The following is a 55,749-nucleotide window of genomic DNA, read 5'->3' on the forward strand; positions in this document are numbered from 1 at the left end:
ATGCGTAATCTCTTCCTGCTTTCCGCTCTTTTGGCTTTCATGGCCGTTCCGGCATTCGCCGAAGACTTCAAGCCCGACGATTACGTCGCGCTCGACCTGAACGCCGAAGCCTGGGTGACGACGACGACCGCGCGCGTGACGGTGAATGTCGATGCCGCCGTGGCGAGCAACGCGGCGGGCACGATGCGCGCCGATATGCTGAAGGCGGTCAGCGACGTGGCGAAGGCCGAATGGCGGCTGACCAATTTTTCGCGCGGCGAGGATCAGACCGGCCTCGAGCGCTGGAATGCGAGCTTCGAGTCGCGCCTGCCGGAAAATCAGCTGAGCGGCCTGCATGACGCGGCAAAGAAAGCCAGCAAGGCGGGCATGCAGCTCACGGTCGCGGAAATCGCCTTCGACCCGACGCTGGCCGAGGTTGAAGCCGTCAAGGCCAAGCTGCGCGCCGATCTCTATAAGCAGGCCGGCGATCAGCTTGCCGCGCTGAACGCCGCGTTTCCGAACCGTCAATACCGCGCCGGAGCCATCGATTTCACCGGCGGCATGATGCCGATGATGGGGCGGCCGCCCATGCCGATGATGATGAAGACCATGGCGGGCAGCACGGAGGGATTCGCCCCCGCCAGCGACCAGTCCATGGAACGCGGCCAGAAACTGACCCAGCACGCGCGCGTGACGTTCTCCGCCCTGCCGCCCGCGCCCGCCAAATAGCCATGGCGCTTTCTTGTCAGATCAAGCCGCCGCGCGCAGGGGGCACGGCGCGCTCCGCTGTTATTCTTATCCATGGTTTCGGCGATAGCGGCGCGGGGCTGATCGGCCTCGCCGATCCGCTGTCGGCGCATTTGCCGCATACGGTTTTCATCAGCCCCGACGCGCCGAACCCCTGCGAGATGGCGGTCTTCGGCTTTCAATGGTTCGGCCTCGAGGACTGGTCGCCGCAGGCGCTTTACAACGGCGCGCTGCGCGCCGCGCCCGTGCTGGACGAATTTATCGGCCAGCAGCTTGAGGCCTATAAGATCGCGCCCGCGCAACTGGCGCTGGTGGGCTTTTCCCAAGGCTGCATGATGGCGCTGCATGTCGGGCTTCGCCGTCCGCAGCCGGTCGCCGCCGTGCTGGGTTTTTCCGGCGCCCTGGTCGGCGCGGAATGGCTTTCGGGCGAGATCAAGTCGCGCCCGCCGGTCATGCTGGTGCATGGCATGATGGATACGGTGGTTCCCTATCCGGCCATGCCCGCTTCGGCGCATTGCCTGAAAAATCTCGGCGTGCCGGTCGTGACCGAAACCCGCCCCGCCCTCGGCCACAGCATCGACGCCGAAAGCCTGGAAAAAGGCGGCGCGTTTCTGGCGCGCCATCTGACAGCCTAGAAGTCAGGGCGCGGCAGCTCGCGCAAACCGCATGTCATCCACATCAGACGCTCATGCGGTTCCGGCCCCGTATAGCCATGCGCCTGGGCGACGGCCGAAGCGCGGGTCAGCCATATCAGGCATTGGCCGGGAGCCTCGCCATTCTCCTTGCCGAGCCTTTCCAGGCGGGCGACGATTTCCAGCGCGGCTTCCCGGACTTCGGTTCTTGTTTCGTAAAGGGCGGCGTGCGAAACGCTGGCGGCAAGCCTCGGCGTGGCAATAGCGGGGTGGCGCGGCAGGACTTCGGCCAAAGTCCTGAGAAATTCTATTCTCACGGCAGAATCTTTCGTGTCGTCGAAAGCCTCGGCCAAAAGATAGCCCATCGATAATTGCCCAAAATATGACATGCCGCTTTATTAGCGAAACCCCGCTTCCCTGTCGAGAAGGACGGTCTCTAAGCGATCACATCCATCAGATGGCGCTCATTTTCGCTTTGAGCCTTGATGACGGCGGCGTTGGCGCGCTGTTCGATTTGGGCCACTTTAATTTGCAGCAGGCTCTCCGTGGGATCGCCGCCCGTGACCGGAAGATTGGCGATTTTATTGGCCGCGGCGGAAACGCGCTCGCCCGCGGCCATCATGCCGTTGACGGCAGTCCGATATGTATCTTTGACGATTTCGACCATAATCGCAGTTTAAATCAGTTGCGTTAATAGTTTCTCAAGATTCATGCGCTTGAGTCCGACTCCTGTTGGAATAGCCGTTTGGAATAGCCGTCATTCCCGACGCCGTGGCACTCGCCTGCGAGTGACAGGGCGAGCGGGAATCCCGTTTTTCTCAGCAATAGCGCCGGGGAGAGTGGTTGAAGGGCGCTGGTTGCGCCAGACCCCGGATCGCGGCGCGCCAAGGCGCGCCTTGTCCGGGGTAAGGCTTTCGTAAGCTCGCAAACTCCTGCGGACTTTACTCGCTAACGAAGCGCCTTAATTAACTGGTCTTTTAAGAATCACTGTTAAGGTTAAGCCATCAACGAAGCAGACATTTTACTCATTTCGAGGTCAAGGTTATGGCGCATGGAACCGAATATAGGCCGCTTGTCGCGGCTGGAGACGAGACCCTCGACAGGCTCGTTGCCATGACCAATCAGACCAATCTGGTGGCTCTCGACAAAACCCTGGCTGCGATCCGCCGCACCCAAAACGGCTTCGCGCCCGCCGCGGCGCGCGTGGGTTCGATCGGCGAACGCATCGTCCGGGCCGCCCAGGAAGTGGGCATGACGCTGCCGCCTTTCCAACGGCGTTAACGATTATTAACGTCATCATGCTCAAAAAATGCGCCGTACTGCTTGCGGCGCATTTTTTAATTTAGTTTCATGAAACTGGCTTTATAATAATCTTCAATTGATATGATCTAAACTCTAGGAGCATAAAAATGTCCGAATTGATCCCTGCCAACATCGATGATCGGGTCTATGAAAGCGATGTTTTCTGGACTTTCCGCACCGAAGGCAAAGGCGCGACGGGCCGGGCCATATTTTCTACCAAGCCTGCCATAAGCGAAGAATATGTGGTGCCGGCGACGGGCGACAAAGCGGAGCGGGTTTCTTATGCGGCCCTCAAGGCTCCTTCCGAACCCCAGCGCACGGTTGAATTGACCGTTCCGGAGCTCGCGACCCGAATCCAGACCATCGAGAAGGGCGGCGGGGTTGCCAATATGTCGCGCTCCGCCTATCGCCGTCTCGTGGGGCAAGAGTACAAGCCAAACTAAATCCTGAGCCGTTATTGCATTGCGAATAGGGCCTTTATGGCCCTATTCTTATTTTGAGATAGCGGGAAAATGATGGCGGGTTCTGCACCGCCCCTCGCATCATTCTGGGAAATTCTGCGAAAGAGACCATGCGGCAAAAGATTCTGATGTGTCCGCCGGACTACTTCAACATCGATTATGTCATCAATCCATGGATGGAGAATAACCAAGGCAAGGCCGAGCCCGGCCTGGCGCTCGCCCAATGGCGGAATTTATGCGCCGCCATCGAACCCCTCGCGGATATCGCCCTGGTTCCGCCGCAGCCCGGCCTGCCCGACCTGGTCTTCACCGCCAATGCCGGCCTGGTCTGGCGCGACATCGCGGTCGTCAGCCATTTCCGCCTGAAAGAGCGCCAGGGGGAAACGCCGCATTTCGCGGCATGGTTTAGCGCGAACGGGTTCCGTCTGGCCGACTGGCCCAAAGACATCAGCTTCGAGGGCGCGGGCGACGCGCTGTTCGATAGAGAACAGAATATTTTATGGGTCGGCTCGGGATTCCGCAGCGACCTTCGCGCCGCCAATATCCTGGAAAAAATCCTGCCGCACCGTATCGTGAGGCTGGGTTTGGCCAATCCGTCTTTTTACCATCTGGATACCTGCTTATGCCCCCTCGGCGGCGGCTATCTGCTTTATTATCCGCAAGCTTTCGATGCCGAGTCCCTGCGCATGATCGCGGAAGTGGTGCCGCCGGAAAAGCTGATCGAGGTTGGCGAGCAGGACGCGTTCAGCTTCGCCTGCAACGCCGTCGATCTCGACGGCCATATCGTCATGAACGACGCCACGCCGGAACTGCGGAATAAACTTCGCGCGGCGGGCTTTACGCCGCATCTCGTACCGCTGGGCGAATTCCTGAAATCCGGCGGCACGGCGAAATGCCTGACGCTGAAGCTGCACGAGGCTTAACGCGGCTGTTTACATAGCCCGCCAGATTCGTCTAGAGTTTCCCGGCTTCCTTGCGTCTTAAGACGCGGCCAATCAATAATAACGAGGCAGCATGGGTTCGCGGTTTAATTGGATATTCGTCGTTCTGGCCATCGCGGTCGTCGTCGGCTATTTCAGCATGACGCATGAGAACAAGCGCAAGACCGAGCAGGCGAAACGCTATGAGGCCGAATCCCAGGCTCATGCCGACCCCGACAACGACGCTCCCATCGGCGGATCGTTCGTCCTGAAAAACCATTTCGGCCAGCGGGTCACCGAAAAGGATTTTCAGGGCAAGTTTTTGCTGCTCACGTTCGGTTATACTTACTGTCCCGATGTCTGCCCCACCAAGTTGCAGGAAATGTCGCTGACGCTCGACGCGCTGGGCCAGAACGCGCAATGGGTGCAATTGCTATTCATCACCATAGACCCCGAACGCGACACGGCGAACCAGCTCAAGGGGTTCGTCACGCAGTTTAACGGCAACATTATCGGATTGACCGGTTCCCCAGAGCAAATCGCCGATATCGCCAAGAAATTCAAAATTTATTACAAGCGCGCCGAATCGACCGGCGGCGGCCAGTATCTGATGGATCATTCGTCGCAGATTTTCCTGCTCGACGGCGAGGGAAAATTCCTGGAAGTCTTCCCCGACGGCACCGACCCCGCCAAAATGGCCGCGAGAATCAAGGAATATCTGCCGAGTGCGCCGTAAATTGGCGACATTCCCGCCTTGACTCATGGCACCCCTCCCCCTACTTTGCCCGCAACTTCCCGGTGGAGAGCGGTCGTGACGGACTTCAATCAAAGCGACCGCGACCGGCTGCAAAATCTGGGAGAAGCAATCGAGCGCGCCCGTCATGAAAAAGACCCCATGACGGAGGCGCCGATGACCGTCGGACAGTCCTATTCGGCAAGCCGTCTCGGCTTTGAGTTTATGGGCGCGGTTCTGGCGGGAATCGGCCTGGGCTGGCTGATCGACGGCGCGGCGAACACGTCGCCCTGGGGCATGCTCATCGGGCTTTTCGCCGGGTTCATCGCCGGAGCCGCCAATGCGTGGCGAACAACGATGGGAATTGACCGCGCGGTCGGCTTGCGGCCGCGAGAAAACGATACAGACGGGAACTAGGCATGGCAGCGCATTCGCCGCTTCAGCAATTCGAGATCAAGACCCTCATTCCGCTTCCTCATGTGGCGGGCATGGATCTGTCGTTTACCAATGCGGCCTTGTTCATGTTCATCGCCGTCGCCGTAAGCGCCGGCCTTATCCTCATCGGCATGAAACCGAAAGCGGTCGTTCCGGGACGCCTGCAAATGCTGGTGGAATCGCTGCACGACATGATTTCCAACATGGTCGAGCAGACGGCGGGCCATAAATCGAAGCCTTATTTTCCCTTCGTGTTCTCGCTGTTCGTCTTCATCATGTTCGCCAACATGTTGGGCATGATCCCGTACGGCTTCACGCCGACCAGCCACATCATCGTAACCTTTGCCCTCGCGATCCTGGTTTTCCTGGCGGTCACGGTCACGGGCTTCGTCAGGCACGGTTTCCATTTCTTCTCGCTGTTCATCCCCAAGGGCGCGCCCTGGTGGCTGGCGCCGTTCCTGTTCGTGGTCGAGCTTATTTCCTTCTGCGTGCGGCCGCTCAGCCTTTCGGTGCGTCTTTTCGCCAATATGATGGCAGGAGGCATCCTGCTGAAGGTTTTCGCGGGCATGATCGCGACCATGGCGATTGCCGGGCTGTTCGGCGAAGAAGGTCATAGCCCATCCATCATGCAGCTCGCTCTCGCGCCGCTGCCTTTCGTGCTGACGGTCATGCTGACGGGCTTCAAACTGTTCGTGGCCGCCATCCAAGCCTATATTTTTTCGATTCTCACTTCTGTGTACTTGCACGACGCCCTCGAATTACACTAAACAATTCAACCTCAACCCCAAGGAGACGACCATGGAAAATAATTCACTCGCATTACTGGGCGCAGGCATCGCGATGATCGGCGCTTTCGGCGTCGGCATCGGCATGGGAAATCTGTTCTCATCCTGGATCACCGCCATCGCCCGCAACCCCGCCGCCGCGCCGAAATTCAACGGCATCGGCTTCATCGGCTTCGCGGCGACGGAACTCGTCCTGCTGCTGTGCTTCGTGGTGGCGTTCCTTCTGATCGGCAAAGTCGGCTGATCGGATTTCCCATGCGCGTTCTGCGGCAAGCATTCTGGGCCCTCGCGGTCATGGTTGCTTCTCTTCCGTCATGGGCGGAGGAAGAGCATCATGCCGGCGGCGGGACTTTGCCGCAGCTCAGGCCGGAACATTTCGCGGGGCAGATATTCTGGCTCGCGATCGCCTTCGGCATTCTGTATTTCCTGATGAAGACTATCGCGCTGCCGAAAGTCGGCGCGGTGCAGGAAACCCGTCACGCCAAGCGCGCCGGCGACCTCGCGGAAGCGGCTGCGGCCAATGACGCCGCCAAGCATATCGTCGCGGATTACGAGAAATCCCTGGCGGCGGCGCGGCATGATTCGCAGCGCAAGCTGGCCGCGATCATCGAGGCCGCGCAGAAGCAGGCCGCCGCGCAGACGGCGGAGCAGCAAGGCGCGCTGGACGCGAAACTCGCCGAAGCCGACAAGCGGATCGCCGCGATGCGCGAGCAGGCGCTCGGCCAGGTGCGCGGCGCGGCGATCGAGGTCGTTCCCGCCATGCTGGCGCGCCTGATCGACGACGAAAGCCTTCGCGCCGCATCCCCCATCGAATCCGCTATCGACGCCATGCAGCGGACGGCCGGGAGCGCGGCATGAAAGAGCTTCTCGACAATCCCTATTTCTGGAGCGGCGTATCGCTGCTGCTGTTTCTCGTCATAGCGGTCAAGTTCGGGCGCGCGCCGATTCTGGCATGGCTCGACGGCGGCATCGGCAAAATCCGCGACGCGCTGGCCGAGGCCGAACGGCTCAAGGCGGAAGCGGCGCAAACGCTCGCGCTTTATAAGCAAAAGCAGCAGGAAGCCATCCGGGAGGCCGAAACCATTATCGCCCAGGCCGGACGCGAGGCCGAAGCCATGCGCGCGGCGGCGGCGAAAGAACTGCAGGAAACGCTGGCCCGCCGTGAGCAGCAGGCCGTGGAGCGCATAGCTCAGGCGGAAGCGGCGGCGGTCGCGGAAGTCCGCCGCGCCACGATCGATCTGGCGGCGAGTGTCAGCGAGAAAATCCTGCGCGAGCGGCTGTCGCCGGAACAGGCCGGGATTTATATTGATCGCGCGCTGGCGGCATTGCCGGTTCAGGCCAAGAAAAGCGCCTGAACCAATCAGCCAAATGTTGGCTTTTTCCCGTGCTTGTCGACAAAACGGCCGGCAATCGCGCGGACTCCGTTTTCTTCGATACGAGGCCTGAGCGTGTTCAGAGCCGCATCTATTTTCTCGATCAAAGGCCCATGACGCTGCATAGACCGCGCCTCCATTAAGGCATCCCTGGCATCTTCGAGATCAATTTTGGCGAGAGCAGGAGCATGGGTGAGAATGCGCTCTCCGGCCTGCTGGCAAAACGCGCCGCCGGACGTATCGGTGATGTGCAGAGCGATACGCGCCGCATTAACCGCAGCCGGCGCATAATCCGGATCATTGCCCAAATGATCCGCCATCGTGAGAAGTGCTTCCGTCCATATGGCGAGGTTAAAAATTCTATCGGAGAATCGCTGCTCCGGCGTACTCATGAATCCCGCGAGTTCTTCAGCGGCTTCCGCCAGCATCCCCATGCCATCCCGGCCTTTATCGATGGCCGCATTGGCCTTCGCGATGGCTTGCAGCCCGTCCCAGTTCCGGGTTTTGTTGAGGCCTTTTCTTACTATGCTTGCTTTCGGCATGATCTTTCCTTTCAAAATATGAATTATCTCTGCTTATACGACGCATAAATATCTTTTAGCAAGAATCTAACAGCCGCTTGCAGGCAACAATATCCCGAATGATTTTTGGTTATTAAGCAAGGGGCTTGCCCCTAATTCTCAAGCCATATATCGCTTCACGAAAGCGCCGCACGCCTTGCCGCGATGAGAGAAGCGCGCTTTTTCGTCCGCCGTCATTTCGGCGAAGGTACGGTTCCCGCCGTCCGGCACAAAAATCGGGTCATAGCCGAAACCGCCTTCGCCGCACGGCGGCCATATCAGTTGTCCGGCGACTTCGCCGGTGAAAAATTCGCATGCGCCATCCGGCCAGCATAGCGCCAGAACGGTGATAAATTTCGCGTCGCGGTCGGATTGCCCCGCGAGCGCGTCCTCGACCTTGCGCATCGCAAAGCCGAAATCGCGCTCCGGCCCGGCCCAGCGCGCGGAATGAATGCCGGGTTCGCCGCCGAGCGCCGAGACCGCCAAACCGGAATCGTCGGCGAGGGCGATTTTGCCGCTGGCCCTGGCGATGGCGCGGGCTTTGATTTCTGCATTGGCGGAAAAAGTCGCGCCGTCTTCGACCGGCTCCGGCAAGCCGAGATCGGCGGCGGCAACGAGCTTGACGGCAAGCGGCGCAAGCAGGCGGGAAAACTCGGCGATCTTGCCGCGATTATGGCTTGCGATTACTAGTTCGGCACCGCGCAGAGAGCGCATAGGGCCCTCGAATCAACGATACGGCCTCATGTCGTCCTTGGATGACGGCATGACCGGCACGACAACATCAGCCGGAGACGACGGTCCGCCCGTCGCCGTCATCGAGGCCGGAGGCACCAGCGTCGATTCAGGCTTGCGTTCTCCCGACAGGGGCGGCGTGCCCGGGTCTGCGTTTTCGGTCGTTGCCGACAATGGCGGCGATGGAACGCCGGAGGCTGGAGGCGCCGCGTTGTCGCTGCCCGAAGCGGGCGAAGCCATATTATCGCCGCCTGAAGAAAGCGGTGGGGACGGCGCTACGCTGCCGCTCGCGGCAGGCTGATCGCTTGACGGAATTGCGTATTTTTCTTCCGTCACCGGCGGCAAAGGCTGCAGCGCGGCAGCCGGATCCGGAGCCGACAGGGGAATGGCGGCGTCCTCGGCAGGCTGAGGCGCGGGCGCTATAGCCGGCGCGGCGCTTTTCGCTTGCGCGGCGGCGGGCATCTTTTTCTTGGCGGTCTTCTTGTCGGCGGGTTTTTTGAGGTCGGCTTTCTTCGCCGCGGGCTTGGGCGCGGCCGTGACGGAACCGCCGACCTTCGCCGCCGCTTGATCCGCAGGCGGCATCTCGCAAAGAAGCAGCACAAGCCCGAGATCTCCGGCGGACCACATGGCCAATAATTCCTTATTGGTTCGGCGCGCGGAAAAAACCGTTATATCGGCCGAGATCGACTTGGGCGCTTGCGGTTCGACCGTATAGCCTTGCTCGCGCAGATGCTCCACCGTCGTCGTAAATATGACATTCACGCGCTGCTGCTCGTTCTGCGCCATCTTCCAGCCATAGGCCTCGATGGCGCCGCACTGCCGTCCCAGCTCGCCGGCGGCGGTTTGCAGCGCGATATTGAAATTCTGGGCGACAGGCAAAGGGAGCGGGGGATCGTCAAAACCGATCCCCGCAAGAGACATGGGTGAGGCTTTGGCCAAATCAGCGGCTTGCGCCCCGGGCGTCGTTCCCAGAATTGTTATTATTGTTATTATGGAAAGGAACCGGCGGCACATATGAACCTCCTGCCAAATCAAAGAGATATATCCAGATTGTTCTTGATACCGCAGAGACGGGGCAACTGCAATCATTGATGAATCCTTACCGGGCAGTAAAAATCCATAAATAATCGTCATTCAAGGGCTACGGAGGGCATTAGGAACGGACTCTCCTAAAACTTTACGGATTAGATACAATTCTATGGAATTTTGATAAGACGGAGACCATAGAATCACTGGCTGATTTCGTTTCCGCAACCAATTGGCTGAATATAAAGTATGAGCCTTTCTCAAGCCGTTGAACAGACCTCCGCGCTTCGCCCGCTGCCTTTGCCGGGGCGGGACGATATTGGCGGCAATAGCGCCGGTTTCGGCGTGGGCGGCGCGGGACGGGAACAGGCCGAACGGATCGCTCCCCTGCCCGCTTCGCGTGGCGTCACCGGGCGAAGCGCCCAGCCGGAAAGCTTCGTCATTGTCGGCTATAGCCCGATCGTGCTGCCGCAGGCGGCCAATGTTTCTTTTGCGGCGCCCCGTCCGCGCGCGCTCGATCAAACCGCTCGTCCCAACCTCGCGGACCATGTCGTCGGCTTTCTGCTCTCCGCCAATGAGGTGGGATATGGCGGCAAGGAGATTGCTTCTTCCGCGGCGGCGACCAGCCAGCGCGCCTACCGCAATACGGAAGCGGGATTCCCGCGCAGCAGCGACAGCCTGTTCAGCATCACCAGCTAACTATTTGTTGATCGGCTTGTCGGTCTTGGTCGACTTGCCCAGCTTCGGCGGGATGAAACGGAAACTCCGCTCCGGAATATCGACGCCCTCGCGCATGCCCTGCAAAGCTATGGTCGTGGTGCGGTTCTGCGCATCCTGCACGCGCCAGCCGTGAAGGATGAAAGGCTCGGTCTCGAACAGCAGAGTCATCGTGCCGACATCCGGGTTTTTCGCCTCCGCCACGGTGATCTCGACCGTCTTCGAGCCATGCTTGATATTCGTCACCCGCACATCGCCGTCGAGACGAAGATTCTCGCGCAGGATCAAATCGGCCAGGCTGCCGCCGAGCGGAATAGTCGTGCTTTGCTCAAGCTCGCCGTCCCACATATAGATGAAACTGCCGTCGGCGATGATGAAATCCTTGAGCGGCGTGTCGTAGGACAGATTCATCCGGCCCGGACGGCTGATGAGCAGCGTGCCGGTAACGGTTTGGCCGTCATCGGTGGTCTGGATGAATTTCGACGCGATCGTGCGCCTTGCGTTGATATAATCCTCGGCCTCGACGATGGAGCGGGCGTCATCGACCCGCGACCGCGCCGCAAGCGCCGGAGAGGAAACAAGCGCCAGAAGCGCCGCGATGAGAAAGATATGCCGCATGGCCGCACCTTCGCGCCTGATTGCGGCGAAATCAAGAAGGGATTTGCGAAAAACGCTCATAAACGCAAAAGCGCAGCAGCGTGTCTTTTTCGGTAAGCTGCTTTTCCTCGGCCAAGCGCCACACCGCCGGGTCGAGCGGCGGGAAAAAGGCGTCGCCCTCATAATCCTTGTCGATATGGGTGAGCAGCACGCGGTCGGCGCGATCGAGAGTCTGCTCGAAAATCTGCTGGCCGCCGACGATAAAGACATCTTCGCCCGGCGGCGCGGCGGCGAGCGCGGACGGAATGTCATGGAAAACCTGCGTTCCCTCCGGCGCACCCGGAGGCTGATAGGCGGGATCACGCGTCACCACCAGATGCCGCCGGCCGGGCAAGGGCCGCCCGAACTGCGCGATGATCGAATCGTAAGTCTTGCGGCCCATTACCACCGCATGACCAAGCGTGGTCTGCTTGAAAAATTTCAGGTCGGACGGGAAATGCCACGGCAATTTTCCGTGATCGCCGATGACTTGCTTTTTGCCCGCGCAGGCGGCGATGAGGATGACCGCCACGCTAAATCGCGATCGGCGCGCTGATCGCCGGATGCGGATCGTAATCGCTCAGCGTGAAATCTTCGTAGGCGAAGTCGAAAATGGACGTCCGCGCCGGATTCAGCGTCATTTTGGGAACGGCGCGAATGTCGCGCGCGAGCTGGGTCTTCACCTGCTCGATATGGTTGGAATAGATATGCGCGTCGCCGAAGCTGTGAACGAATTCGGCGGGCTTGAGATCGCAGACCTGCGCCACCATCATCAAGAGCAGCGCGTAGCTGGCGATGTTAAACGGCACGCCGAGGAACAGATCGGCGCTGCGCTGGTAAAGCTGGCATGACAGCGCGCCGTCGGCGACGAAGAACTGGAACAGCGCGTGGCATGGCGGCGGCGACTTGGAAATCTGCGCCAGCGCCAGAGGATTCCAGGCGCAGACGAGATGGCGGCGGCTGTTGGGATCGCGCTTGAGGCGGGCGATTAATTCCGAAATCTGATCGACGCCGTTGCCAGCGCCCAGACTCTCGCCGCCGAAATCGCGCCATTGCCGGCCGTAGATCGGGCCGAGATCGCCGTTCTCGTCGGCCCATTCGTCCCAGATCGAAACCTTGCGCTCCTGCAGATAGCGCACATTGGTGTCGCCGCGCAGGAACCACAACAGCTCGTGAATGATGGATTTGAGATGGACTTTCTTGGTCGTCAGCAGCGGAAAGCCCTTGCGCAGATCGAACCTTAGCTGATGTCCGAAACTGGCGATAGTGCCGGTGCCGGTGCGATCGTCGCGCTTGACGCCGTTATGGAGCACATAATCGAGAAGGCCAAGATAAGCGGCCTCGCCTTCGGGAGACGGATAATAGGCGGGCGAAGACGGAGCAGACGGTAAAGTGCGCATCGGTTCAATCTTTGCCATTCGTTATATGTCCTTATATTTGAACCAGTCCGCCTTCGCCCTTCGGGCTACGGCGTGACAGCCTTCGCTCGCTTGCGCTCGCGAAGGCTGGTGCGGTCGAGAAGACTCGAACTTCCACGAGATTTCTCCCACAGCGACCTCAACGCTGCGCGTCTACCAGTTCCGCCACGACCGCACACTCTTCGAGGCAGCACAGGCTTACCAGACGCCCTACCCCCGATCAAGCGGTTTGCGGATAAATTACAGGGGCGCTAGATTAACCTTATGCTTCCCGTCGAATGGAAAATCAGCTCCGAACCCGTGGATTACCCCGCGGCCCACACGCTCATGGAGGAGCGCGTCGCGGCGATTCTGGCCGAGGAGGCCGTGGAGCTCACCTGGCTGCTCGAACATCCCCCGCTTTATACGGCAGGCACGAGCGCCACGCCCGGCGATCTTCGCGTGCCCGGACGCTTCCCGGTTTACGCCACCGGGCGCGGCGGGCAATATACTTATCACGGGCCGGGGCAGCGCGTGGCCTATGTGCTGCAGAATCTCGCCTGGCGCGACCGGGACGTGCGCGCCCATGTCTGGCGGCTCGAAGAATGGATCATCCGCGCGCTCGCGGAATTCGGCGTCCTAGGCGAGCGGCGCGAAGGGCGCGTCGGCATATGGGTCCCCGCCTCCGATGGAGCCGAGAAAAAGATCGCCGCCATCGGCGTGCGGGTGCGGCGCTGGATCACGTTTCACGGCATCGCGATCAATATCGATCCCGACCTCGAGCATTTTACCGGCATCGTGCCGTGCGGATTGCCGGGCTTCGGCGTCACCTCGCTCGCCGAGCTTGGCAAGAATCCGGGCGTCGCCGCGATCGATGCGGCGCTGAGGCGGCATTTCCCGGCCATCTTCCGGTAGATTATTGCGTGTCCGCGCTTTTCCCGGTGACCAGCTTCGCGCGCAAATCTTCGGGATTGAACGGCTTCGGGAGATAATCGTCCATGCCGGAGGCTAGGCATTTTTCCTTGTCGCCGGGCAAGGCATGGGCCGTCATGCCGATAATGCGCGACGCTTCGCGGCGCATGCCCTTCTCAAAGCGGCGTATGGCCTCGGTCGTCTTATAGCCGTCAAGGCCATGCATCTGGATATCCATGAGGATGGCGTGATATTTGCGGCGCTTGACCTTCTCGATCGCATCGAAGCCGGTTTCCGCCAAATCGAAATCGAAGCCGAATTCCTTGAGATACTCGCCGGCCACCATGGCGTTCGGCTCGAAATCCTCGACCATGAGAATGCGCCTGTCATTTCTATCGGCTCTCCCGTTAACCGCGTGCGGAGTTTCCTCCACCAGCACGGCGGGATCCTGCGGCTTGACCGGCAGCGGCAGCTGCACCGTAAAGACCGATCCCTTGCCCACGACGCTGGTCACGGTAATTTTGCCGTCCATCATTTCCGCGAAAGTCTTCGCGATGGCAAGGCCGAGGCCGGTGCCGCCGTATTTGCGTCCGATGGAGGAATCCGCCTGGGTGAATTTCTCGAAAATATAATCGATCTTGCCCGGCGGAATGCCGATGCCCGTGTCCGTCACCGTGATAAAAACATCGGCATGATCGCCCTGTGGATTCGGCGCCCATTCCGCTTTGAGCGTCACCGAGCCGCGTTCGGTGAATTTAACGGCGTTGCCGCAGATATTCGTCAGAACCTGCCTGACCCGCGTCGGGTCGCCGGTGAATTCCTTGCCTTTGAGCACGCCGATATCGGTCACGAATTCCAGCTTCTTTTCCTTGGTCTTGACCGACATGAGGGCGACGATTTCCTCGATCAGGCCGAAAAGATCGAAGGGAATTTTTTCCAGCTCGAATCCCCCGGTCTCTATTTTCGAAAAATCCATCAGGTCGTTGATGATCGCGAGCAGCGCCTCGGCGCTGAGCCGGAGCGTCTTGATGAACTCGGCCTGACGGTCGGTGAGCGGCGTGGTTTTGGCGAGAATATGCGACAGGCCCAGCACCACGTTCATCGGCGTTCTTATTTCATGGCTCATATTGGCGAGAAACTCGCTTTTCGCCACATTGGCGGCCTGGGCCTTGTCGCGCTCTTCATGAAGCTGCCGCGCATTGTCCCGGAAGACATGAAGCGCGCTCGCCAGCTTGCCGATCTCGTCATGCTGATAGGCGATCGGAGGCAATTCGTCATATTGGCCCTGCGTCGCCCGGTAAAGTGCGTTGGCCATGGCGTTGACCGGATAGACGACGCGGCGCGAAATCAGCCGCCATGACATGAAGCTGAGCGCGAGCGTGCTGGCGAATAAAAGCAGATAGAGCATGATATCCTGCATCGCCTGCTGCTTGATCTTTTCGATATAGGACTGGTTGAGCCTGATGACGCCGTCATTCATCGTATGCAGCGTATCGACCGCCTGCGAGGCGAGCTCCAGCCACATTTGAATGGTAATCGGATAATCGGGATTGACGAGACCCGTCGCGGGCTGGCGGAAAATATCCTTGATCCGGTCGAAGGTGATCGAGTAATGGGTCTCGGCCTCATCCATCATAGGCTTGACTTCGGCGAGCATTTTATAGTTCAGCACGGCGTCGTGAACCAGCTCCCAGGCATAACGGACGCGCCCGCGCCAGAGCGACAATTCCTCCTGCATGGCGGGCGGCGCGAATCGGTTCTCGACGATCAATTCGCCGAGCAAGGCGTATTCGCGGCCGGTGTATTCGCTGATTTGCCATACGACATGGGAGAAGCGCAATTGCTTGCTGATCTCGGCGTCAAGATCGTAATAAGGAAGCGTGTAATTCTCGTTCAGCGTATGAATATCGGTAATGAAGGCCGTCGACGCGGCGAAAAATCTTCCCGGCAACGGGGAGTCTCGCGGGTTTTTCGGTTTCTCCGGAACGGCATCCTTCGAGGCGGCGTTGCCCGAATGATTGCGCGTCGAGCGTGAATTGCCCTCCGCTTTGCGATAAGCGGACGATTCGCGTTTTGCATCGGCGCGTTCTGGCTTCGGCGCGAGGCGGGCGCGTTCCAGCGCGCCGTCCAATTCCTTTCTGAGCTGCCGCAAATCGCCGTAACTCTTTTCGACCCGCTCCATCGGCACAACCAAGTCGGAAGTCATGGTTTGCCGCACTATGCCCAATGTCTCGCCAAGAAGGGCGTCGGCTTGGCGGCGATTCTCCCGCAATTCTTCGAGCAAGGACGGGGTCGCTTCTTCGGGCGCGGCGATAATGGCCACGGAGGCCCCCCGCTCCAGCGACAGGAATTTTTTAACTTCGAGAAGATGATTGGCGACCGCCGCGACGCTCTGAAGCGTCTGCACCTTGCGATAGCTGCCCCATGATTGATAAACATTGTAAACGACGGGCGCGGCGATCAGGAGATTGAGCGCCGTGATAATCGCGAGCAAGGTCGTGGCGATAGAGGCGCTGGACCCTCTCATGGCTGGCGCACCAATTCGGCCAGCTTGACCAGGCGGTCTTCGATGCTGATGCCCGCCGCGGCCATGGCCTGCCGGTTGACGTATAGATGAATGCGGCGATCATCGCCCTTGGAAAGCTCGATCATGCCGCCGCGTTCGGTGAAACGGTCGATATCGCTGACCGTAAGGATGTTTCGCCCCTGCAGCGTCCGCAAAAGTTCGGGAAGATTTTTCTCTTGATTGCGATTGATGAAGATAAGATTGCACGCGCCGGTTTCGGCTATGTCGCTCTGATAGGCGATATCGATGACATATTGCTGCGCCGTGCGCCCCCGCAGAGGATCGAGATCGCCGCTGAACGAATCACCGCCCAGCAGGCAAACGCGAAGATTGTTGCCTGCCGACGAAGACCAGTTGGTGTATTTCAGGAAATTATAGATCAGGCCCGCCTTGATCTTGTTTTCCTGCAGCTTCACGGCTTCGCTTTCCTCCGCGCGCGCGGGCGCGGCCAGCAGCAGCGCGAAAGCGACGCAGCATGAAATGAAGCCGAACCGGGTGCTGGCTCTTAAAACTGCCATGTCAGCTTTCCGAAAACGCTTCGGGGCACTTCGGCGGCGTTCAGGCCGTTGGCGGCGCCGAATTCCCGGTGCGCGCCGACCAGATTCTGGCCGACGAGGTTGAACCTGATATTTTCGGTGGCGCGCCAGCCCAAATTCATGTCGAGCCTGACATAGGAAGCGACGCTGTCCTGCTTGAGGGGAGAAACGTAATAAACCGAGGTATCGAGCGCCCAGTCCGGCGCGATATTCCATGACGAACGCAGCTTGACCTGGTGCTTGGGCGACAGGTCTTCGTCCATGAAGGAGCTTATGCCTTTCTGCGGGCTCAACGACATGGCGAGAAAGCCGTAGCTTGCATGCAGGGTCAGGTTCTTGCGGGCCGACCATGTCGAGACGATTTCACCGCCCCAGGTCGCGCCCTTCATGCCGTTCTCGAAAATCAGCGGCGTGAGAAAATAGGGCGGATCGACGCCGTTATTCACGGGAACGGACGGCAGCGCGGTGATGACCGCGAGATCGTCATACTGGTTATAGAACGCCGTGGCGTCGAGGGACAGATCGTCCCTGATCTGATTTCGGTAGCCGACCTCGTAGGCGATCACCTCCTCGGAATTATAGTCTTTGTTTCCCGTCAGGGTAATCTGGGTTCCCGGCCCTGCGGCGGTCTCGAAATCCACGTCGCGCTCCAGCTGGCGCGGCGTGCGCACCGCGCGCGACACCGCTCCCCAGACGCTTTGCCGCTGGTCGGCCTGCCATTGCAGGCGGGCGTTCGGCTCGTATTCAAAGCCGGTATAATCGTTATTCTCGAATTTCGAGCCGAGCGTCAGAAACAGTTCGTCCTGCAGCAGCGTGATTTTATCCTGGACGAAGACGTTGAAGAAATTGAAGGTGTCGCTGGAAGGCTTAAAGGTCACGACCCCCGTCCCTTTTTCATCGTCGCTGATGCTGCGATAGCCGCCACCGACGGTAAGCGCATGCCTGCCGCGCTGCGCCAGATCGTATTGCGCCTCGGCATCCAGCGTATATTGATTGTCCTGCAGCACAGGAGAGTCGTTGCGATGGGCGTAATCGAGATAGGATTGCACCGTCAGCAGCGAATTATCGTTAAAATCTTTCTTCCACCGCCCCAACAAATTGGCGCCCTGGTAATTCATGGTGACCGGCATCGGCGTCGAAAAGGGCGCGGTCAGGGAAAACAGGTTATCCGTCTGCTTGTCGCGGGTCTGATAGGCGTCGCCCTGCAAGGTGAAATCGTCGCCCCAATCGGTGCGGAAGCCGCTGCGCCAGCCTCTCGACTTATCGTTCGCATCGCCCGGCGCGCTTGTCGACGGATAGGAGTCGCGGTCGGAATACTGGCCGTATATGCGATAAGTTCCATCCTCGCCGAACGAGCCGCCATGCCGTCCGGCATACGTGCCGCGCTCGATGTTGCCGTAAAGCGCCTTGCCCATGTTGCCCTGGGTATCCTTGGTATGTTTGGTGATGATGTTGATGACGCCATTGACCGCATTGGCGCCCCATAAGGCGCCCCCCGGTCCGCGCACGACTTCGATGCGATCGATGTCCTCGAGCAAAAGATTTTGGGCTTCCCAATAGGTTCCGGCGAAAAGCGGATTATAGATCGTGCGGCCGTCGATCATGACCAGAAGCTTATTGGCCAGTCCGTTATTGAAGCCCCGGATGGAAATATTCCAGGAATTGGAATCGGCCTGCGCCACTTCGACTCCCGGCGCCATGCGCAGCGCGTCGGGAATAGTCGTCACTCCCGAGCGAACGATATCCTCGCTTGAAATGACATAAATCGCCGCCGCCGCGTCCGACACTTTCTCTAATTTTTTCGATGCCGAAATGACTTCGGCCTTCAGCAATTGCTCAGGCAATAAATCAAAATAATCAATGGTTTGCGCCGATGCCGGGCTGGCAAGCAATGTCAACAGCCATCCCAAAGCGGCTTGCGGGAGCTTTTGGCGGCGCGTCCGTATTTTCATATCTCTTTCCCTGAAGTCGCGAAAAGATAGCGGCCAATGTATAACAATGCGCATAAACAAGCCATCCGCCGACTATGGATTTTTTATTGAGGAAAATTTAACACTGCGGGAGATTCAGGCGAGAGTACTACGGCTGCCGCATAAAAAATCCATATGGCATCGACCGGATTTTTTATTTCTCTGGAATAAGAGATCATCTGAAAAGTCATCAGGCCGTGGCGAAAACCATGCTTTTCGAGAACCGGAGCGCAGCATATTCAACATATGTGAGCACCGGAAGCGCAGAAAAGCGTGGTTTGCAGCCCGGCATCATGGCTTTTCAGATGGTCTCTAAGCCTTTCCGATCATGGGCTGCCGTTATCCGAAGCCAGCATCCGGTCCTCCGGCAAAGCGAGCGCGCGGACATGATCCTGCAGCTTGGCGAAAGCCCGGACCTCGATCTGGCGCACGCGCTCGCGGCTTACTTTGTGCCGCTGCGATAATTCCTCGAGCGTGGCGGGCGGCTGCTGCATCCGGCGCGCCGTGATGATGGCGCGTTCGCGAGGATTGAGCCGCGTCATGGCCGATACCAGCATGCGTTTCCGGCGCGCCAGCTCCTCCGCCTCGCCGAGCCTGGTTTCCTGGTCGTCCCGGTCGTCGACCAGCCAATCCTGCCACTCGCTTTCGCCGTCGGCCGCGACCGGCGCGTTAAGCGACGAATCGGGGCCGCTCATGCGCTGCTCCATCGACACGACTTCGTTTTCGGACACGTCGAGCCTTTTGGCAATGGCGGCCACCTGCTCCGGACTGAGCGCGCCGCCGTCGATGGCCCTCATCTCGCGCTTGAGCTTGCGCAGATTGAAGAAAAGACGTTTCTGGGCCGCCGTCGTGCCGATCTTCACCAGCGACCAGGAATGCAGCACATATTCCTGGATCGACGCCCTGATCCACCACATCGCGTAAGTCGAAAGCCGGAATCCTTTTTCGGGATCGAAGCGTTTGACCGCCTGCATCATGCCGACATTCCCCTCGGCGATCAGGTCGGAAAGCGGCAATCCATAGCCGCGATAGCCCATGGCGATTTTGGCGACCAGGCGCAGATGCGAGGTTACCAGCCTATGCGCGGATTCGAGATTGCCATGCTCGCGCCAGGATTTGGCCAGCATGTATTCCTCGCCCGCCTCCAGCACAGGAAATTTCCTGATCTCCTGGAAATAAAGCGCGAGATTGCCGTCGGCGCCGGGTACGGGAAGATTGGGAGCGATATTGGCCATGGATCTCTTTTATATTACGTCAACTCGAAAACCCGCAAACAAACTCTTTTGCGGGTTTTCAAACGGGCTGACTATATCACCTTTTATGGCCGAAATGCGCGCGTAATTCGCCGCGCAGCATAAAAAGATCGGGCGGAAATGATGCCGTGAACTCCATCACCTTGCCCGTGCCGGGATGCCGCAGTTTCAGCGCGGCGGCATGCAGCGCCTGCCTTGGGAAACCACGGAGTAACCGCATCAGCGCGCCCTCGCCACGGCGAGGACGGCCATATAAGGCGTCGCCGATCACGCCATGACCGTTATGGGCGAGATGCACGCGGATCTGATGCGTCCGTCCCGTCGCAAGATTGCATGTCACCAGCGCCGCGAGCGTGCCGTAGGTTTCAGTGGTCTTATAATAAGTAAGCGCGGGTTTGCCCCCGGCGCGCGCCGCCATGCGCTGCCGGTTATGCGGATCGCGGGCGATGGAAGTGTCGAAGAAGCCTTGCGCGGGCTTCGGCAAATCCCACACGAAGGCCATATAGGTGCGGCTCAGGCTGCGGTCGGCGAATTGCGCCGACAGCGCCTGATGCGCGCGGTCATGCTTCGCGACGACCAGCAAGCCGCTGGTATCCTTGTCGAGCCGGTGCACGATGCCGGGACGCGCCACGCCGCCGATGCCGCTCAGACTCGCGCCGCAATGGGCCAGCAGCGCGTTCACCAGCGTATGATCGCGATTGCCCGGCGCGGGATGCACCACCATGCCAGGCGGCTTATCGATGACCAGCAGATCGTCATCTTCATAGACGACCGTGAGCGGCAGTTTCTGCGCTTCGGGACTTGCGGAAAGAAGGGCGGGTATCGTGATCTCGACGGTCATGTCTTCGCGCGCTTTGGCGGAAGCGTCGGTCGCGATAACGCCGCCGACGCGCACCATGCCTTGCGCGATCAATTGCTGAATGCGGCTGCGCGAATAACCCTGATCCGCCAAATGCGCCGCCAGCGCGCGATCCAGCCGCTGCCCCGCCGCGTCGGGGGGAAGCATAACGGTAATTTGATTCTGATTCGGGCAAGCGGACATGGTGCGCAAAGCTATAGCATTTCGCGAGCGAACAATTGCGTCGAGAATGCAATTTTTTGCTTGATTTTGTGTTCCGGGAAACTTATTTATACCCTTAGACAGAGCAACTTATTACCCAATATGTGCAACAAAGGTGTGCCATGACCCGCGTTCTTTATGAAGAATCTCCTTATCAGCAGGCCAGGAGCGGTACGTGGAGCCAGGAAGAGAACGCCCCGCCATCTTCCGCAAATAATCCGCCTCCCGAATCCGCCGCGCCTTCGCGGCCCGCGCGAACGATAGGGGCTTCGACCTTGCGGGATGCTCAGCGTCAAGCTCGCGCGGAGGCTCGCGCACCGGCCCAGAAATTAACCAACGGCTGACGGCTATTCGCCTCGCGCCGCCAAGTTCATACTGTGAAAACAATGGAATTCCTTGCCAGCCCTGCCGGATGGCGGGTATATATTCCCGATGCCATAAGGCAAAAATTGATTTTATTGACGTAACGAGCATTAGGGGAAAACATGTCGCAAGAACCGCAGCAACGCATCACAGTCGTCGAGGCGCAACGTCAAGTCGAATTTGAAATGGCGGGCCATCTTGTCAATGGATGGCCGCAGGAAAGGAATCGCGGCCAATTGGGTTACGCCACCTTTTTCGTCGAGCAAGGCGTGCTGACGCCTCTGCTGTTCAATCCGAACGATATTGCGCGCGTCGGCATCGCCGATCATGTCAGCGACTATAAAAAAATAGGTCATGACGACGCCGCGAAGGTTTTCATTTATGAAGTGGCGCACGGCAATTACGGCGAGCATTTCCGCTATGCCATGCAGCCCGGAAAAACCGTGCCCGACGGCGCGATGCCGGACGCGAAGCGCGACGATCCCGCGCAGCTCGATACGGTTCTGGGCCGCGTGCTTTCGATGGAAGCCCTGTTCAAGGCCGGAGCCGCCATTACGGTCGTCACGCCGCATGTCGGACGCAAGCATGCCGCCAATCCCGCCGCCGAAGTCGCGCCCGCCGCAGGCTCGCTGATCCACACCTATGGCGACCGGATCGATTGGGTGACGATTGAGCCTGAGGAATACCGGGCCAATAAAAACCGCATCGGCGCGGCTACATATCTGTGGCAGGAAAATAGCGGCGCCAGCGATTTTTATGTCTCCAACCACCACAACTCGGCGGTGATTTTCGCTTCGCAAATCAGCGCGCCGAATTCGGACATAAAGTTTGACCGGCTGTTCGGCAATACGGCGACGGAGCCGTACAGAGAAAATCTGGACATTTTCATGATCGGCCTCAGCCCTATGCGCCAAAATTTCGCGCCGGGCGGTTAGGAAACCTAAAAACGGCCATGAGCGGCAGAGCCGGAAAAACTTGTCCTTAAGGGCCGCAACGGTTAATAATGCCGTATCGGTTTATTATAAAAATAAGGATTAGGCAGCATGGTCGCCTTGGCTGAAGTTAAGCGCCGTCAAACGCAAGCGGTTCGCGTCGGTAACATCGTTATCGGCGGGGGCGCGCCCGTGGTCGTGCAATCGATGACCAACACGCCGACGGAAGACGCCGACGCCACCGCCAAGCAGGTGTTCGACCTGTGGCGCGCGGGCTCGGAAATCGTCCGCATCACCGTCAATATCGACGAAGCGGCAGCCGCCGTCCCCTATATCCGCGACAAGCTCGCCAAAATGGGCTGCGATGTGCCGCTGGTCGGCTGCTTCCACTATAACGGTCACAAGCTGCTCGCCGATCATCCGGCCTGCGCCGAGGCCTTGGGGAAATACCGCATCAATCCCGGCAATGTCGGCTTCGGCCAGAAGCGCGACAAGCAGTTCGAGCAGATGATCGAATGCGCGGTGAAGCACAACAAGCCGGTGCGCATCGGCGTCAATTGGGGATCGCTCGACCAGGAAGTTTCCGCCCGGCTGATGGACGAGAACGCCACCCGCCCCGAACCGTGGAGCGCGGACGCCGTGCTGCGCGAGGCGCTGGTCGTCTCCGCGCTCGAATCCGCCGCCTCCGCCCGGCGCACGGGATTGCGCCAGGATCAGATCGTGCTGTCCGCCAAAGTCAGCCGGGTGCAGGATTTGATCGCGGTCTATCGCGAGCTGTCCTCGCGCTGCGATTACGCGCTGCATCTCGGCCTCACCGAAGCGGGCCTCGGCTCGAAGGGCATCGTCGCCACCACCGCCGCGCTCTCCGCCTTGCTGCAAAACGGCATCGGCGACACGATCCGCGCCTCTCTGACCCCACGTCCCGGCGAGCCGCGCGAGCAGGAAGTCATCGTCTGCACCGAGATTTTGCAGACCATGGGCTTGCGCAGCTTCACGCCGCAAGTCACGGCCTGCCCCGGCTGCGGGCGCACCACCAGCACGGTGTTCCAGTCGCTGGCGGAAAAAATCCAGTCCTATCTGCGCGAGCAGATGCCGGTATGGAAATCCCAGTACGCGGGCGTCGAAAGCATGAGCGTCGCGGTCATGGGCTGCATCGTCAACGGCCCCGGCGAAAGCAAGCATGCGGACATCGGCATCAGTTTGCCCGGCACCGGCGAGCAGCCGACCGCGCCGGTCTTCATCGACGGCGAGAAGCGCGTCACGCTGCGCGGCGAGGATATCGCCGAACAGTTTCAGGTGATCGTCGATAATTACGTCAAGACCCGCTATGGCGGAGAAAACAAAGCGGCGTAAGTATTGAGCCAAGATTATTTCGATGCATCCATTTATTAAGGAGAGAAAATTATGGGAAAAGACACTGGAAAAAGCACTGCGGCCACGCAGACTATACCAATGCCGACCATCATTGATGCCCTTTGCGGCGCGCGTAACGGTTCGAACCGGCTGCCGGGCTATATACGGCAAATCAAGACAGCCGGTGCCGAGAAAGTGTCGCCCGATGACGCGCCGAGACTGGCCCAGAGACTCGTCGACGTTGCCGCCGAACCGAACTCGACCCATGATGACCGCCTTCTGGCTCTTCATCTTCTTGACGATATGGCGAAACGCCATTCCCGATTGGTTATTCCGGTTATCCAGGAAACCCCGGCCATCGCCGCAGTAGCCGAGTGCTTCCCCTATTGGTATGTCCAAGGAGCGGCGCGCCAGCTTCTCGCCACGATCGAGGAAAAATCGGGTCCGTCGCGGCCCGGATCAAAGGGCTCGGCGCCGGCAGCGCCCGCTCCTGCGGCAGGCCCGACGGCATAGCTTCGGCAAACTGTCAGACCGGCCTGAAGCGGTTCATTTGTGAAAGAGAAAGATTGTGACGGAAAACAATAACGCGAACGATATGGCGATGATGATCGACGCGATTTGCGGCGCGCCTAACACGTCCCGCCACATATCGGCCTATCTGCCGCAGATCGTAAAAGCCGGCGCCGCCGCCGTGGATACCGCAGATACGATGCGGCTGACCCGCAGGCTGGTAGGGATCGTCACCGAAAGCGGCTGCGACCAATATAGTCGTTCTTTTGCCATCGCGATGCTGGAAGGGCTTGCGGAACACACAGACCATGCCCCCGTCGCCATTCAGGTTATGACCGAAACCCCGGCGCTCGCCAGAACGGCTGAATCTTCTCCCTTCTGGAAAGTGAAGATGGATACGCAGCGGCTGCTTGCCAAGATCGCGCCGCAGCCAACAGCGCCGGGCGGCAATGCAGCGCCCGCCGCGCCCATTCCCGGCCCCACGGTACGCTGACAAGACGCTAAGAAATAGAGAAGACGCTCAGAGCCCGGCGCGCGGCATAATTTGGCTGGCCATCCGGCTGGCCTGGAACAGCATATTAGGGATGTTTATGGACAACGAAATCATTCAGCATATCGGCAACAATCAGGATATCCGCGCGCTGTTCAAGGCCGCGGAAAGACTGAATTGCGATCCGGCGAGTTACTATCTCGACCGGCGCGGCCATCTGGTCGTGCCGGGCGAAGATGTCGCGCCCGAAGCGCGCACCGCGATTTATGCCCGCGTCCGCTACAAAAACAGCATCCTGTTCGCATGGCCGAAATTCGGCAACGGGTTCGCCGACCTTCCCGGCGGCGGCATCGAGGCCCAGGAAGTCCGTCCCGTGGCCTTGGCCCGCGAATGGTGGGAGGAAACCGGCCTTGCGATGCCTTTTACGCCGATACGCGTTCCCGACGGCCATTACGAGCAGCGGCTTAATTTTTATGCCGAGGACGCCAATAGATTCCTGCAAGACTATCACCAGATTTTCGTCGCCTATGACGACCCCGGCAATATCCCGCACGGTTTCCTGGCGCGGGAACGCTGGTCCACGCCCGAAGGCGACGTAAGCTGGGTGCCGATCGACCAGATCAGGCATACGCCGATCAATCGCGCCCACTGGCCCGCCATCACCAGCCTGGTGCCGGAACTGCGTGGCGTCGAGCTCGCGCCCGCGAGCCGGTTTCCGCGCAAGCTCTCGCCGACGGCGGGACAGGTTTCCGCCTACGCGCCCACGCCGTGGGGCTAGGCTGCTCGACAAACAAAAACCAGCGCGGCGCAGTTGCCTAAACTCCCGCCGCCGCCTATTTTGCCGATATGATCCCCACCGAAAAACTCGCCCGCGTCGTCGAACGCTTTGCCGAACTTGAGCATAAGCTGGCCCAACCCGGCCATGCCGCCGAGCAATTCACCAAGCTGTCCAAGGAATATGCCGAGCTTGAGCCGGTCGCCGACGCCGTGGCCGCGTGGGAAAATGTCACGAAGGAAATGCGCGAGCTTGAGGCGCTGGCCGCCGACCCCGACATGAAGGCGATGGCCGAAACCGAGCTTGCCGAACTGAAGCGCCGGATGCCGGAGATGGAACGGCAGATGCTGCGCCTGCTGCTGCCCAAGGACGAAGCCGACGAGCGCAGCGCGATTCTCGAAGTGCGCGCCGGAACCGGCGGCGGCGAAGCGGCCTTGTTCGCGGCGCTGCTGTTCGAGATGTACCGCAAATACGCCGCGTTGCGCGGCTGGAAGTTCGAGACGCTGTCGCTGTCGGAATCAGAAATCGGCGGCCTTCGGGAAGGCACGGCCTCCATCGAAGGGCGCGGCGTCTTCGCCCGCCTCAAATTCGAGTCCGGCGTGCATCGGGTGCAGCGCGTTCCGGCGACCGAGAATTCCGGACGGGTGCATACCTCCACCGCAACGGTCGCGGTCATGCCCGAAGCCGAGGAAGTCGACATTCAAATCCATGAGCGCGATTTGAAGATCGACACGTTCCGCGCGTCCGGCGCGGGCGGGCAGCATGTCAACAAGACCGAAAGCGCCGTCCGCTTCACGCATATCCCGACCGGCGTCGTGGTCGCCTGCCAGGACGAGCGCTCGCAGCACAAGAATCGCGACCGGGCGATGAAAATGCTGCGCGCGAAACTCTATGAGCAGCAGCGCAGTGCGAAAGACGCGGCGCGCGCGGCGCATCGCAAGGGGCAAGTGGGCACGGGCGACCGTTCGGAGCGCATCCGCACCTATAATTTCCCGCAATCGCGCGTCACCGACCACCGGGTCGAACTGACGCTGTATAAAATCGATGAGATCGTGAACGGCACCGCGCTCGACGAGATCATCGACGTGCTGCTGTCGCATGACGAGGCGGAACGGCTGGCCGAGCTTGGTTGAGCTGCTGCGTCTTTACGATTTGGTCAATGTCGGATGGCGCGCGGCAGCCGGGCCGGCTCCGGGCCGCGCCGGTTGCGGCGCGGGTTGCGCGGCCTCAGCCAGCGTGGGGAGCATCTGCCGGAGACGAGCGATATTCTGCGGGCCAATCACCCGCAAGACAGGGATGGTTTTTGTCTTGTCCGGGCTGACCGAACGGCTATCGGCCGTTACGCTCTCAATGCCCCATTTCTTCAGAAGGCGCTGCGCCCACTCGGCTCCCTTATATTGGGCGACCAGCGTTCCCGGCTCTCCCATCGCAATATTAAGCGCAGGCTGCTCTCCTCTGCCGGTCGGGACGTCATTCTCGACCCAAGCCTTCGGGTTGGCCAGATGCAGAATAATGCCGAGGCGCACGGCATTCTTCGCGCCATTGGTAGGATTCACGTGGTCTTCCGCCCGCAGCACCGGCCCGAGGCGCTGGCTGTCATGCGGATAGACATAAACATCGTATTTATTCCGCAAAATCCGGATCGCCGCCTGAACCTCCGGCGTATCCTTTCCTTTCGGAAGCGGCAGGTCGTATATGTCGCTTGTGTGCTGCGTTGCCGCGCGGCCCAGCAGGGGTACGCTCGTTTTATCCAATGTTCCCCGCTTCCAGGTCGAAGTCAGGAGCGCCTGCTCGACGCGTAAATCATTGCCGCCTAAAATCATCGCCATCCCCTATCATTCATGGTTAATAGCCGGTGCCAATATGATTGAATTATAGCATAATGGGCGCGCTTTAATTCGGGATTAATTACTTTCATGACATTGCCTTCATCGCCGGGAGACAGGTAACATGCCGTATATGCTGACCGATCATGGGCGAAGCTGATGTTCAATAATGGGGGATTCGCCATCGTCGCTTTCGCGGCTTCTCTCGCCGCGCTGGGATTGACGCTCTATTGGAGTCCGCCTCCGGTTCCGGCGCAAAGCCAGACCCCGCGTGAGAGAAGCGCGCTCGCGCGCGTCAAGGAAACCAAAGTCCTGAGATGCGGCTATTGGCTGTGGCCCCATCTGATCGAGAAGAACCCCATGACCGGCGCGATAAGCGGTCCCGCCGCCGATTTGATCAAGAAGACCGCCGAGGATCTGGGCGCGCGCGTGGAATGGACGGCGGAGGCGACTTCCGGCAATTATGTCCATCTCCTGGCTTCGGACAAAATCGACGCCGTATGCGGTGCCATGGTCGCCAGCCCTTCCCTGCGCCCGCATGCCGATTTCACGATACCGGTCTTTTATGTCGGCATGGATATGTATGTTCGCGCGGCGGACAATCGTTTCGACGCCTCGCGCGAAACCGCCGACAAGCCCGAAGTGAAGTTTCTTTCGCTCGAAGGCTGGTCGGCAAGCTATCTCGCCGGCATCCATTTTCCTCATGCGCAGCAAAGCGCGCTGCCGGAAACATCCGCGGCAGGACAAGTCATGCTGGATGTCGCGGCCGGAAAAGCGGATGCGACCATCGCCGATCAGCTGACGGCGGAACGCTTCATCGACACCCATCCCGGCAGCCTCAAGCGCGTGCGCCACGAAAAACCGCTGACGGTGACGGGCGGCTCGCTGTTCGCCGTCAAGACCGGCGAGGACGCCTGGCTCAATACGCTGAACGGCATGATGCGCGATTATCTCGACATGGCCATGGTCGAGAAAATCATGGCCGAGCATAATCTCGCCGCCGGGCGGCATTATCAGCCCGTGGCGGCGGCCTATCGGCCATAATGACCGCCCTTCAGGCTAAAATAGGCTCCGCCGCGCAAATCCTGCGGGACGGCGGCATCGAGGAGGCCGGAACCGACGCCCGCATTCTCTGCGCCGCGCTGCTCGGTCTCGACCGCGCGCGGCTTTTGACGGAAGGAGGGCGCATCCTGTCGGCGGAAGAAAGCGCCGCCATCGACGACGCCATCATGCGCCGCGCCGGAGGCGAGCCGGTCGCGCGGATTCTGGGCAAGAAAGAATTTTGGAGCATGGAATTCGCGGTGAATGGCGCGACCCTGATACCGCGCGCGGACAGCGAAACCCTGATCGACGCCGTGCTGGCGCTCTATCCCGACCGGCGCGCGCCCTTGCGGATTCTCGATCTCGGCACCGGCACGGGATGCCTGCTGCTCGCCTTGCTCGGCGAATTTCCGTTCGCGAGCGGCATCGGCACCGACATCGCGCCGGAGGCTGTTGCATTGGCCGGGCAGAATGCGGAACGATTAGGATTCAAAGAACGCGCGGAATTTAAGGCGGGAGATTGGGCCGATGGAATCGCGGCGCCATTCGACCTCATCATCTCCAATCCGCCCTATATCCCGAACGCCGACATTGCCGCGCTGGATCGCGACGTGCGCGATTACGATCCGCTTCTGGCGCTCGACGGCGGCGCGGACGGCCTCGACGCCTATCGCGCGCTGGCGAAGATCATTCCGGGATTATTGAAATCCGGCGGCCATGCGGTGATTGAGATCGGTTATGACCAGGGCTTATCGGCGGCGGATATCTTCACCAAAGTGGGCTTCCCGCCACCAAAACTGCGCCGCGACCTGGGCGGACAGCCGCGCTGCCTCGTTGTCGCTCACGTCACCTGATAGCCCGGCCCGCCGCCGCCTTCGGGGACAGTCCAGTCGATATTCTGCGTCGGGTCTTTGATGTCGCAAGCCTTACAATGCACGCAATTCGCGGCGTTGATGACGAATTTCGGCCCGCTGGCCTCTTCCGCGATCTCATACACCGCCGCCGGGCAATAGCGCGTCTCAGGCGAGGCATAGTCCTTGTAATTCACCGCGATGGCTTTCGCCGGGTCTTTGAGTTTCAGATGCGCGGGCTGGTTTTCCTCGTGATGCGTGCCGGACAGGAACACCGACGACAGCCGGTCGAAACTCACGACGCCGTCGGGCTTCGGATAATCGATCTTCGCCGCGTCTTTCGCTTTCGATAATTGCACATGATCCGCCCCGTGATGGTGCAGCGTCCATGGCGCGCGGCCGCGCAGCAGAATCTGATCCACCGCGTTATAAACAAGAGCGGGGATCAAGCCGTAGCGGAAAGACGGGCGCACATTGCGCACCTCGTGCAGTTCCTTCCACAGCCACGACGCGCGCAGCTTTTCGGGATAGTCCGCGACTTCCGGCGCCCCGTCCGCCGCCCGCAGATGCGCCGCCAATGATTCCGCCGCGACCATGCCGGATTTCATCGCCGTATGCGTGCCCTTGATCTTCGGCACGTTCAAAAAGCCCGCCGTATCGCCGATCAAAAGCCCGCCGGGAAACACCAGCTTCGGCAGCGACTGCAAGCCGCCTTCCACCAAAGTCCGCGCGGCGTAAGCGATCCGTCGCCCGCCTTCCAGCAGCGGGCGGATCGCGGGATGCCGCTTGAAACGCTGAAATTCCTCGAAGGGCGACAGATAGGGGTTGCGGTAATCGAGGCCAACCACCATCCCCAGCGAGATCATGTTGTTGTCCCAATGATAGAGGAACGTCCCGCCATAAGTCGCCGCATCGAGCGGCCAGCCGACGGTATGCATCACGAGGCCCTGGCGATGCCGCGCGGGATCGACCTCCCACACTTCTTTGATGCCCAGCCCATAAGTCTGCGGCTCCGCGCCGTCGCGCAGCTTGAAACGCGCGATCAATTGCTTGGTCAGCGAGCCATGGCAGCCTTCCGCGAACACCGTCTGCCGCGCGCGCAGTTCCACGCCCCTCGTGAAACGCTCGGTAGGCTGGCCATCCTTGCCGATGCCAACATCGCCCGACGCCACGCCCGCGACGCAGCCGCTATCGTCGTAAAGAATCTCCGCCGCCGCGAAGCCCGGATAAATCTCGACGCCCAGCGCCTCCGCCTGCGCGCCGAGCCATCTCGCATACTGGCTCAGGCTGGCGATGAAATTGCCGTGATTGTTCATCGGCGGCGGGGTTGGCAGCCGCCAAGCGCGCGTTTCGGTCAGGAACATGAACCGGTCTTCGGTCACCGGCACAAGCAGCGGCGCGTCGCGCTGCTTCCAGTCGGGGAAGAGTTCACTCAACGCCCGGGGTTCAATAACTGCGCCGGAAACCATATGCGCGCCGACCTCCGCGCCCTTTTCCAGCACGCAGACCGTGAGATCGGGCGCGAGCTGCTTAAGCCGTATTGCGCAGCCAAGGCCCGCGGGCCCCGCCCCGACGATCACCACGTCATATTGCATCTGTTCGCGGGGTTCGGTCATTTCAGCCTCGTGGAATCGATTGCCGCGTATTTTCCATAATGTTAGCCTGTTAGTGTAAATTGTCATTCTTAATATCAAGTGTCCATGCACATCATCCTGATCAATCTCGCGCGCGCGGCGGAGCGCCGCGAAAAGATGCAGCGTCAATTCGACGCGCTCGGCCTGGATTTCGAGATTCTCGAGGCCACCGACGGGCGGACGCTGACCGAAGAGCAGCGCGCGCTGGTGGATAACCGCAAGCGCCGCCGCATCACGCCCTATCCGCTGTCGGATAACGAGATCGGCTGCTGGATCAGCCATCGCCGCGCGATGGCGACCATGCTGATGCGCAAGCTGCCGATGGCCGTCATTCTGGAAGACGACGCCGAACTGACGCCGGATTTTCCCCATGTGCTGGCGGCACTGGAAAAACTGGGCAGACCCTTCGACGTCATCGATCTGCACCGCAATTTCCGCCGCGATGAAATCTTCGCGCCGTGCCGCCCGCTATTGCCGGATAATCAATTGGGCCGTATCGGCTATACGCATATGAATCTCACCGCCTACGTCATGTCGCGCAAGGGCGCGGAAAAATTCCTCAGCCAAGCGCCGCGCTTCGCCCATGCCGTGGACAAGGAACTGCATCGCTACTGGGCCAACGGCCTCGATATCTACGGCCTGGAAAAGCCCGTCGCGGCGCAAAATGACGGCGGCCATTCCTATATCGACGAAGACCGGCTGCAAAACCGCCCCGAAGACCGCCCGCGCTATCCGGGCGCCGACGCGCTTTATTGGAAGATCATGCGCTGGTGGAGCAAATTTTCGGACAGCGTCGGCAAGCGGATATGCTTTCCTGGCTATGTCCGCAAAGGCCAGCGCACGATGGGCTATGAATCAGGCGTTCAGACGACGAGGTAAAACTTGCGTGCCACCGTCCGGAAGGCTCGCCTCCGGACGATTGGGGATCGGCGCGCCTTCGATCAGACGCACATGGGACGGCACCGGATCGAGGGCGGGCCTGAAAATCAGACTGGGATCGATATCGGTGAATATGGAAACGAGGCGCGATATCTCGCCGACGACATGGGCATCCTTTTCTCCATCGCGCACCAAAGCGCCGATCTTTTCCGCGCGCAATTGCGTGGCCAGAGCGTTATTCTGCTCGACCAAATCTGCGAATCTGGATAACGTCAGATAGCGCATATTATCGTCGCCATGCTCATGGGCGATGGCGAGCAGGACATCGGGATCGTTTTGCCGAAGAACCTCCAGCACCGGCACATCGGCATGATCCGGACCGGCGCCGAACTTATAAGGCGCGGCAGCGGCAAGCCTCTCCAGCGCGCCATGAGCTGCGCCGCGCACCGCGGCGCTTTCGTCCCGCATCGCGGACGCTTCAAGGAGGCCCACACGGCTATCTGTCATAAGACGCGGATGCTTGGCCAATATTCCGGCAAGCTCGCCGATGGAATCATGCCGCACCTCGGCATCGCCATGCTCCTGAATCCGCTGCACCAGCGCGTCGATTCTTTCCAACTTGGATTCCCACTCTTTACGATTTATCGGCGGTGCGATCTTCAATTTCGGATTAATGGATTTCAAACGCTTCAAGCTGAGCGCGGGCAGATGCCGGGCTTTTTCATAAGCGTCGACACTCGGATACATTTCCAGGCCGGTGCCGTTATAACTGTCGCGTATATTGGCGAGCCTATCGGCGTTTTCCTGCATCGCCAATTCCGGATTGCGCTGCACCAGCCTATCGAAAGCGACAAGGCTTTGCCATATAGCCTGATAGGTATTCTTAGCCATGCCCCAATCGGTTTGAAAGTGGGACATATCCTGCAAAACATGGTCAAGAATGGTATCCGCCTGCTGTGCCAAAGGATGTGTGGCATTAGGAGATAAAGCGGATGCATAAAATTCCTTACGTTTGGTTCGATCCCGCCATTCCCCATACCGCCGCCGCGCCATGCCGACGCCGGATACGGCGAAAGAGGTCAGCAGAAAAGCCGTGCCGGCCGCCGCCGCACGATGGCCATCCGCGGCGACGGCATTCGCGATCCAGGCGACGATTCCAGCCGTTTTCGGGGCCGCCTTGAGCAAAGACATGCCAACGGACGAGATTTCCCGGTGGTGAGCATAAGATTCGACCGGCCCGCTGACGGGAACCATGGCGGTCCACAGCGCCCTGTCGATACGGCGGCAAATCTCGCCCGCGACGTTTTGAAATTTCTTAATCGATTGGCTCATATGGCTTCCTCTTAAAATCTCCGCGATCATATCTCAAAAAGGATGAAACTAATCGGCAAAACCATCTCCGGAACATTAACCATCGAGGAAAAATTTCCGATGGTTCCGGCAAACGAATTCGCTTTCCGCGCCGTGGCCGCGAAGGCGGGCGCGACATGTCCACAACCATCTGATTCTTCATGATTTTTTCCAAATAATTCCTTTGCCGTCCATTCGGCGAAATGCTAGTTTCAGCTTGGTTTCAACCGCCTGATTTTCACTGGGTTCCCGCATCGTGTCCGCGCAAAATTCGCCGTCGCCTCCCGACAGCATCAGTCTCATCTCCATCGAAGAGGAAATGCAGCGCAGCTATCTCGATTACGCGATGAGCGTGATCGTGTCGCGGGCGCTGCCCGACGTGCGCGACGGGCTGAAGCCCGTGCATCGCCGCATCCTGTACGCGATGAAGGAAGGCGGATTCGACAGCACCAAGCCTTACAAGAAATCCGCCCGCATCGTCGGTAACGTGATGGGCCAATATCACCCGCACGGCGACAGCGCGATCTATGACGCGATGGTGCGCATGGCGCAGGATTTCTCGATGCGCCTGATGCTCGTCGACGGGCAAGGCAATTTCGGCTCGATGGACGGCGATCCTCCGGCGGCGATGCGCTATACCGAGGCGCGGCTGGCGAAATCCGCCGAGAGCATGCTCGACGATATCGACAAGAACACCGTCGATTTCCATCCCAATTACGACGAATCCACGGTGGAGCCGGACGTGCTTCCGGCGCGCTTTCCCAATCTGCTGGTCAATGGCGCGGGCGGCATTGCCGTCGGCATGGCGACGAACATTCCGCCGCACAATCTGGGCGAGGTCTGCGACGCCTGCATCGCCTATATCGACAATCCCGAAGTCACGATCGACGAACTGATCGATATCGTTCCCGCGCCGGATTTCCCGACCGGGGGCCTGATCCTGGGGCGCAGCGGCTGCCGCAGCGCCTATTACACCGGGCGCGGCTCAGTCGTGATGCGCGCGAAAACGGAAGTGGAAGAAATCCGCAAGGACCGCCAGGCGATCATCGTCACCGAGATTCCGTACCAGGTGAACAAAGTCTCGCTGATCAAGCGCATCGCCGAATGCGTGCAGGAAAAGATCATCGAGGGCATCTCCGATCTGCGCGACGAATCCGACCGCGACGGCGTACGGATGGTCATCGAGCTCAAGCGCGAGGCGATGGCCGACATCGTGCTGAACCAGCTTTACCGCCACACGCCGCTGCAGACCTCGTTCGGGGTCAATATGCTGGCGCTCGACCATGGGCGGCCGATCCTGATGACGCTGCGCGACGTGATCCGCGCTTTCATCGAATTCCGCGAGCAGGTCATCACCCGCCGCACCGAGTACGAACTCGGGCAGGCGCGCGACCGGGCGCATATCCTGGTCGGGCTTCTGGTCGCGGTCGCCAATATCGACGCCGTCATCGCGCTGATCCGCAATTCGCCCGACCCGCAGACGGCGCGCGCCGAACTGATGGCGCGAAGCTGGCCCGCGGGCGACATCGCGCCGCTGATCGAGCTTGTCGACGAGCCGGGACAGCTGATCGAAGGCCAATACAAACTCAGCGAGCCGCAGGCCAAGGCGATCCTCGATCTGCGCCTGCATCGCCTGACCGGGCTCGAGCGCGACAAGATCGGCGGCGAGCTGAAAGACATCGTCACGCAGATCGCCGATTATCTCGACATCCTGTCGTCGCGCCCGCGCCTGATGGGCATCATGAAGGACGAGCTTCTCGCGGTGCGCGAGCAGTTCGCGACGCCGCGCCGCACGCAGATCGAGGACCAGGAATTCGAGACCGACATCGAGGATCTGATCCAGCGCGAGGACATGGTCGTGACCTTCAGCCATACCGGCTATGTCAAGCGCGTGCCGCTTTCCACCTATCGCGCGCAGAAGCGCGGCGGCAAGGGCCGCACCGGCATGAACACCAAGGACGAGGATTTCGTCCGCGAAATTTTCGTCGCCTCGACCCACACGCCGATGCTGTTCTTCTCGTCGCTCGGCAAGGTCTATAAGCTCAAGGTCTATAAGCTGCCGCTCGGCAACCCGCAGGCGCGCGGCAAGGCGCTGGTCAATCTGCTGCCGCTCGAACAGGGCGAGAGCATCACCACCTCGCTGCATCTGCCCGAGGACGAGGCGCTGTGGGAAAACCTCAACATCGTCTTCGCCACCTCGCGCGGCACGGTCAGGCGTAACAAGCTTTCCGACTTCGCCAATGTCCGCCAGTCCGGCATCATCGCCATGAAGCTCGACGAACCGGGCGATAAACTGATCGCGGTCAAGACCTGCGACGGCGTGGACGATATCCTGCTCTCGACCAAATTCGGCAAATGCATCCGCTTCGCCGTCGACGATCTGCGCGTCTTTACCGGACGCAATTCGGTCGGCGTGCGCGGCATCAGGCTTGCCGAGGGCGACGAGATCATCTCCATGTCGATCCTGGGCCATGTCGACGCCGCCGCCGAAGAACGCGCCGGATACCTGAAACAGGCGGCTGCCTTGCGGCGCGCGGCGGGAGAAACTGAACTTGAGGCGGCAGGAAGCGGCAAGGATGACGAGGAAAGCGCCGACGCCGTCACGTTATCGCCGGAACGTTTCGCCGAACTGGCGAAGCGCGAGGAATTCATCCTCACCGTCAGCGCGCGCGGCTTCGGCAAGCGCAGCTCGTCCTACGAATACCGCATCGCCGGACGCGGCGGCCTCGGCATCATGAATATGGACATGTCCGAGCGCAACGGCCATGTCGTCGCCGCCTTCCCGGTGCGCGCCGATCAGGACGTGATGCTGGTCACCGACGGCGGCCAGATCATCCGCATGCCGACCGCCGACATGCGCATCGCGGGCCGCCGCACCCAGGGCGTCACGCTGTTCCGCGTCGCCGAAGGCGAACATGTCGTATCGGTCGCGGCGCTGGATGATGAGGGCGACGGCGAGCCGGAAGTCTCGTGACCATGGTCAAGCCTGCCCCTAAAAAAATGAAACGCACCGCCATCTATCCCGGCACGTTCGACCCGATCACCGGCGGGCATATCGACATCATCCGGCGCGGCGCGAAGCTGGCGGATCGGCTCGTGGTCGGCGTCGCCAGGAACGCGGGCAAGGACCCGCTGTTCGACACCCGCGCGCGCGTGCGCATGGTCGAGCGCGAAGTCGCCGATCTGCGCCGCGAGAATTTCAATATCGAGGTGATGGAGTTCGACAATCTGCTGATGGACTTCGCGGCGTCGCAGGGCGCGAGCGTGATTTTGCGCGGGTTGCGCGCGGTATCGGATTTTGAATACGAGTTCCAGATGGCGGGAATGAATTCTTATCTCAACCAAGGCATCGACACGGTGTTCTTGATGTCCGGCGACCGCCACCAGTTCGTGTCGTCGCGCTTCGTCAAGGAAATCGCCCGCCTCGGTGGCGACGTGACGCATTTCGTCAGCGCCCATGTCGCGCGCGAGCTCAAGCGCCGCTTCGCCGCCGCCAGCGGACGGCGCAAGGTGCAGCCCATCGTGCGGGACTGATTTTATCCCAAGCTCGGTTTTATCCCGCGCTTAAGGGGATACCGGCATAGAGCTTGCGCATGCGCGTCAAATCGTCGCGGTTCATGATCCCGGCTTGCGCGCCGTTATAAAGGCTGCCGTCGCCTTCCTTGTCGAGCTTTTGGCGCCAGGCCTTCTGCGCCAGATTGGCGAAATTCGGATCGCGCACGACCTTGATCGCCGATTCGGCGCTATTATAGCCATGGCCCGCGATGATCCGGAAAAACTCCCGGTTCGCCAGCCATGGCGCTTCCTGAGTCTGTTGGCGATCCGCGTTGGGATGGGAATAGCGCACCGAGACGATTTCCGACACGCCGGCCCACTGGCACTCCGCCATCGCCAGCGGCCCGATATCCTGCGTTGTCGTGTAGAGCGTCGCGGGATGGCTGGGGTGCCCAAGCCTCCAGGGCTGCTCCGCGCCTTCTTCTTTTCGCCTGCGGCAGGCGGCGCGCAAAGCGCCGACTTCGGCGATCGCGAATATATCGCCTCTGGCGCGCTCGTCGGTTCCGCCGCCGGTAAGTTTCATAAGCTCCGCATCGCGCCCGCCGCCGCCACGGCCGCGAACCATGTGGGAGCGAATCAGGCCCGCGTAAGCCGTGGGAAGCGCCAGGGTTTCCTCGTCGAATATTCTCTGCACGAAGCTGGGCAATTTTTCCAGCGGCGCCACCTTGTGCCGCACCATCGGCCGCAACACCTGGGCTTGCGTCTGGCGGAACAAATCGAGCAGATACGGCTCGTCATGGAAGCGCGCGACATTCGCCGTCTGCTCGAAGGTCGCGCCGTAGCTGACGACGAAAGGCGCGTCGAATCCTTCCGTCCGCAAATGACGCGCGACGATCTCTTCCTTGGAGTGGCAGGAAGGGCAGCTCTGCCCGCTCGACGTCATGATGATCGTGACCTGCTCGCCCTTGCAGGCGCGCAGGGCGTCCTTAAGCGCGGCGATGTTGGAGGGGAGATAGGACCTCGTTCTCCGCATGCGCGCTCGCCACGCCGGTGGCGAGGACGGCATTCGCGGCAAGGACGCCGATCCTCTCGACTTTGCCGGTCTTGTGATGATAAAGCGCCAGCGAAGCGCCGAACGGACCGCCTCGACCGGCAATGACGTTATCCCGGGCGAAAAGATCGGTTTCCCGCAGCAATGCGCGGTATATAGAGGAAGGCACGGACGGCAATATCGTTCTCTTCATGATAAATTCCTTAAAAATTCCTATTTTGTCCTAGCAAGAAGAAATAGTTTCATCAAGCCAGCGCAGCGCGAGAACCCCGATTGACCGCCGATTTTTTCGATATTCATGTCAAAGTGACGCCTAAAGCCTCGGCGAACCGGATCGGCGAAACCCGCGAGGGGCCGGGCGGCATCAGCCAGCTTATGGTTTACGTCACCGCCGCGCCGGACAGGAATAAAGCCAATGAATCGGTGATCGCGCTGCTGGCGGCGCATTTCGGCGTGCCGAAATCGGCGATCGCCGTCCTTCGCGGCCACACCGGTCGCAATAAGGTCGTCAGGATCGCGCGGCCATAAACCGCTTGCCTGCCCGGCCTTTTCACCCTATTTTCCGCTCCTTGTGACCTTGTAGCTCAGCCGGTAGAGCATCTGACTTTTAATTTTATCCGGCCTGTTCCCGCTCGTCTCGGATGGCCTCAAAAACCCAGGTTTTCCGCCGTTTTCTGATAATCGGCGTCTCACGCGGTTTCTCTGAAAATCGTGCGGTCTCGGAGTTTCTGTAGCAATTTCTGTAGCAGAATGAGATCATATCTCCTGAATATTGATAGATAGAGGAGACAGACCAAATGATTCCCATACTTTTGTGACAAACGGATAAAGAGCGTCAGCTTCCGATTGTTCTGCAAGGCAATGGCCTTTCAATTCAACATTGGGCTTAAAGCCTTGACCTTCCAATATTGGGAAGCCACGCCTACTACCTCCGACCCGAAGACCCTTTAGTCCGGCAATACCGACAATATAGCCAACCTCTCCTTTATATTTGAACTTTTCGTTGATGAACAATCTGTATTGCCTGAACTTAAAAGCCAATCTGTTCATTAGGAGTGCAAGCAAAATTCCTCCATCATCTGGTCGAATCATTGCCTGAGAATAATGAAAAACTGCCCAAATTTGCCCCGTTGAAAAGACTTTGACGTAATCTGAACATGGTCTTGCAACATCATTGAAGAGAGCATAGGTGATAATCCCTTCAGGGTCTCGTCCTCGATCGAATGCGTTCTCATAGTAGAACGGTGTGATAGCCGTTCCTTCTGAAACCATCTTCTGAATCTCATCAATTGGATATTCAGGTATGGTGTTCATAGGATACGCTCGCAGAAACAGCGCCGCATCTTTCGGAGTTACTATGGACTTCTGTGTGCCCCCCATCAGACCCGCCGAAATAATATCCATCTGATCGTCTACAACGAAGGTTGATCTTGTTTCCCAATTAGGCCCAGGATCGAAAGATACATATGCCGGAGTATGGTTTTCCTCATTTATAAGCAGAGGCTCGATTGTTATTTTCAAAAAGTTGATCAATTTCCTTTTTTCCACATCTATTTCAGAAGCTTTTGCCTCAGCATGAAGCTCATACATAATTGGTCCAGCTTTATGTCTAAGGTCGAATGGCATGGATTCTCGTTTGCCATACGCACTATTCAGGACAAGTAAAACTTTTTCACTGCCTATTGCTTCTAAGGCAATCCCAAGCTCAATAGCAACATTGGGATTCATAACGTCTTTGCCTTCAGTAGTTTTTGCGATAGGTGTGATGTCGGCAATGAAGATCGCCGATTGTCGTATTTTATTTATAATGACTGCAACTAAATCTGGAGAGCCGGTAATGCCCTTGCGATCATGATCCAGGTGCAATTCTTCAGGCAGTATTTGACCGGAATCTGGACGATCTGCATCTTCTACATTGCTATTCTTGGCCTTAAGTTCCCTGATGGCAACTTCGAGAGCTTCACGCACAAAGTGTCTGCCGGTTTTACCGGGGGTATCAGATTGCCATGACCAGAATATTTTCATGTGTTGAGCTAAGAGATTACAGATGGATTGTCACGTTATTATTTCATAAGTTTAATTGCTCTCGCAATAGTAAACGCCAAATACCTTGTCTCTTTGAAGTTCAACGGCTGCTCGACGGCTTCTTTGTAGGTGTAGCTGGCCCATTTGGAGAGGTCTTTTGGGGCCAGCTTGACCTTGTGCTTCTTACTGGCTTCGAGAAGCCAGCCGAGGATCGAGCCAAGGAGGGCATCGTCGCAACTGCCGGTGAATTTCCGATCAAGCGGCAGATCGATGATTTCATGCGTATTGACCTTGAGCGCCTTGGCGGTCTTCAAAATCCAGTCAATCGTCAAGGGGGTTTGGCCTTTTTCAAGGCGGCTCATATGCGGCGCGGAGGTGCCGATCATTTTGGCAAGTTCACGGCCCGATATGCCGCGCTCGTCAGCGAGTTCCCTGATTTTGTTCTTTGGAATCTTGGTTTTCATAATAGTGTTTGATCCTCAAGCGATTTGAAAGAATGAAATGACTGCTGGATATTACCAAAGTTTTCTCATGCGTTCCAAGCAACAAATGCCGCATTTTTATTTTCCAGGTGAATCAGTATGTTAGTGTAACATAACATTACTTTATTTGTAATTAAATGTCCAGATGCAGATTGCCGTCAGGCGGCACATGGGGGAGACATAATCCGGCTTCACCGAAAAACCGTCGCCGATCCCGACAAACAGCCCGCGACATATTTCCACTCGGCGGCGAGCGGCGCTGCATTCTCGAAATGCGCCAGCAAGGGGGATATGGCGGGATAAGACACGCCATCGCGCTGCCATGGAGCGCCGAGGATCATTGTTTCGGATGGCCCGCTGCCGGTATTGGCAAGCAGAAAGCCATTGTCTTGCGATTTCCACTTATTACTAACGACCAAACGCGCATGAGAAACGCGGGAAACATCCAGCACCCAGCCATATGCGCTGCGGCGCTCGCAGCGCGCGCTGATGAAATTGCAATATTGGTCGATTTCCGCGGCATTCCAGCGGTTATAGGCGCGAATGCGGTCTTGGACGATTGAAAGCCTTCCTTTTACATTCGCAAGACCGAGATGCTGCGTTTCGTGGCACTCGTCGCAGAGCGCCATCATGCGCACAAGGCGTTGTAAGCCGCAGGCTCCTTTCGCCACAAAATCAGGCAGCGGCTCGTAATATTCCCAAAGCTCATGACATTCGAGCTTATCCGCCGTCCCGCATATCTCGCAGCGAAAGCCGGTTTTGGAGAAAGTCTGGCGGCGCAAGTCGTTCCAGGTCGTCTTGGTCAGGAGATTGGCAAGGCTCGATCCCCACGACGTGATGGGAATGAGTTCGCCGAGAATCGGCACGATCATCCGGCGGGCGACGAACGGCAGAAAATCGTTTAGAAGCGCAAAATCGATGGCCGCGCCATGGCGGACGAAAGCGCCTTCGCCGTCTTTTTCCACGCCGCCCGAAAAGAGCGGGCGGGGCAGTGCCGCTTTATCGGGCAGCAACAGCGGTATGCGCCCATCGACGAAGAAACGGGGATCGATTTCCGCCGTTCCTTTGATGGAACGTGGCGCGAACAAATCCGCAGGCAATTTGCGGTCGCGCTTAAGGATAAGCTTGTCGCGGAAATTCAATGTGATCGTCCAATCAGAATGAGCCTTTTGTCTTTTTGCTTACAATTTTCTTAGGCGGAATAATCGCCTTATCCCAAATCGGATCGAACTGGGCGCAATAGCGTTCCGCCAGAAGCTTGGAACGGATAACCAGCAATTCCCTCTTGTTGGATTCATACATCGGCAGGGCCACATAATCGTTATAGAGATAAAACGGAGCTAGGGTCTTGGCGTCCTTGTTAAGCCAGCGATATTCGCAGTAGGGGGCCGGGAAGGTCGCATCGCCTTCCGCCGTCAAAACGCGGGCATCCAGGTTATCGACCGTCGCCATGCGGATAAGGTGCGCCTGTCCGTAATCATCGGCGAAAATCAGATTATTGGCATCGCTTAGATTGAACTGGCGAATGCGCCCGCCTGCCTCGCTAAGGGTTTCATAGACGTGATCGAGAAATTGCCGATACCCTAATTTACCGCTGAATACCTTGACCGGATGTTTCCGCAGCTTCACGCCTTCGTCTTCCGTAAATTCGACGCCGTGCTTATCGAAAGCGGCAAGAATGCCGGAGAGAGACTTTTCATGAGGCTGCACCGCACCAGCCTCAATATTGCTTACCGTGGCGCGGGTGAGGCCGGTCTTGGTGGCAAGATCGTCAGCCGTCCATTCCAGCAGGCTGCGCGCGGCGCGTATTTGCCGTCCTGTAATCATTTTCAAACCATGCCTTTCGTCAATTAATATACCCCTTTATACAGCATAATGCCCGAAAGTAAATAATATATTGCTCATAATGTACAATAATGTTTGACATAACTACCACTATTTGGTATTTAGATAAACAATATTTGACATTAAGGCCGTTTTCAAAGGCGATTTTCGGGAGGAATCATATGGCTAAGTATAAGCGCAGAAAGAAGATTCCGGCCATTCTCACCGGAGACGCCTCCACTCCAGAACGCCAGCGCCGGAACGGCGGCATAGCCAGAGAAGTCATCGCCCGTGACAATCACGGCGAAGCCATGATGTTCCGATTCAAGGCCGCTATTGATTGCGCCCTGGACGCCTATTTTCAACGTGGCGTTCTCACCCAGACCGAATATATGGCGGGAATGAAATTTCGCCATGCCTATCTGCGGGCGGTCTTGAAAGTCAGAGTCGAGGATATAGACTCCGGTTCCCACGGCGATCCTGAAATGTCATTCCTGACGCCTATATATAGCGAAAGGGTTCTGCGGGAAGCTTATGAAACCATGTCAGCCAAGCAAAAAGCCGTCATCGTTGCCGTATGTGGCCATGACGAATGGGCCGGGGGCACGTCGAAACTAAAAATTTTGCATCGCGGCCTAGAAAAATTGGCTGGGATTTGGAAATTGGCATAATTTGGCCAGACATTACATGGAATTACATATAATGTAATTATTTTTCGGAAAATAGAATTTTGTTGTTGCAAAAAGTCATGTTTTTTGGTATGAATTCGTTATCGTAGCAATACGTGTATAAAGATGCGGTGTCACTTAACCGCGCACCGGCCTCCGATGCGCGGTTTTTCTATGCCGACTGATCGCCAATTTACGTTTTGAATGGATTATCGAAAACGAGACCGACCTTGCCTGAGAGCGGCCAAATACCATGCTCAGAACCGAATCCTAATTCGAGGGAGAGTTCGCGCAAGGATTTAAAGATTAGAGAAAAGATGCTCCATATCTTACATGCGATAGAGACGACGTATTCTTTGACCCGCTCGATGAATTCGATAAGCGCATCTCTGGTTCGTCGTGCATAAGTTCTAAGAGAGGCCAACACGCTAGAGGCCAAAGATTTTACATGCAGGAGAAATCGCTCGGCATGCCCTTTGGTCAATTCAACTCCTCTCGCTATTCTATCTGGCATGATGTCGCAATATTCTAGAAAAGCAGAAAAAAGTTCACCTTCTTCCTTTGGAAATTCTCTAGTCGCATCGGTATCTTTGGCGATCCTTATGTCCTGTTTTAGACTCACGAGGATGGCATTGACGGCTGCATCGTCAGCTTTTTCAGATAGTTCTAGAATAAGCATGGGCTTGATCCTCCCCTATAGATTGCAAAGACTAAATTAAACACATCCATTCCTTAGAATCCAAGCTTCTTCATACCGAACAACTGAAACATACACCGTTATGTGTCTGACCGATAAACCGTCAGCTACTGCTGCGCAGCATTTAAACGCACCCATCTCTTCAAAACAATTTCCCCCTCACCTCATAGAAAGGAAAGCATATGAAAACATCCATGTCCGAAATCATTGATCTTACCCTCACGCAAGCTATTGAGCGTTACATGGAGATGGAGCCGGAGGCGGTTCACGATGCCATTGTCGCCGAATGGCCGGAACAACTGGCCGTCATTCTGGTGGAGTTCTTTTTCAAAACCACATGCGGCAATTGCGACGGCTTGCCGGATTTTATCCAAATCCCAAGAGAGCAGAGCGACATTTATTACATCGTCCCGCTATGCGGCTGCGAATGGGGCGGCGAATAGCGTCTTAACCATACTGAGGGCGTGCGCACGACTTCGCCAAAGATTTTAAGCCCCGATTATTCCAACCATAGAAAGGAACCCTATTATGAAAGCCGGAAACACCCATACCACGCGCGAAAGCTGGCTGCGGTCGGCGACGAATGAATTACGCCCGTATTTCAGCAAGCTCGGCTACGAATTGCCGGAGAAGATTCGTTTTGCCATCGCGTTCACATCAACCGGCAAGCGCGGACACATGGCCGGAGAATGCTGGCATCCGGCGTCATCGGCAGACGGGCATTATGAAATCATCATCCGCGCGGATATTGCCGATCCCGCAGAAGTCCTTGGCATTCTTGTGCACGAACTTGTGCATACGTTGTTGCCGCCCGAAGTGAAACACGGGAAAGAATTCAGAGCCATTGCGCTGCGCATCGGCCTTGAAGGCAAAATGCGCGAAACAACGCCCACGCCGATCTTGGCGGAGCGTTTAAACGCTATCGCCATCAATCTCGGCGCATTGCCTCACGCCAAACTTAATTTTTCCGAGAACGCCGATGCTCCCAAAAAACAAAAAACCCGCTGGCTGAAAGCTGAATGCGGCGCGGCTTGCGGTTATAGCGTTCAAATCACCGCTAAATGGGCGCGCGCCGGGCTTCCCATTTGTCCAATCGATACCGATCATGGCGCATTGATTTGCAATTTGCCGGATGATGGCAAGGACGAAGAAATAACCATGGACAACAAATCGGACATGCAAACAAGCAAAGCAATTTTGCGTTCCTAAATAACCGACATTGAGAAATTGATTTCGTCGCAGGCTCCGCAAGGTGTGGGTCGTGTGACGTTGTCACACGCCACCCCCTCTGTGTGACGCGTCACACAGAGATAGCAGGGGCTTCGCCCCATGCACCCCCATATTCATTTCAGCGAGGATATTCACATGACTATTTCGCAAAAATCACGGTTATCAACCAAGTCCTTTCTCAGCATCCGCGAGAGAAAGACGGAATGCAGTATCATTCCGTCAATATTGAGTCTCCAGTGTTGCCGACGCCGATCAATGCCGCGCTATTCCAGGACAAGGAGGATGACAGCAAGTTCAACCTCATATGGAACAGGCCGGAGCAGCAGGGACTCAAGGCCGAAGCCACCCTAAGCGTCGCGGGTCAGCCCCAATCCCGCCGCTTCTCCGGCCCGCGCGCAACGCCGTAGGTAGTAACGGAGAGGACGACATCCCCGCAGGACGCTCGTCCTGCGGGGATTAATCGGAAAATATCGAACGAATGCCCTATGGCGCAATCCAGAGGCCGCCATTATAATGCGCGGAAACTAAGGGATAGCATATGGCGCAAGCGAAAAAGGCAAAGAAACAGGGCGGCAATGGGGCTAATTTGGGGTTTGAAGCCCAGATGTTCCAAGCCGCCGACAAAATGCGCGGCAGCATGGATGCCAGCGAATATAAGCATGTCGCCCTGGGACTGATTTTCTTGAAATATATCTCCGACGCTTTTGAAGCCAGACATGCGACTGTCAAAGCGGACGGCGAGGACCCGGAAGACCGCGATTTTTATATCGCGGAAAATGTCTTCTGGGTTCCCAAAGAGGCCCGATGGAACCATCTACAAGCGAATGCCAAGCAACCGACCATCGGTAAATTGATTGATAATGCCATGCTGGCGATTGAGTCGGCGAATGCCTCTTTGAAGGGGGTTTTGCCAAAGGATTATGCCCGCCCAGCCCCTCAACAAACAAATGCTTGGCGAGCTGATCGACCTTATCAGCGGCATCGGGATGCATGAGGGCGCAGGCAAGAGCAAAGATATTCTTGGGCGCGTTTACGAATATTTCCTCGGTGGCTTTGCCGGAGCCGAAGGCAAGCGCGGCGGTGAATTTTATACGCCGCGTTCCGTAGTCATGCTGCTGGTTGAAATGCTGGAGCCTTATAAAGGCCGCATCTATGACCCTTGCTGCGGTTCGGGCGGCATGTTCGTTCAATCGGAGAAATTCGTGCTGGCGCATGGCGGGCGCATCGGCGACATCGCCATCTATGGCCAGGAAATGAATAACACCACATGGCGCTTGGCCAAAATGAATATGGCGGTGCGCGGCATTGACACGGATATTCGCTGGAACAATGAAGGCAGCTTCCATAAAGATGAATTCAAAGACTTGAAGGCCGATTATATCCTCGCCAATCCACCGTTCAACGTATCGGATTGGGGAGCGGATCGCCTGCGCGAAGATGTGCGGTGGAAATACGGCTTGCCGCCTGCTGGCAATGCCAACTACGGCTGGCTACAGCATATCATCCACCATTTAGCGCCGAATGGCGTTGCCGGCGTTGTGCTGGCCAATGGCAGCATGTCTTCCAATCAGTCCGGTGAAGGCGAAATCCGCAAGGCTATGATTGAAAAGGATTTGGTCGATTGCATGGTGGCCTTGCCAGGGCAGCTATTCTATTCAACCCAGATTCCGGCCTGCCTGTGGTTCTTGGCGCGGAACAAAAAAACATCGCATCCGCGCAATCGCAGCGGCGAAGTCTTGTTCATTGATGCCCGGAAAATGGGTGTCATGATTGACCGCACCCGCCGTGAGTTAACGGAAGATGACGTTAAGAAGATCGGCGCTCTCTATCATGCCTGGCGCGGTGAAAAAGACGCCGGGAAATATGCCGACATTCCTGGTCTTTGCAAGGCGGCAAAGTTGGATGAAGTCTCCGGTCATGGCTTTGTCCTCACCCCTGGCCGCTATGTCGGCAGCGAAGCGGTGGAAGATGACGATGAACCGTTTGAGGTGAAATTTCCCCGACTGGTTGTTGAGTTGGAAAACCAGTTTGAAGAAAGCGATAAACTCACTGCCCAAATTCGGCGGAATCTGACTTTGTTGGGAGGGTCGCAAAAATGACGCTCAACCACAAATACATCAAACAGATATTGATTTCCTTGCGGGACAATCCAGCTCCCAGCATGGACAGTTATGATCTGGCAAAAATTTGTGGCGTTGATATGAACCATATTGATGAATTGGCGTTTGGTAAGTTTGTGACCCAACTGCGCCTGCTAAAGGATATGGCATGCATAGACTGTCCCGTGGACAATCTCGGCTTTAGCCAGAACATCAATCGCCACTGGATAATTTGTCGCACCACCTATCGGCTCTCCAGCCAGGGGCACAGTTTTCTGGACACAGAAAACAAAAATACCCTGTTCAATAAGGGAAAGGCGTTCTTCTTTTCAGCCTTTACGGAAGCTGGAAAGCGTTTTCTGATTCAGGCAATAACGGCAATTTTTATTGTTGTGCTGGCTACCGTTGCCGCAAACGCTGGTCTTTTCAAAATTTCGAGTTCGCATGGCCTAGCTAATCTCAAAAATCCAAAAGAGCGAGGGCTATGATGTCTCTTTCGGAATGGCAAATATTATCATTTAAAGAAGCTGGTGTTCAGTTGATTGATTGCGATCACAAAACACCCCCGGCATCTTCTTATGGGTATCCATATGTTACGATCCCTCAAATCAAAAATGGGCGCATAGATGTGTCTGAAGCAAGGCGGATTACCGCAGAACATTTCAAAGAGTGGACAAGGAAGGCCAATCCAAAGCCCTTTGACGTTGTCTTATCTCGTAGATGCAACCCAGGAGAAACTGCCCATGTCCCTGCGGGGCTAGAGTTCGCTCTTGGACAAAATCTCGTTTTGTTGCGTGCAAATGGTGAAAAGGTATTTCCGCGATATTTACGATGGCTTACGCGGGGAGTGTTATGGTGGGAACAGATATCAAAGTTTATTAATGTGGGCGCCGTTTTCGATAGTTTGAGATGTGCGGACGTTCCAAATTTTCAATTTCCAATACCAGCACTGCATGAACAAAAAGCAATTGCTTCAATATTGACCGCACTGGACGATAAGATCGAACTGAACCGCCGGATGAATGCGAACCTGGAGGCGATGGCGCGGGCGGTGTTCAAAAGTTGGTTTGTCGATTTCGACCCCGTCCGCGCCAAAATGGCAGGCCGCCAACCCTTCGGTATGAGCGCGGCTACCGCTGCCTTGTTCCCCTCGCGCCTCGCCCCCTCCGAACTCGGCGATATTCCGGAGGGGTGGTCGGTCGATCAAATCGGGAACGCGGTCACCGCCGTTGGCGGCAGCACCCCCAGCACCGAAAATCTAGAATATTGGACTGATGGGCAGTATGCCTGGGTAACGCCAAAAGACCTCTCTGCACTGAAATCGCCTGTTTTGTTCACAACGGAACGCAGGATAACAGATGCAGGAATCCGTGTTATCAGTTCCGGACTTCTGCCGTCGGGTACTGTTTTGATGTCTTCCCGTGCGCCAATCGGCTATATCGCAATCGCCGAAACGTCCGTTGCCATCAATCAAGGCTTCATAGCCATCGTTTGTGACAAAGAGCTTCCCAATTTATACGTCTGGCAATGGCTGCACGCCAATCTTGACATGATCAAAAGCCATGCAAACGGCTCAACCTTTCAGGAAATCAGCAAAGGCAGTTTCCGGCCTCTCCCCTGCATCATTCCATCAGCAAAGGTTCTCGAAAAATTTCAGGCAATCGTTTTGCCTATCTGGCAAAAACTCGTTGCGAATGAAAAAGAGTGTCTGGGGCTAGAAAAAACGCGCGACTACCTTCTTCCCAAACTAATCTCCGGCGACATCCGCATCCGCGACGCCGAGAAATTTATGGAGGCTGCATAATGAATCGCTGGGTAAATTCGTTCCAGAACCATCCTTTCCAAAAGCCATGGAAAGATATTGTGGAGCTTTCAGAAAAGATTGCTCTTCAAGATGAGACTGTCGCAACTGACGTCCAAGAGCTTGCGCGTCTAAAAAAGGTTATAACCTATGTTGGCCAGTTAATAGGTGCAGCTGATCCGGAATTGATTCCATTAAGCATATGGAGTTCTTTTCAGGACCAGGCCACGCAGTGTGCAGATCAAATCAATCAGTACAACAGCAATAAGAACATTACTCACCTCAGCAACGCTAATAGCAATCTAGATAATTTATTGACATATGTTCGCCCTTATGTGGTTTCTGCAGAGGGGGCGGCTCAGGCGGCAATGTCTGCGTTCATAGTGTATTCCGACACCATCAATACACAGACCGATCTGATACAATCAAAAACCCAAGCCTCTGTTAACGGTACGCAGGCGAACAAAGAAAAGTCTGATGAAATATACAAAGAAATAGAGCAGTCAAAGCACAACATTCAACAATTGGAACAAAAATTTTTGATCGGCGATAGCAATGAGAAGAGCCTCCAGGAAAGAATGCAGATTCTTCTTGGGGAAGCCCAGGAGTGGAATAAAATAATTGGTGAGTTTCACAAACGGCTGACAAGCGGCAATGAACAAGAAAGCGCAATTTCGCTACAAATCGAAGAAGCAAAAAATAAAGCTACTAAGGATAAGGAGGCTATAGAAAGTGCCCTTCAATTATCTGAAAATTTAATCAAAGACCTCAAAGAGTTTTATGAGCGAGTTTTTGGCAAAGAAGGCAGTGACGGAAACGTCATGGTCGGTCTAAAGCAAGAATTGGATAACCGCATTAAAGAGCTTGATAATTTTAAAATTAATCAAGGAACAGCCTACAATACCTTATTTCAAAAAATTGAATCTCTACTGCCCGGAGCAACAAGCACTGGTCTTGCCAGTGCGTATAGAGAATTAAGAGACTCTTTTGCTGCGCCCATCAATATCTATACGCTAGTGTTTTGCTTCACCCTAGCAGTGATGTTTTTTGTTGGCTTGTGGGGTGTTGACTTCGGTGATGATGTGGGATTGAACAAGATGCTCGGCAGTCTCTATCACAAACTCCCACTTTTACTGCCCATCCTGTGGCTGGCAATTTTTGCTTCCAGACGAAGAAGCGAAAGTCAAAGGTTGCAACAAGAATATGCCCATAAAGAGGCGCTCGCAAAATCATTTCAAAGCTTCAAAAAACAAATTGATGCATTGCAGGAGAAGGACGAGGTCCTTACCAAGAAACTCCTGGATGCTATGATCGGTGCCGTGTCCCATAATGCATCACAAACACTGGATGGAAAACATGGAGATAAAATTCCAACGCAAGAACTTCTAGAGGGAGTTATCAAGAAATTTCCTGCGCAAAGCTTTTTTGAAAAATTAGTCGATAAAATCCTTAAATAGGGAACAATGTGAATGGTCTGTTAGGGGCAAAAAACTCGTCACATCCAACTTATCAAGTACGTTCCTCGGAAAGAGCTACTCACATGACCTTTGACCGCAACACACCCTACAACGATCTTCCGCTTTTGCCACCGGCGCAGATCGACCTGGAAACAAAGCCTATTCTCAAAAAGGCGATCACGGCGAATATCGCGCTTGCCAAGCTGTTCGACGCGGGAAAGTTGATTCCCAATCAGGCGCTTCTGGTTCAGGCGATTGGGTTGCAGGAAGCCAAGCTGTCCAGTGAAATCGAGAATATCGTCACGACCAATGACGATCTTTACCGCGCTTTCGCGGATGAGGGCGTGCATTCCAGCCCCGCAGCCAAAGAGGTTCTGTTTTACAAGGACGCGCTCTGGAAAGGCTATAACGCGATCAAACTGGAAAAGCGCCCGCTCTCCACGCGCCTTTTTGAAGATACGTTCCGCATTATCAAGCAATCCTCTGACGGCATCCGGCGTTTGCCGGGCACGAAATTATCGAACCCGGCAGGCGAGATTATCTACACGCCGCCCGAAGGCGAAAATCTTTTGCGTGACAAGCTCTCCAATCTCGAAAAATTTCTTTACGCCGAAGACGGGCTTGATCCTTTGATCAAAATGGCCGTCATGCACTATCAATTCGAGGCTATTCATCCCTTCACCGACGGCAATGGGCGCACGGGGCGCATTCTCAATCTTTTATATTTGATCGAGTGCGGGTTGCTGGAGATTCCGGTTTTGTATCTATCCCGCTACATCATCGAACACAAAACGGATTATTATCTGGGACTGCGCGGCGTAACCGAGGGGCAAAATTGGGAATCGTGGATTCTCTATATTCTCGATGCGATTGAAGTGACGGCGCAGATGACCAGAGATCGGATTCTTCGCATTCATTCTTTAATGGACAAGACGGCGGAGGCGGTCAAAGCCCAGGCTCCCAAAATCTATTCCAAAGACCTTATTGAGGTGATTTTCCGCCAACCCTACTGTAAAATTCGCTTTTTGGAGGAGGCAGGGATTGCCCAAAGGCAGACCGCCTCCACTTATCTCTCCAAATTAGAGGCTTTGGGTATTTTGGAGTCCGTAAAGGCTGGACGCGAGAAATATTATATTAATCCGGCATTCTTTAACCTTTTGGCAGAATGACATGGTTATTTTCTGCATGTTTATGAAGTGCTTAGGTGATATGTTGTTTTGATCGACACATCGTTCCAACATGTCGAAAAAATCAGAAAATTTCGACATGTTGAGGCTTGTGCCCTTGTTGGTTCTAAAATGCGCTTAACCGAGGCCAAACAGGCAACGGCATCGCAGTCCAAAGAGAAAATCGATGGTCGCTGACATTCAATACACCCAGCCGGAACCGAATTATGACGGATTCCGCGAAGCGCATGTTGAAGAAGCAACTTTCGATTGGCTCTCTGGGCTTGGCTGGACACTCGCGCATGGGCCGGATTTGGCACCGGAAGGCAAAGCCCCGGAGCGGGCCAGTTATGGCGACGTGCTGTTGTTGGGGCGGTTGAGGACAGCCTTGGCCGCGATCAACCCGCAACTCCCCGCCGATGCGATTGACGACGTGGTGCGTAAGATTATCGCAGTCGAAATGCCGTCTTTGGTCGAAGAAAACCGGCGCTTGCATAAACTGATGGTCGATGGCGTGGCTGTGCAATACATGCAGGCCGACGGCACGATCAAAAACGACATCGCGTGGCTGATCGACTGGGAAAACAAAAAGAACGATTGGCTGGCCGTCAATCAATTCACGGTCATCGAAGAACGCAACAATCGCCGCCCCGACGTGGTGATGTTTATCAACGGTTTGCCCCTTGCCGTTATTGAATTGAAGAACGCGGGAGACGAAAACGCGACAATCGAAGGCGCGTTCCGCCAGACGCAAGCTTACAAGCAATTGATCCCTTCTCTGTTTCGCACGAACGGCATACTGATTATTTCCGACGGACTGAAAGCCCGCATCGGCAGCCTGACCGCAGATTATGAGCGTTTCATGCCATGGCGCACGGTGGATGGGGCCGGTGTCGCGGCCAAAGGAACGCCCGAATTACACACAATGATTCACGGCGTTTTTGAGCAAGGGCGTTTTCTGGAGTTATTGCGCCGGTTCACCGTGTTTCAAAGCAACGGCAAAGATATTTTCAAAATCGTAGCAGGATATCACCAGTTCCACGCCGTAAAGCTCGCCGTTGCCAGCACCATCGACGCAACGGCCAGTGAAGGAAATCGCAAAGTCGGCGTCATCTGGCATACGCAAGGATCGGGCAAAAGCCTGTTGATGGCATTTTATGCGGGCAGCGTGATTGCCAATCCTGCGATGGCCAATCCGACTCTGGTTGTGCTGACCGACCGGAATGATCTGGACGACCAGCTTTTTTAACACTTTCAGCCTATCTCGTGATCTTATCCGCCAGACGCCCGCGCAAGCGGGAGATCGCGATGAATTGCGGAAGCTTCTGGCGGTATCATCTGGCGGCGTTATCTTTACGACCATTCAAAAATTTCTGCCCGCTGATAGTGAAAAAACTTTCCCGCTGTTGACTGACCGCAAGAATGTCATCGTCATCGCCGATGAAGCGCACCGCAGCCAATATGGCTTCAAGGCCAAGTTGGATAAAAAGTCGGGCGAATTAGCTTATGGTTTTGCGAAACACCTGCGCGATGCGCTGCCGAATGCGTCCTTCATTGGCTTTACAGGAACGCCTATTGAGAAAGCAGATGTCAATACGCCCGCCGTATTCGGCGATTATATTGATGTCTATGATATTCAACGCGCGGTCGAAGACGGCGCGACGGTGCCAATCTATTACGAAAGCCGCCTAGCCAAACTCCAGCTTGACGAAGAGGAAGTCAAAAATCTTGATGCTGAGGTCGAAGAACTGACCGAAGACGAAGAATCCAGCGAGCGCGAGCGTAAGAAAAGCAAATGGTCGCGCGTTGAAGCCCTGTGGGAGCCGAAACACGCTTGGCTCAAGTAGCCGCCGATATTGTTCAGCATTTTGAGAACCGTATCAGCGCCTTAGACGGCAAAGGCATGACCGTATGCATGAGTCGCCGTATTTGCGTGGCGCTCTATAACGAGATTATTAAATTACGGCCCGCATGGCATTCAGACGATGACGCGCAAGGCGCTATCAAGATTGTGATGACGGGCAATATCGCCAACGATCCGCCTGAATGGTTGAAACATACGGGCAGCAAGGCGCGCCGTGATTTCCTGGCAAAGCGGGCGCGCGACGCTAAAGACCCGCTAAAACTTGTTATCGTTCGTGATATGTGGCTTACGGGCTTTGATGCGCCCTGCATGCACACGATGTATGTCGATAAGCCGATGCATGGTCATGGCTTGATGCAGGCCATTGCCCGTGTAAATCGCGTATTCCGCGACAAGCCAGGCGGCTTGATCGTTGATTATATCGGGATTGCCCATAATCTGAAACAAGCTCTCTCTATTTATTCCCCCGGCGACCGCGAAGAAGTCGGCATTGACGAGCAGCAAGCCGTCGCAGAGATGATGCGCCGCTATGAAATCGTCCGGGATATGTTTTATGGATTCGATTATATGCGCGCGCTGCACGGCACACCGGCTGAACGCTTAGTGCTGATGGCCGAGGCTCTGGAGTGGATTCTCGATTTGCAGCAACGTGAAGCTGCAAAAGAACAGACCGAACAAGCCAGGAAAGAGGTGCGCCGCAAATTCTCAGACGCCGTTGTTGGCTTATCGCGCGCCTATGCGCTGGCCGCAACCTCGCCAGAAGCGGGGAAAATTCGTGATGAAGTCGGTTTCTTCCAGGCTATTCGTGCAGCCCTGGCAAAAAATGAGCCGGGCAAAGGTAGCACACAGGCGGAAATCGATGTGGCCGTCCAACAAATGGTCAGTCGTGCCGTGGTGTCAACGGAGATTGTCGATATTCTGGCGGCGGCAGGCATTAGAACCCCGGATATATCCATCCTCTCAGATGAATTTCTGGCAGAAATTCAAGGCATGAAGAAGCGTAACCTTGCATTGGAAGCCTTACAGAAACTCATCAATGGAGAAATAAAATCCCGCATCAAATCGAACGTGGTGCAATCTAAGAAATTCAGCGAACGACTGGAAGCCGCCGTCCGGCGCTATCATAACAACGCTATAACTGCCGCGCAGCTTTTGGAGGAGCTGATTGCCATCGCAAAGGATATTAAAGCTGACCGCGAACGAGGAGAAGAACAAGGACTTAGCGAAGAGGAAATCGCTTTTTATGATGCTCTGGCTGAAAATGAAAGCGCATTGCAGTTGTTGGGCGATGAGAAATTACGAGTGATTGCTACTGAACTGGTTGTCTCCGTTCGCAATAATGTGTCTGTTGACTGGATGCACCGCGATAGCGCCCGCGCCAAGTTGCGCATCGAAGTCAAAAAGATTCTCAAGAAATATGGCTATCCGCCAGATTTACAGGATGCAGCGGTGCAACTGGTGTTGCAGCAGGCCGAAGTTTTGGCCCCACTCTGGGCATAACAATCGCTGACGGCGATCTTTGGAATTCTATGTAAGAGGCTGCAACAGGTAAGGCCAGATTATGACCGAGAGGAACGAAGATTCTTAAACAATCAAAGCGCCAGCCGGGGCCGGATTAGCGACAAAGGCCGGGCAGTGGAAAGCTGGAGGCCAACAGCTTCGTTTGGAACATTGGAAAAATCGGTAATAAGCGGCAGCATGGCGTTAGGGCCAAGGGCGCGTGGTGAGGCACCTAGTTCTTTAAGAGCGGAAACAATTTCCGGTTCATTTAGCGCATGAATGCGCATAAGGGGTTGCGTAGTGTCAGGAATCCATTTCCTGCGCGAGACTTCATCGCGGCCCGTCGAGATAAGTGCCGCGACCACGTCCTTGAGTTTGTCGCCTTTCGGCAGATTGCCGTTGCTGGTGATTTGAGCGCGGACAATCGGCTCGCCCAGGAAGGTCGAAATGGCTTCCGTAAAACTGGCGGCGATTTTCTGATTGCCGTCCTCACTTTGCCAATTCGCCAGGAACACATTTGGCAAGCTGGAGTCTTTGCCGGGTTTCGCGGCGAAGTCCGCGAGCTGGATTGCAACTCGTGAGCGGCCCGTTTCAATGGGCGCATCGCCGATAAATTCCAGAACGGCGCTATCGTCCGGCGCTCCCATCGTCGCACCGAGTTTCTTGAAGATGCCGGTCATGGCCGCATTGCCGCCCGCATATTCGCCGACGCGGCCGCGCGAGACGAGGCCATAGGGCGAATAGCCTTGTTCGCGGCTGACGGATCGCCGGATTTTCTCGTAGATAAAATGCGAGCCAAGTCCAATGCCATTCGGGTATTCCGCGCTTTTTGTGCGATTACGGAATTCCTGGGATAGTTCCGGCGACACATAGGTATCTTCGCCATAGATAGCAGGATAATGGCGGAAATCCCGGCCATTGCGTTCCGTGAGAACGGTCGGAAACTCGATTGAGCCACCGGCGAGTTTGGGGCTGCAATTTTCCCACTCCACGATGGCGAAATAAGCCTGAATTTTATTTTTCTTGATGGCCTCGATAACTTTGCCGAATTTGGCGTTATCAGCGGACGCTCCATGCGTCACGGCTTCACTTTCGACGATTCTATAAAGAATCTCATCAAGCGCCATATGATGAACGACGTCCGTACCGTTCATGCGCACGATGCTGGCTTTGGCGTTTCCCGGCAGCAGACCGGGCATATTATCGAGCGCAACGGAAGACATGATTATATTTTCCCCTTGTCGTCGGGGATCGAAGCATTTTCCCAGAATGATTCAAATTGCTCGACATATCTTTCGGCCAAGGGCTTGGAGTGTATCGAAACGACTTCGACATTATGATCGCTGCGATGCACCGCCTGGGCGATATAGTCATTATAGACGTAATAGGGAATGAGGATTTTCGTCGTCTTATCCAGCCAGCGATATTCGCAATAGCTGGCGGAGAAATTATAGTCGCCATCCAGGATAAGAACGCGGGCGTCAAGATTCGGAAGCTTGCTCATTCTTTCCATATGCTCGGTCGCATAATCTTGCGCATAGGAAAGGGTCTTGCCGTCGCTGGAATTAAACTGGCGAATGCGTCCACCGTCTTTCAGCGTTTCGTATATATGATCGAGGAATTGTCGGTATCCGGCTTTGCCCGAAAAAACCCT

General features: G+C 56.8%; 58 protein-coding genes, 1 tRNA gene and 2 pseudogenes (1 of these 61 only partly in view). 35 read left to right on the forward strand and 26 right to left on the reverse strand.

Annotation, left to right across the window (positions count from 1 at the left end; genetic code table 11):
- The coding region (locus tag WDO70_00005; protein ID MEJ0061609.1) for a hypothetical protein at positions 1-708 on the forward strand (708 nt) is incomplete at its 5' end.
- Between the two features lie 2 nt (positions 709-710).
- Positions 711-1,361 carry an alpha/beta fold hydrolase gene (locus tag WDO70_00010; protein MEJ0061610.1) on the forward strand — a complete coding sequence of 217 codons (651 nt, stop codon included), beginning with the start codon at positions 711-713 and terminating at the stop codon, positions 1,359-1,361.
- On the opposite strand, the gene WDO70_00015 is transcribed toward WDO70_00010, so the two are convergent.
- Together WDO70_00015 and WDO70_00020 are read right to left on the reverse strand one after the other, a co-directional pair.
- A complete protein-coding gene (locus WDO70_00015; protein MEJ0061611.1) occupies positions 1,358-1,723 on the reverse strand; it encodes a hypothetical protein in 366 nt (121 codons plus the stop codon). The two genes, WDO70_00010 and WDO70_00015, sit on opposite strands and share 4 nt — an antisense overlap.
- 71 nt (positions 1,724-1,794) lie before the next feature.
- Positions 1,795-2,025, reverse strand: a complete 231-nt coding sequence (locus WDO70_00020) for a hypothetical protein (GenBank protein MEJ0061612.1) — start codon at positions 2,023-2,025, stop codon at positions 1,795-1,797.
- A 377-nt stretch (positions 2,026-2,402) separates the two neighbouring features.
- On the opposite strand from WDO70_00020, the gene WDO70_00025 reads away from it, so the two are divergent.
- The 9 genes from WDO70_00025 to WDO70_00065 all read left to right on the forward strand — a co-directional run bounded on the left by WDO70_00025 (position 2,403) and on the right by WDO70_00065 (position 7,349).
- A complete protein-coding gene (locus WDO70_00025; protein ID MEJ0061613.1) occupies positions 2,403-2,639 on the forward strand; it encodes a hypothetical protein in 237 nt (78 codons plus the stop codon).
- A 128-nt stretch (positions 2,640-2,767) separates the two neighbouring features.
- The gene (locus WDO70_00030) at positions 2,768-3,103 is read left to right on the forward strand and encodes a hypothetical protein (GenBank protein MEJ0061614.1); all 336 of its coding nucleotides are present in this window, start codon (positions 2,768-2,770) and stop codon (positions 3,101-3,103) included.
- Positions 3,104-3,231: 128 nt separating this feature from the next.
- Positions 3,232-4,044: an arginine deiminase-related protein gene (locus WDO70_00035; protein ID MEJ0061615.1), complete on the forward strand. Its 813-nt coding sequence runs from the start codon at positions 3,232-3,234 to the stop codon at positions 4,042-4,044.
- A gap of 91 nt (positions 4,045-4,135) precedes the next feature.
- The gene (locus tag WDO70_00040) at positions 4,136-4,777 is read left to right on the forward strand and encodes an SCO family protein (protein MEJ0061616.1); all 642 of its coding nucleotides are present in this window, start codon (positions 4,136-4,138) and stop codon (positions 4,775-4,777) included.
- Positions 4,778-4,852: 75 nt separating this feature from the next.
- Positions 4,853-5,191 (forward strand): AtpZ/AtpI family protein, encoded by a 339-nt coding sequence (locus WDO70_00045; GenBank protein ID MEJ0061617.1) that lies wholly within the window; start codon positions 4,853-4,855, stop codon positions 5,189-5,191.
- Positions 5,192-5,193: 2 nt separating this feature from the next.
- Positions 5,194-5,976, forward strand: coding sequence for a F0F1 ATP synthase subunit A (locus WDO70_00050; protein ID MEJ0061618.1), 783 nt, complete (start codon positions 5,194-5,196; stop codon positions 5,974-5,976).
- 31 nt (positions 5,977-6,007) lie between these two features.
- Complete coding sequence (locus WDO70_00055; GenBank protein MEJ0061619.1) at positions 6,008-6,238, forward strand: ATP synthase subunit C family protein; 231 nt, start codon at positions 6,008-6,010, stop codon at positions 6,236-6,238.
- An 11-nt stretch (positions 6,239-6,249) separates the two neighbouring features.
- Entirely contained in the window at positions 6,250-6,852 is a 603-nt protein-coding gene (locus tag WDO70_00060; GenBank protein MEJ0061620.1) for a F0F1 ATP synthase subunit B', read from the forward strand.
- Entirely contained in the window at positions 6,849-7,349 is a 501-nt protein-coding gene (locus tag WDO70_00065; GenBank protein ID MEJ0061621.1) for a F0F1 ATP synthase subunit B, read from the forward strand. Before WDO70_00060 ends, WDO70_00065 begins: the two co-directional genes overlap by 4 nt.
- A gap of 5 nt (positions 7,350-7,354) precedes the next feature.
- Here WDO70_00065 and WDO70_00070 read toward each other — a convergent pair whose 3' ends face one another.
- The 3 genes from WDO70_00070 to WDO70_00080 form a co-directional block, all read right to left on the reverse strand.
- A complete protein-coding gene (locus WDO70_00070) occupies positions 7,355-7,909 on the reverse strand; it encodes a hypothetical protein (GenBank protein ID MEJ0061622.1) in 555 nt (184 codons plus the stop codon).
- Positions 7,910-8,047: 138 nt separating this feature from the next.
- Positions 8,048-8,641: an RdgB/HAM1 family non-canonical purine NTP pyrophosphatase gene (rdgB, locus tag WDO70_00075; protein ID MEJ0061623.1), complete on the reverse strand. Its 594-nt coding sequence runs from the start codon at positions 8,639-8,641 to the stop codon at positions 8,048-8,050.
- A 12-nt stretch (positions 8,642-8,653) separates the two neighbouring features.
- Positions 8,654-9,580: a hypothetical protein gene (locus tag WDO70_00080; protein ID MEJ0061624.1), complete on the reverse strand. Its 927-nt coding sequence runs from the start codon at positions 9,578-9,580 to the stop codon at positions 8,654-8,656.
- Positions 9,581-9,934: 354 nt separating this feature from the next.
- Between WDO70_00080 and WDO70_00085 the strand changes: the two genes are divergently transcribed.
- Complete coding sequence (locus WDO70_00085) at positions 9,935-10,384, forward strand: hypothetical protein (GenBank protein ID MEJ0061625.1); 450 nt, start codon at positions 9,935-9,937, stop codon at positions 10,382-10,384.
- Here the strand turns inward: WDO70_00085 and WDO70_00090 are convergent, their stop codons facing one another.
- From WDO70_00090 to WDO70_00105, 4 genes are all read right to left on the reverse strand, one after another.
- Positions 10,385-11,020: an outer membrane lipoprotein carrier protein LolA gene (locus WDO70_00090; protein MEJ0061626.1), complete on the reverse strand. Its 636-nt coding sequence runs from the start codon at positions 11,018-11,020 to the stop codon at positions 10,385-10,387. It abuts the gene before it with no gap.
- Between the two features lie 31 nt (positions 11,021-11,051).
- Positions 11,052-11,570, reverse strand: coding sequence for a dihydrofolate reductase (locus WDO70_00095; GenBank protein ID MEJ0061627.1), 519 nt, complete (start codon positions 11,568-11,570; stop codon positions 11,052-11,054).
- A gap of 1 nt (position 11,571) precedes the next feature.
- The gene (locus tag WDO70_00100) at positions 11,572-12,456 is read right to left on the reverse strand and encodes a thymidylate synthase (GenBank protein MEJ0061628.1); all 885 of its coding nucleotides are present in this window, start codon (positions 12,454-12,456) and stop codon (positions 11,572-11,574) included.
- A gap of 88 nt (positions 12,457-12,544) precedes the next feature.
- Positions 12,545-12,631 (reverse strand) — tRNA-Leu (locus tag WDO70_00105).
- An 89-nt stretch (positions 12,632-12,720) separates the two neighbouring features.
- Between WDO70_00105 and lipB the strand changes: the two genes are divergently transcribed.
- Positions 12,721-13,350, forward strand: coding sequence for a lipoyl(octanoyl) transferase LipB (lipB, locus tag WDO70_00110; protein ID MEJ0061629.1), 630 nt, complete (start codon positions 12,721-12,723; stop codon positions 13,348-13,350).
- A 1-nt stretch (position 13,351) separates the two neighbouring features.
- On the opposite strand, the gene WDO70_00115 is transcribed toward lipB, so the two are convergent.
- The 5 genes from WDO70_00115 to WDO70_00135 all read right to left on the reverse strand — a co-directional run bounded on the left by WDO70_00115 (position 13,352) and on the right by WDO70_00135 (position 20,678).
- Positions 13,352-15,874 carry an ATP-binding protein gene (locus WDO70_00115; GenBank protein MEJ0061630.1) on the reverse strand — a complete coding sequence of 841 codons (2,523 nt, stop codon included), beginning with the start codon at positions 15,872-15,874 and terminating at the stop codon, positions 13,352-13,354.
- Entirely contained in the window at positions 15,871-16,431 is a 561-nt protein-coding gene (locus tag WDO70_00120; GenBank protein MEJ0061631.1) for a YfiR family protein, read from the reverse strand. The genes WDO70_00115 and WDO70_00120 overlap by 4 nt, the downstream gene beginning before the upstream one ends.
- Positions 16,419-18,401: a TonB-dependent receptor gene (locus WDO70_00125; GenBank protein ID MEJ0061632.1), complete on the reverse strand. Its 1,983-nt coding sequence runs from the start codon at positions 18,399-18,401 to the stop codon at positions 16,419-16,421. Before WDO70_00125 ends, WDO70_00120 begins: the two co-directional genes overlap by 13 nt.
- 344 nt (positions 18,402-18,745) lie before the next feature.
- Positions 18,746-19,654: an RNA polymerase sigma factor RpoH gene (gene rpoH / locus WDO70_00130; protein ID MEJ0061633.1), complete on the reverse strand. Its 909-nt coding sequence runs from the start codon at positions 19,652-19,654 to the stop codon at positions 18,746-18,748.
- Positions 19,655-19,730: 76 nt separating this feature from the next.
- Positions 19,731-20,678: an RluA family pseudouridine synthase gene (locus WDO70_00135; protein MEJ0061634.1), complete on the reverse strand. Its 948-nt coding sequence runs from the start codon at positions 20,676-20,678 to the stop codon at positions 19,731-19,733.
- 539 nt (positions 20,679-21,217) lie between these two features.
- Between WDO70_00135 and WDO70_00140 the strand changes: the two genes are divergently transcribed.
- The 6 genes from WDO70_00140 to prfA all read left to right on the forward strand — a co-directional run bounded on the left by WDO70_00140 (position 21,218) and on the right by prfA (position 26,288).
- Complete coding sequence (locus tag WDO70_00140) at positions 21,218-22,030, forward strand: hypothetical protein (GenBank protein ID MEJ0061635.1); 813 nt, start codon at positions 21,218-21,220, stop codon at positions 22,028-22,030.
- A gap of 108 nt (positions 22,031-22,138) precedes the next feature.
- Positions 22,139-23,380 (forward strand): flavodoxin-dependent (E)-4-hydroxy-3-methylbut-2-enyl-diphosphate synthase, encoded by a 1,242-nt coding sequence (gene ispG, locus WDO70_00145; protein MEJ0061636.1) that lies wholly within the window; start codon positions 22,139-22,141, stop codon positions 23,378-23,380.
- 99 nt (positions 23,381-23,479) lie between these two features.
- The gene (locus WDO70_00150) at positions 23,480-23,893 is read left to right on the forward strand and encodes a hypothetical protein (GenBank protein ID MEJ0061637.1); all 414 of its coding nucleotides are present in this window, start codon (positions 23,480-23,482) and stop codon (positions 23,891-23,893) included.
- Between the two features lie 55 nt (positions 23,894-23,948).
- Positions 23,949-24,383: a hypothetical protein gene (locus tag WDO70_00155; GenBank protein ID MEJ0061638.1), complete on the forward strand. Its 435-nt coding sequence runs from the start codon at positions 23,949-23,951 to the stop codon at positions 24,381-24,383.
- Positions 24,384-24,480: 97 nt separating this feature from the next.
- Entirely contained in the window at positions 24,481-25,158 is a 678-nt protein-coding gene (locus WDO70_00160) for an NUDIX hydrolase (protein MEJ0061639.1), read from the forward strand.
- A 68-nt stretch (positions 25,159-25,226) separates the two neighbouring features.
- Complete coding sequence (gene prfA, locus WDO70_00165) at positions 25,227-26,288, forward strand: peptide chain release factor 1 (protein MEJ0061640.1); 1,062 nt, start codon at positions 25,227-25,229, stop codon at positions 26,286-26,288.
- A gap of 12 nt (positions 26,289-26,300) precedes the next feature.
- On the opposite strand, the gene WDO70_00170 is transcribed toward prfA, so the two are convergent.
- Entirely contained in the window at positions 26,301-26,984 is a 684-nt protein-coding gene (locus tag WDO70_00170; GenBank protein ID MEJ0061641.1) for a hypothetical protein, read from the reverse strand.
- 156 nt (positions 26,985-27,140) lie between these two features.
- Here WDO70_00170 and WDO70_00175 point away from each other — a divergent pair, with 156 nt between their 5' ends.
- On the forward strand, positions 27,141-28,025 hold the full coding sequence (locus WDO70_00175; GenBank protein MEJ0061642.1) for a transporter substrate-binding domain-containing protein: 885 nt from the start codon (positions 27,141-27,143) through the stop codon (positions 28,023-28,025).
- A complete protein-coding gene (gene prmC, locus WDO70_00180) occupies positions 28,025-28,876 on the forward strand; it encodes a peptide chain release factor N(5)-glutamine methyltransferase (GenBank protein ID MEJ0061643.1) in 852 nt (283 codons plus the stop codon). The genes WDO70_00175 and prmC overlap by 1 nt, the downstream gene beginning before the upstream one ends.
- On the opposite strand, the gene WDO70_00185 is transcribed toward prmC, so the two are convergent.
- Complete coding sequence (locus WDO70_00185) at positions 28,864-30,489, reverse strand: electron transfer flavoprotein-ubiquinone oxidoreductase (GenBank protein MEJ0061644.1); 1,626 nt, start codon at positions 30,487-30,489, stop codon at positions 28,864-28,866. The genes prmC and WDO70_00185 overlap by 13 nt on opposite strands.
- 84 nt (positions 30,490-30,573) lie before the next feature.
- Here WDO70_00185 and WDO70_00190 point away from each other — a divergent pair, with 84 nt between their 5' ends.
- On the forward strand, positions 30,574-31,386 hold the full coding sequence (locus WDO70_00190) for a glycosyltransferase family 25 protein (protein MEJ0061645.1): 813 nt from the start codon (positions 30,574-30,576) through the stop codon (positions 31,384-31,386).
- Here the strand turns inward: WDO70_00190 and WDO70_00195 are convergent.
- Positions 31,363-32,718: a hypothetical protein gene (locus tag WDO70_00195; GenBank protein MEJ0061646.1), complete on the reverse strand. Its 1,356-nt coding sequence runs from the start codon at positions 32,716-32,718 to the stop codon at positions 31,363-31,365. The genes WDO70_00190 and WDO70_00195 overlap by 24 nt on opposite strands.
- A gap of 274 nt (positions 32,719-32,992) precedes the next feature.
- On the opposite strand from WDO70_00195, the gene gyrA reads away from it, so the two are divergent.
- On the forward strand, positions 32,993-35,710 hold the full coding sequence (gene gyrA, locus WDO70_00200; GenBank protein ID MEJ0061647.1) for a DNA gyrase subunit A: 2,718 nt from the start codon (positions 32,993-32,995) through the stop codon (positions 35,708-35,710).
- A 2-nt stretch (positions 35,711-35,712) separates the two neighbouring features.
- Complete coding sequence (gene coaD, locus WDO70_00205) at positions 35,713-36,270, forward strand: pantetheine-phosphate adenylyltransferase (protein ID MEJ0061648.1); 558 nt, start codon at positions 35,713-35,715, stop codon at positions 36,268-36,270.
- A 19-nt stretch (positions 36,271-36,289) separates the two neighbouring features.
- Here the strand turns inward: coaD and WDO70_00210 are convergent, their stop codons facing one another.
- Together WDO70_00210 and WDO70_00215 are read right to left on the reverse strand one after the other, a co-directional pair.
- Positions 36,290-37,264 carry a hypothetical protein gene (locus tag WDO70_00210; GenBank protein ID MEJ0061649.1) on the reverse strand — a complete coding sequence of 325 codons (975 nt, stop codon included), beginning with the start codon at positions 37,262-37,264 and terminating at the stop codon, positions 36,290-36,292.
- Positions 37,218-37,475, reverse strand: a complete 258-nt coding sequence (locus tag WDO70_00215) for a hypothetical protein (GenBank protein ID MEJ0061650.1) — start codon at positions 37,473-37,475, stop codon at positions 37,218-37,220. Before WDO70_00215 ends, WDO70_00210 begins: the two co-directional genes overlap by 47 nt.
- Positions 37,476-37,555: 80 nt before the next feature.
- Here WDO70_00215 and WDO70_00220 point away from each other — a divergent pair, with 80 nt between their 5' ends.
- Positions 37,556-37,810 (forward strand): DUF167 domain-containing protein, encoded by a 255-nt coding sequence (locus tag WDO70_00220; GenBank protein ID MEJ0061651.1) that lies wholly within the window; start codon positions 37,556-37,558, stop codon positions 37,808-37,810.
- Between the two features lie 228 nt (positions 37,811-38,038).
- Here WDO70_00220 and WDO70_00225 read toward each other — a convergent pair whose 3' ends face one another.
- The 4 genes from WDO70_00225 to WDO70_00240 form a co-directional block, all read right to left on the reverse strand.
- Positions 38,039-39,307, reverse strand: a complete 1,269-nt coding sequence (locus tag WDO70_00225; GenBank protein ID MEJ0061652.1) for a hypothetical protein — start codon at positions 39,305-39,307, stop codon at positions 38,039-38,041.
- 38 nt (positions 39,308-39,345) lie between these two features.
- Positions 39,346-39,771 (reverse strand): helix-turn-helix transcriptional regulator, encoded by a 426-nt coding sequence (locus tag WDO70_00230; GenBank protein MEJ0061653.1) that lies wholly within the window; start codon positions 39,769-39,771, stop codon positions 39,346-39,348.
- Positions 39,772-39,980: 209 nt separating this feature from the next.
- Positions 39,981-40,931: a hypothetical protein gene (locus WDO70_00235; GenBank protein ID MEJ0061654.1), complete on the reverse strand. Its 951-nt coding sequence runs from the start codon at positions 40,929-40,931 to the stop codon at positions 39,981-39,983.
- Between the two features lie 13 nt (positions 40,932-40,944).
- Positions 40,945-41,616, reverse strand: a complete 672-nt coding sequence (locus tag WDO70_00240; GenBank protein MEJ0061655.1) for a helix-turn-helix transcriptional regulator — start codon at positions 41,614-41,616, stop codon at positions 40,945-40,947.
- A gap of 179 nt (positions 41,617-41,795) precedes the next feature.
- On the opposite strand from WDO70_00240, the gene WDO70_00245 reads away from it, so the two are divergent.
- Complete coding sequence (locus tag WDO70_00245; protein MEJ0061656.1) at positions 41,796-42,284, forward strand: hypothetical protein; 489 nt, start codon at positions 41,796-41,798, stop codon at positions 42,282-42,284.
- Positions 42,285-42,474: 190 nt separating this feature from the next.
- On the opposite strand, the gene WDO70_00250 is transcribed toward WDO70_00245, so the two are convergent.
- The gene (locus tag WDO70_00250; GenBank protein ID MEJ0061657.1) at positions 42,475-42,960 is read right to left on the reverse strand and encodes a hypothetical protein; all 486 of its coding nucleotides are present in this window, start codon (positions 42,958-42,960) and stop codon (positions 42,475-42,477) included.
- Positions 42,961-43,172: 212 nt separating this feature from the next.
- Here WDO70_00250 and WDO70_00255 point away from each other — a divergent pair, with 212 nt between their 5' ends.
- From WDO70_00255 to WDO70_00295, 9 genes and pseudogenes are all read left to right on the forward strand, one after another.
- A complete protein-coding gene (locus WDO70_00255; protein MEJ0061658.1) occupies positions 43,173-43,421 on the forward strand; it encodes a hypothetical protein in 249 nt (82 codons plus the stop codon).
- A gap of 85 nt (positions 43,422-43,506) precedes the next feature.
- On the forward strand, positions 43,507-44,187 hold the full coding sequence (locus WDO70_00260; GenBank protein ID MEJ0061659.1) for a transcription elongation protein SprT: 681 nt from the start codon (positions 43,507-43,509) through the stop codon (positions 44,185-44,187).
- A 224-nt stretch (positions 44,188-44,411) separates the two neighbouring features.
- On the forward strand, positions 44,412-44,615 hold the full coding sequence (locus WDO70_00265; protein ID MEJ0061660.1) for a DUF736 family protein: 204 nt from the start codon (positions 44,412-44,414) through the stop codon (positions 44,613-44,615).
- Between the two features lie 131 nt (positions 44,616-44,746).
- A pseudogene (locus WDO70_00270) lies at positions 44,747-46,307 on the forward strand (class I SAM-dependent DNA methyltransferase).
- On the forward strand, positions 46,304-46,795 hold the full coding sequence (locus WDO70_00275; protein MEJ0061661.1) for a hypothetical protein: 492 nt from the start codon (positions 46,304-46,306) through the stop codon (positions 46,793-46,795). The pseudogene WDO70_00270 and the gene WDO70_00275 overlap by 4 nt, the downstream one beginning before the upstream one ends.
- Positions 46,792-48,111: a restriction endonuclease subunit S gene (locus tag WDO70_00280; GenBank protein MEJ0061662.1), complete on the forward strand. Its 1,320-nt coding sequence runs from the start codon at positions 46,792-46,794 to the stop codon at positions 48,109-48,111. The genes WDO70_00275 and WDO70_00280 overlap by 4 nt, the downstream gene beginning before the upstream one ends.
- A complete protein-coding gene (locus tag WDO70_00285) occupies positions 48,111-49,565 on the forward strand; it encodes a hypothetical protein (protein MEJ0061663.1) in 1,455 nt (484 codons plus the stop codon). The genes WDO70_00280 and WDO70_00285 overlap by 1 nt, the downstream gene beginning before the upstream one ends.
- An 83-nt stretch (positions 49,566-49,648) precedes the next feature.
- Positions 49,649-50,734, forward strand: coding sequence for a Fic/DOC family N-terminal domain-containing protein (locus tag WDO70_00290; protein MEJ0061664.1), 1,086 nt, complete (start codon positions 49,649-49,651; stop codon positions 50,732-50,734).
- A 184-nt stretch (positions 50,735-50,918) separates the two neighbouring features.
- Positions 50,919-54,095: pseudogene (locus WDO70_00295) on the forward strand (type I restriction endonuclease subunit R).
- Positions 54,096-54,187: 92 nt separating this feature from the next.
- On the opposite strand, the gene WDO70_00300 reads toward WDO70_00295, so the two are convergent.
- Both WDO70_00300 and WDO70_00305 read right to left on the reverse strand, forming a co-directional pair.
- Entirely contained in the window at positions 54,188-55,318 is a 1,131-nt protein-coding gene (locus WDO70_00300) for a hypothetical protein (GenBank protein ID MEJ0061665.1), read from the reverse strand.
- Positions 55,319-55,320: 2 nt separating this feature from the next.
- Positions 55,321-55,749, reverse strand: partial view of a helix-turn-helix transcriptional regulator gene (locus tag WDO70_00305; GenBank protein ID MEJ0061666.1) — the 3' portion only. It continues 222 nt past the right edge of the window; 429 of the gene's 651 nt are visible here — the last part of the coding sequence; its start codon lies off the right edge, out of view — the gene reads right to left on this strand; the stop codon is at positions 55,321-55,323.

The sequence above is a fragment of the Alphaproteobacteria bacterium genome (assembly GCA_037200005.1).
Classification (GTDB): Bacteria; Pseudomonadota; Alphaproteobacteria; order UBA9219; family RFNS01; genus JBBCGY01.

Bases quoted from the DNA above. Each gene is read 5' to 3' on its own strand.
- WDO70_00010 (MEJ0061610.1), top strand. From the start codon at position 711: ATGGCGCTTTCTTGTCAGATCAAGCCGCCGCGCGCAGGGGGCACGGCG.
- WDO70_00015 (MEJ0061611.1), bottom strand. From the start codon at position 1,723: ATGGGCTATCTTTTGGCCGAGGCTTTCGACGACACGAAAGATTCTGCC.
- WDO70_00020 (MEJ0061612.1), bottom strand. From the start codon at position 2,025: ATGGTCGAAATCGTCAAAGATACATATCGGACTGCCGTCAACGGCATG.
- WDO70_00025 (MEJ0061613.1), top strand. From the start codon at position 2,403: ATGGCGCATGGAACCGAATATAGGCCGCTTGTCGCGGCTGGAGACGAG.
- WDO70_00030 (MEJ0061614.1), top strand. From the start codon at position 2,768: ATGTCCGAATTGATCCCTGCCAACATCGATGATCGGGTCTATGAAAGC.
- WDO70_00035 (MEJ0061615.1), top strand. From the start codon at position 3,232: ATGCGGCAAAAGATTCTGATGTGTCCGCCGGACTACTTCAACATCGAT.
- WDO70_00040 (MEJ0061616.1), top strand. From the start codon at position 4,136: ATGGGTTCGCGGTTTAATTGGATATTCGTCGTTCTGGCCATCGCGGTC.
- WDO70_00050 (MEJ0061618.1), top strand. From the start codon at position 5,194: ATGGCAGCGCATTCGCCGCTTCAGCAATTCGAGATCAAGACCCTCATT.
- WDO70_00055 (MEJ0061619.1), top strand. From the start codon at position 6,008: ATGGAAAATAATTCACTCGCATTACTGGGCGCAGGCATCGCGATGATC.
- WDO70_00060 (MEJ0061620.1), top strand. From the start codon at position 6,250: ATGCGCGTTCTGCGGCAAGCATTCTGGGCCCTCGCGGTCATGGTTGCT.
- WDO70_00065 (MEJ0061621.1), top strand. From the start codon at position 6,849: ATGAAAGAGCTTCTCGACAATCCCTATTTCTGGAGCGGCGTATCGCTG.
- WDO70_00070 (MEJ0061622.1), bottom strand. From the start codon at position 7,909: ATGCCGAAAGCAAGCATAGTAAGAAAAGGCCTCAACAAAACCCGGAAC.
- rdgB (MEJ0061623.1), bottom strand. From the start codon at position 8,641: ATGCGCTCTCTGCGCGGTGCCGAACTAGTAATCGCAAGCCATAATCGC.
- WDO70_00080 (MEJ0061624.1), bottom strand. From the start codon at position 9,580: ATGTCTCTTGCGGGGATCGGTTTTGACGATCCCCCGCTCCCTTTGCCT.
- WDO70_00085 (MEJ0061625.1), top strand. From the start codon at position 9,935: ATGAGCCTTTCTCAAGCCGTTGAACAGACCTCCGCGCTTCGCCCGCTG.
- WDO70_00090 (MEJ0061626.1), bottom strand. From the start codon at position 11,020: ATGCGGCATATCTTTCTCATCGCGGCGCTTCTGGCGCTTGTTTCCTCT.
- WDO70_00100 (MEJ0061628.1), bottom strand. From the start codon at position 12,456: ATGGCAAAGATTGAACCGATGCGCACTTTACCGTCTGCTCCGTCTTCG.
- lipB (MEJ0061629.1), top strand. From the start codon at position 12,721: ATGCTTCCCGTCGAATGGAAAATCAGCTCCGAACCCGTGGATTACCCC.
- WDO70_00115 (MEJ0061630.1), bottom strand. From the start codon at position 15,874: ATGAGAGGGTCCAGCGCCTCTATCGCCACGACCTTGCTCGCGATTATC.
- WDO70_00120 (MEJ0061631.1), bottom strand. From the start codon at position 16,431: ATGGCAGTTTTAAGAGCCAGCACCCGGTTCGGCTTCATTTCATGCTGC.
- WDO70_00125 (MEJ0061632.1), bottom strand. From the start codon at position 18,401: ATGAAAATACGGACGCGCCGCCAAAAGCTCCCGCAAGCCGCTTTGGGA.
- rpoH (MEJ0061633.1), bottom strand. From the start codon at position 19,654: ATGGCCAATATCGCTCCCAATCTTCCCGTACCCGGCGCCGACGGCAAT.
- WDO70_00135 (MEJ0061634.1), bottom strand. From the start codon at position 20,678: ATGCTTCCCCCCGACGCGGCGGGGCAGCGGCTGGATCGCGCGCTGGCG.
- WDO70_00140 (MEJ0061635.1), top strand. From the start codon at position 21,218: ATGTCGCAAGAACCGCAGCAACGCATCACAGTCGTCGAGGCGCAACGT.
- ispG (MEJ0061636.1), top strand. From the start codon at position 22,139: ATGGTCGCCTTGGCTGAAGTTAAGCGCCGTCAAACGCAAGCGGTTCGC.
- WDO70_00150 (MEJ0061637.1), top strand. From the start codon at position 23,480: ATGCCGACCATCATTGATGCCCTTTGCGGCGCGCGTAACGGTTCGAAC.
- WDO70_00160 (MEJ0061639.1), top strand. From the start codon at position 24,481: ATGGACAACGAAATCATTCAGCATATCGGCAACAATCAGGATATCCGC.
- prfA (MEJ0061640.1), top strand. From the start codon at position 25,227: ATGATCCCCACCGAAAAACTCGCCCGCGTCGTCGAACGCTTTGCCGAA.
- WDO70_00170 (MEJ0061641.1), bottom strand. From the start codon at position 26,984: ATGGCGATGATTTTAGGCGGCAATGATTTACGCGTCGAGCAGGCGCTC.
- WDO70_00175 (MEJ0061642.1), top strand. From the start codon at position 27,141: ATGTTCAATAATGGGGGATTCGCCATCGTCGCTTTCGCGGCTTCTCTC.
- prmC (MEJ0061643.1), top strand. From the start codon at position 28,025: ATGACCGCCCTTCAGGCTAAAATAGGCTCCGCCGCGCAAATCCTGCGG.
- WDO70_00185 (MEJ0061644.1), bottom strand. From the start codon at position 30,489: ATGACCGAACCCCGCGAACAGATGCAATATGACGTGGTGATCGTCGGG.
- WDO70_00190 (MEJ0061645.1), top strand. From the start codon at position 30,574: ATGCACATCATCCTGATCAATCTCGCGCGCGCGGCGGAGCGCCGCGAA.
- WDO70_00195 (MEJ0061646.1), bottom strand. From the start codon at position 32,718: ATGAGCCAATCGATTAAGAAATTTCAAAACGTCGCGGGCGAGATTTGC.
- coaD (MEJ0061648.1), top strand. From the start codon at position 35,713: ATGGTCAAGCCTGCCCCTAAAAAAATGAAACGCACCGCCATCTATCCC.
- WDO70_00210 (MEJ0061649.1), bottom strand. From the start codon at position 37,264: ATGCGGAGAACGAGGTCCTATCTCCCCTCCAACATCGCCGCGCTTAAG.
- WDO70_00215 (MEJ0061650.1), bottom strand. From the start codon at position 37,475: ATGAAGAGAACGATATTGCCGTCCGTGCCTTCCTCTATATACCGCGCA.
- WDO70_00225 (MEJ0061652.1), bottom strand. From the start codon at position 39,307: ATGAAAATATTCTGGTCATGGCAATCTGATACCCCCGGTAAAACCGGC.
- WDO70_00230 (MEJ0061653.1), bottom strand. From the start codon at position 39,771: ATGAAAACCAAGATTCCAAAGAACAAAATCAGGGAACTCGCTGACGAG.
- WDO70_00240 (MEJ0061655.1), bottom strand. From the start codon at position 41,616: ATGATTACAGGACGGCAAATACGCGCCGCGCGCAGCCTGCTGGAATGG.
- WDO70_00245 (MEJ0061656.1), top strand. From the start codon at position 41,796: ATGGCTAAGTATAAGCGCAGAAAGAAGATTCCGGCCATTCTCACCGGA.
- WDO70_00250 (MEJ0061657.1), bottom strand. From the start codon at position 42,960: ATGCTTATTCTAGAACTATCTGAAAAAGCTGACGATGCAGCCGTCAAT.
- WDO70_00255 (MEJ0061658.1), top strand. From the start codon at position 43,173: ATGTCCGAAATCATTGATCTTACCCTCACGCAAGCTATTGAGCGTTAC.
- WDO70_00260 (MEJ0061659.1), top strand. From the start codon at position 43,507: ATGAAAGCCGGAAACACCCATACCACGCGCGAAAGCTGGCTGCGGTCG.
- WDO70_00265 (MEJ0061660.1), top strand. From the start codon at position 44,412: ATGCAGTATCATTCCGTCAATATTGAGTCTCCAGTGTTGCCGACGCCG.
- WDO70_00275 (MEJ0061661.1), top strand. From the start codon at position 46,304: ATGACGCTCAACCACAAATACATCAAACAGATATTGATTTCCTTGCGG.
- WDO70_00280 (MEJ0061662.1), top strand. From the start codon at position 46,792: ATGATGTCTCTTTCGGAATGGCAAATATTATCATTTAAAGAAGCTGGT.
- WDO70_00285 (MEJ0061663.1), top strand. From the start codon at position 48,111: ATGAATCGCTGGGTAAATTCGTTCCAGAACCATCCTTTCCAAAAGCCA.
- WDO70_00290 (MEJ0061664.1), top strand. From the start codon at position 49,649: ATGACCTTTGACCGCAACACACCCTACAACGATCTTCCGCTTTTGCCA.
- WDO70_00300 (MEJ0061665.1), bottom strand. From the start codon at position 55,318: ATGTCTTCCGTTGCGCTCGATAATATGCCCGGTCTGCTGCCGGGAAAC.